A 57,037-nucleotide genomic window follows, 5' to 3' on the forward strand; every position below is an offset into this window, starting at 1 on the left:
GCTGGAAATAACTGACACCGGCATCGGCATTCCCGCCACACGGCTGTCAGCAATCTTCGAGGATTTCTCGCAGGCAAAAACTTCCACTGCGCGCCAATTCGGCGGCACGGGACTTGGCCTTGCCATCAGCAAGAAGCTGGTTGTCCTGATGGGCGGCGACATTGAGGTCACCAGCGAGGAAGGCCGGGGCAGCGTTTTTCGGGTCACGATCTCCGCACCGGCCGCGCAAAAACCCACCATCTCCAGCCAACCAGTGCAGCCAGCGTTGCAAGAGCCATCCGAAGCGGCGACTTCCCGCTACATCCTTCTGGTCGAGGACCACGACATCAACCAGGAGTTCATGATGGACCTCCTCGCGACGTTCAATGTGCGCGCCGACCTTGCCGAGAACGGGGTCGAGGCAATCGCGCGGGTACAAGCGGCGGCAGGGAATGGCACGCCTTACCAGATGGTGCTGATGGATATGCAGATGCCCGTCATGGGCGGGCTGGAGGCGACGGCGGCCATTCGAGCCGCCGGCTTCGGCGCCGCCGACCTCCCGATCGTCGCGCTGAGCGCCAACGCCTATCACGATGACGTCCGGTCCTGCATTGCCGCCGGCATGCAGGCACATCTCGCAAAGCCGGTGGGTGTCGATCAACTGAAGGCGGCCCTCGCCCGGTGGTGCCGGCCCGACACCGTTTCCCAGACGCCGCCAGCAACGCCGAAAAGCAGCGTGCCGTCCCGGCTGCACGATCGCTATGTCGAACGGCGCGATACGACCCTGGCTGCTGTCGCGGCGCTGGTGCGTCCCGGAGATGTGCCCGATGCCGAAATAGAGGATGTCATCGAACAGCTTCACAAGCTGGCCGGGACCGCCGGAATGTTTGGCGAAGGCGCGTTGGGCGAGCAGGCCTCCATCATGGAAGACAGTCTGCGCACATGGGGCCCCGACGAACGGAGCGAACGCGTGCGACTTATGCTCCTACAGCTCAAGAAGGCGGCCTAGCCAGTCCCGGTACTAGCGCCATGCCAACCGACGTAAACAAGCAGCAACGACACTCGAGCGGAGCTGCGGTTGTCGTGCTCAGCTAGCCGGCACCTATTTTCCGAGTGCGCGTTGAGGTTGCAGGAGGATCATATGAACGATCAGGTTTACGACGAGGCATCCCACGTAGATGCGCGGCAGAGCGATGTTCACGTGAATGGCCCTGACGGGATCGATGTGATTTTGACGGCAGAGGCCGCTGCTCTGACATCCGATCGCCTGCTTCATGCAGCGGTGAAAGCTCAAGGCCAGAAAATTCGAGCGCGTAGCGGTAACTAGCGGTTCTATTGCCGCCTTGGGACGGGCGATCCCAGCGGGTCAGGCGACGCTGCGCACCACGGCGGAAGTTAGCTCGCAAGCGGTTCCAAACCGGTGAGCCGTCAAAGTCGCAGCCTCAGGCCGCCCGAACAGGTAGCCCTGGGCGTGCTGGCACCCGAGTGCGCGAAGGATGTCCGCTACCTCGGGGGTTTCAACGCCTTCCGCGGTCACGGGCATGCAAAGCGCTTTACCCAAGCCCACCACCGCGCTGACAATTTTCCGGCTCTCCACCGTATCCATCGATCGGACGAACGAGCTGTCGATTTTAAGGTGATCGAAGTGCAGTTCGCGCAAGTGGGACAGGCTCGAATAGCCCTTACCGAAATCGTCGAGCGCGATCCGAATGCCAACATTCTGTAATGATGCGAATGCTATGGCGGTCTTCGCTATGTCTTCAATGATGGCGTTTTCAGTCACTTCTATGATCAACCGCCGCGGCGGAAATCGCATATCATGGAGGATTGCCAGCAATCGTGCCGAGAACCAAGCGTCCTTAAGCTGGCACGGGGAGATGTTGATAGAAAGTGAGATGTCCGAATGCCAGTCTCTGGCTGCGATGCAGCTTTGGCGCAACATGACGTGTGACAGTTCGTCGATAAGTCCCATTTCCTCCACGATCGGGATAAAATCGTCGGGAGTAACCATGCCCCGCGTGGGGTGATGCCAGCGCGCAAGGGCTTCGAACCCGACTATCCGGTTATTCGCGAGGGAGACCACGGGCTGAAAATAGGGCGTGATTTCGCCCTTGAGGACTCCCTCCCGCAAATCCGCCTCCATTGAGGCGCGCGCGCGCAAGCGATCGTCCATCTCGGCATGAAAGAAGCAATGGCTGCCTTTACCAGCTCGCTTGGCAGCGTACATTGCCATGTCGGCCACCCGCAAAAGATCGTCGCCTTGGACCGCGTCGATTGGTGCGCGCGCTATCCCAATTGACGCTCCCAATTCAAGGGTGCGACCACCGATCTCATACGGCGCGCTTAACGCTCGGATTGCCTGAGTTGCTATCCGCGCCGGTTCGGTTGTGCCGGGGTGATGTAAGACGGCCAGCACGAACTCGTCCCCGCCAACCCGTGCGGCCAATCCGCAGGCGCCTGCGGCACGCTGCAACCGAGACGCTACCTCCACAAGGACCGCATCGCCAATCTCGTGACCGTACATGTCGTTGATGGGTTTGAAATGATCGAGATCGATCATCAAAACCGAGCATTCACTCGCTGTGCCGTTCGCTTCCTTGAGCATTGCGGGCAGCTCCTCGTGCAATACCCGTCGATTGGCTAACCCTGTCAGTGGATCGTGCCGCGCCAGGGACATCGCGTGTGCCTCAGCCGTCTCCCGGCGGCCCATTTCTTCGGCTAAAGCGCGGCCGCTTCGCAGAGCGAGCATCAACGCGCCGATACCAGCAAAAAACACGACGAAGAAAATCTCGTCTAATTGCCAGTGTTCGTGTCGAGCCATGAACGCGACTAACTGTTCAAACGCGTTCATTCTGTCGAACATAAGGCCGAGGGCTACAGCCGCACCGAGGCAGGCCGCAAGTTCCCTTGGATTGATCAGATTACTTGGCCCGACATACTTCATCGTGTGGCCCTTCAGGACGCAGACGCTTACTATGCTATTTTAGTCCTAAGGTATCGTGAACGGCCAAATCCTACCCTGGCTTGCCTTGGGTTCGGCCAGCTCCGGGCGGGACCGTTCGTAGCGCTATCGGCAATCAAGCCAGTCGCGGTTGCGGTGAATAATATCCCGGCAGTCTCCTGATCTCCATAACAGCGCTCACTGCTGATCGGTCGAAGCAATCGGCGTTTTACAGGCATCCCGAGGTCCGGTCGTTTTGCCCGAAGGAGCCGATTCGGCCCGCAGGCAATCCCGATCGTGTCGGGTGGCCCGTCTCGATCTACCGCCGTCCGGAGTGCCGGTATCGGCCCCAATCCGGAGATGATTAATGTCGGGTGCCCCACACATCCCATGATGCTCCGACCTCCTGGGCGGCGGGCCTGCCGACCGGCTGCTAACGGCCAGTAGCCGCCATTGGTAAACCGCTCAAACTCCTCCAAAAGGAGCGGATGTCGCAACACTTGAGCCTGACCGCCCTGCTCGTCCACGATTATGATGAGGCGATTTCGTTCTATGTCGGCAAGCTCGGGTTCGAGCTACGCGACAATAGGCCGCTGACGGTCGAGAAGCGGTGGGTGGTCGTAGCCCCGCACGGAGCGGCGACCGGCCTACTGCTCGCCCGTGCTGCCGACGATACGCAGCGGCAAGCGGTTGGCGATCAGAGCGGCGGCCGAGTATTTCTGTTCCTGGAGACGGACGATTTCGAACGCGATCATCTCGCCTACACGAGGCTGGGCATCCACTTCATCGAGGCACCGCGACGGGAGCCTTATGGTATTGTGGCAGTGTTCGAAGATCTGTATGGCAATCGCTGGGATTTGATCCAGCTCGTACGCACCGACTGCTAGCGGCCAGAATCGGTCTTAGCAGCCCCCGAACTCAGCGGAAGCTGCTTCCCCCGGTTTCACTATTGTCGCCTCAAGACGGATCATAAAATCCCAGCAATGTGATGGTATCTTTGATGGCATCAATCGTAAAAATTGACCGTTTTATTAAATTATATCAAGTAGTTAGAAGCGGTCCACTAATCCCGTAGGGGTCACCAGGCTGCTGCCGGCAGCCATCGTCAGCAACATCCACCTGAATGACACTTGCGCCGGACTAGTTGATCTCAGGTTCCACAGTCGCTCGATCGCTTGTCCCATTTCAGGCAGCAGCCCGCCTTGCAAGCCTGTGCCGTTTGCATCCTGCAAAGGCCGCCCGCCCAGCCGATAGTAGCCGAGGGTGCGGCCAAAATGCCCCACTAGCGACCTTATCGGCGACCGCGCATATTTCGTCGCAGAAACAAGCCGTCTTATCCGACAAATAGTATTGCCGTCCCGTTACAATCGTCCTAGCAGCACGAAATGGCCAGTCGGAAAACCGACGAGCGTATATAAAGGGGACGGATACATGAAAGCCAAAGCGTTGCTTCGCACTTCGGTCGCAGTCTGTGCAATTGTCGGACTAACGCCGCTGGCCGCACAAACCGCGCCAGAAACCGATGTGCAGGAAGCGCCAAAGCCGGTCACCGCGTCGGATCAGGGCGCCAGCCCGACCGCGCCGCAGCCATCCGTGCAGGACAGTCCGGAAGAAGGCGACGACATCGTCGTCACCGGTTTCCGCCGCAGTCTGCAGTCCGCCCAAAACATTAAGCGCCTGTCCGACGGCATCGTCGATGCCATCGTCGCCGAGGATATCGGCAAGCTGCCTGACACGTTCGCTTCCTCGGCGTTGCAGCGTGTTGCCGGTGTTGCCGTCACGCGCGGCGGCGGCGAATCGGCCGGCGTCACGGTGCGCGGCCTGCCCGATCTGACCACGACCTATAACGGCCGGCAGATCTTCACGGCCGAGGGCCGTTACGTGCAGATCCAGGATTTCCCCGCCGGCACCGTCGCGGCGCTGGAAGTGTATAAATCGGGGCTCGCACCGCAGATCGAGGGCGGCATCGCCGGCGCGATCAACGTGCGCGGGCGCAAGCCGTTCGACTTTGCCGGCTTCGAGCTCTCCGGCTCGGCCAATGCCGTGCTGTCGCAGCAGTCCGAGAAAATCGTGCCCAACGGCAACCTGCTGATCAGCAACCGCTGGGATACCGGCATCGGTGAGATGGGCCTGCTGCTCAACGCCTCCTATGTCGGCATCAACTTCATGGATTCGACGCGCGAACAATCGGTGGTCATCGCCCGTACCAACCAGGTCAATGGCGACGGCACCATCGCCAACAATGCGCCGGGCCAACCGGCGGGGCTGCGCTTCCCCGACGCGCAGGGCATTTTCCTCGGTTATGGCGCGCGTTACCGCCCGTCAGCCAACGCTGCGTTTCAATGGAAGCCGACGCCCGAACTCGAAATCTATGCTGATGGCTTGTATCAAGGGTTCCGCTCGAAAGACTATAATCGGTACATGTTCATGCCGATCTTCGGTGGCATCACACTCACCAACGTGACGACGATCCCTGGCACCGATCAAATTTCGAGCGCTACCGTCAGCGGCGCGCCGCGGCCTGACGGTTATAGTAGCTCGTTCGACGGCAAGACCGACACTTATCAGGCTGGTGGCGGCGCGATCTGGAAGCATGATCGGCTCGAAATTTCGGCGGATGTGGCCTATACCGACAGCAAGTACACGGCAGATCGCGTAAACGTCGATTTCGCGATGAATAAAACACCGGTGCGCAATGTGCAGTTTGATGCATCCAAGGACGGCGGCGCGTCGCAGAGTTTTGTCGATTTCAACGTCGCTGATCCCGCCAACTATATCAGCCGCGGACTGTATCAGGAACTGCTGGTGGTGAGCGGCAAGGATTGGCAGGCGCGTACCGACCTTTCCTACGATCTCGACATGGGATTCCTGAAGCGGCTGCAGGTCGGCATTCGCTACGCCAACCGTGACGCCGCACGGGATTTCGGCAATTCCTATTTCAACAACGAAGGCGCTAACATCTTGCTGAGTTCGCTCCCCGGAGCGGACGTAAGGGCCACGCTGCCCGGCTTTACGTACAATAATGCGCTGCCCTATCAGACCTTTGCGGCGATCACCCGCGACAGCATCCGCGACAATCTGGTCGACTTGCGCGGCCGCTTCGGCGCACCCGCGGGCACCGTGGCGTTTACGCCAAGCGACAATTTCCGCGCCAACGAAAAATCTTACGCCGCCTATGCGCAGCTGAAATACGGTTTCGACATGGGCGATACCGTTATCGACGGTGTGGTCGGTCTGCGCGCCGTAAAAACCAAGACACGGATCGACGGCTTCTCGCGTATTGTCTTGGGCTTAAATCCTGACGGAAGCGAAATACTGGATTTCCCTGCCGTCTCGGCCGATAGCGAATATACCGATTATTTGCCTAACGTCAGCGCGCGGATTGCGCTGAGCGACAAGCTGCAACTGCGCCTTGCCTACACCCAAACGCGCACGAGGCCGAGCTTCTTCGACCTTCGTCCGAATACGTCGCTCGGTCAGCCGGTCAACCTTGCACCTGAGGATCCTTGCCTCCGTCCTGAAAACGCGGCCTCGGAAGCTTGTGTGGAGCGTTTGCGTCGCGGTGGTTCGGCGGGCAATCCGGACTTGAAGCCGCTGACATCCGACAATTACGATGCAAGCCTGGAATATTACTTTTCGCGGACCGGTTCGCTTACCGCGGCAATCTTCCGCCACGACGCGCAAGGGTTCGTGGCGAACAACCCGGATCGCTCCGTTGCCGGTCTCCGCATTGATCGGCCGTACAACCTAGGCAATGTCCGGTTGCAGGGCGCGGAGCTGACCTTCACTAGCTTCCTCGACATCGATGGGCTGCCGGACTGGGCTAAGGGATTCGGTCTGCAGGCAAACGGCACCTATAATAACGCCAAGGAAGACCTGAATCCGGGATCGCGCCCATTCCTCGGCGTGTCTAAATGGACCTATAACGTCGTTGCTTTGTACGAGCGGCCAAAGTTCTCGGCGCGGGTGGCGTACAATTACCGCTCCGATTTCGTCACGGCGTACACGTTCGAGACGTTCGATCCCATCAACCATCCGACCGTGGAAAAGGGCCGTGGCCAAGTCGATTTCTCTACCTCGATCACGCCAGTGCCAAACATCACCGTCGCATTCGACATTATCAATCTCCTCGGGAACCCGTTGCAGCGCTCGCGCCAGTACGACACCGGTGACAGCTTTGCGCGGCAGACGATCTATCTCGAGCGTGCCTATTCGCTCGGTGTGCGGTTCCGCTTCTGATTGGGAGGACAGGCATGAAGCTTCTCGTTGTGTTGGGTGCGGCGGCTCTGGCCGCACCCGTGATCGCGGCCGCCGGGCAAGAGGCGGCGCCATCTGCGCAATCCGCCGAGGCCCTGTTTGCCCAGCGCCTGATCAATGATCCGCGGGCGGAAGCGCTGCGCCCCTACGGCCAGCCCATTGCGCCCGTGGCCCGCTCGGACAAGACGGTCCAGTTCGGCAAGGCGCTGCGCATCCAGATCAGCAGCCCGACGCTAGAGTTCGGGCGGATCGGCGCGATCACACCGACGCTCAAGCCGGTCAAGGAAGGCGATCGCCTGGTCGTCGCTTTCTGGGCCCGCGCGCAAAAGACGCAGGACAATGCACCGGGCAAGCTTTGCCGCGTACAGCTCGAGGCAACGCCGGTGGTGCGCGCTCTGTTCGACCAGCCGTTCGACGTCACGCCCGAATGGAAAATGTACAAGCTGAGCGGCAAGGCCGATCGCGCCTATCCCGCCGGCGGGCTCAACGCTGCCTTCCATCTCGCCTGCGCCAAGCAGGTGATCGATATCGGCCCCGTCTTCATCCTGGATTATGGTCAATGAAACGCTTCCTGCTCGCTGCCGGCCTCGCTCTGGCGGCCAGCACCGCGGCCCTGGCCGACAATCCGCAATTTCAGGGCGCCGATCCGCACGCCGCCTATATCGATGGTGAATTGTGGGTCTTCCCGACCGGCGGCCCCGGCGGCAGCTGGGCGGCGGATCGCTTCGGCGCCTTCTCGTCCAAGGATCGCAAGCATTGGCGCAGCCGTGGCGAGCTGATCCGGCGCGACAGCATCAAATGGATCGCCGATGACGGCGCCAAGGAGCATTTCCTGTGGGCCCCCGGCGTCGCCACCAAAGACGGCAAATGGTATCTCTATTACTCCGTCGGCCCGCAGAATCCGACGCCAAGCCGGATCGGCGTGGCGGTGGCGTCGCGTCCCGAGGGACCGTATGTCGATAGCGGCAAGCCGCTGCTGACCGGCGAATTGGTCAAGGACGGGCGCGGCTTCGAAGCGATCGACCCGATGACCTATGTCGATGCCAAATCGGGCAAGGCGTATATGTATGCCGGCGGCAGCGCGGGCGCCAAGTTGCGCGTGTTCCAACTGACGCCGGACATGGTCACGATCGATCGCGAGATTGCCGTTGCGACGCCGCCCGAATTTACCGAAGGCGCGTTCATGCACGAGCGGGGCGGCATCTATTATCTGTCCTACAGCCACGGCCGCTTCAACGGACCGGATTATTCGGTGCGTTACGCCACTTCCACCTCGCCGGTCGGGCCGTGGCAATATCGTGGCGCGATCCTGACCAGCGACAAGAAGCATAAGGGCCCCGGGCATCACAGCTTCGTGCAGGATCCCAAGACCGGCGAGTGGCTGATCGTCTATCACCGTTGGGAAAATCCCAAGGGCGGCGCACCGTTCACCGGCGAACGGCAAGTGGCGGTCGACCGCCTGTCTTATGCCGCCGACGGGACGATCCTGCCGATCCGGATGACGGATTGAGCGCCAGGCGCTAGAGCGGCAGCAAAATTACACTGAGAGGGTATTCCATGAATCGCACGTTACTCGCCGCGACCGCTTTTGCCGCCATCGCAAGCGGCATCGCCGCCAGCCCGGCCGACGCCGCCAGCGCCCAGCGGTCGAGCTTCGGCACGATGCCCGATGGTCGCGACGTACCGGCGGTAACGCTGACCAACCGCCGCGGCGTTTCCGCCACGGTGATCGCGCTCGGCGCCTCGCTGCAGGCGCTGCTGATGCCCGACAAGCGCGGCAAGGTGGAGGATGTTCAGATCGGCTACGATACGCTCGAAGGCTATCTGGCCAAGCCGGAATTCTTCGGCGCGACGGTCGGTCGCGTCGCCAATCGCATCGCCAAGGGCCGCTTCACGCTCGACGGCAAGACCTACCGCACACCGACCAATGACGGCCCTAATTCGCTGCACGGCGGCACCAAAGGCTTCGACAAGGTGCTGTGGGAGGTCACCGACGTGAAGAGCGGGCCGGCCGCTTCCGTCACGTTGCGCTATGTCAGCCCCGATGGCGATATGGGCTATCCCGGCACGGTAACGACCTTCGCGACCTATTCGCTCGACGATAAGAACCAGCTGACGATCGAATATCGCGCGACCACCGACAAGCCGACCGTCGTCAACATCTCCAACCATGCTTATTGGAACCTGGCCGGTGTCGGCAGCCCGCGCGGCGCGATGGGGCATGTCGTAACGATCCCGGCCGCGCTGTACACGCCGACCGATGCGACCGCGATCCCCACCGGCGTGAACCTGCCGGTGGCCGGCACGGTATTCGATTTCCGCAAGCCGCGCGCGATCGGTGACCGCGTGCGCGACGCGCGCGATCCGCAAATCGCTTATGGTCGTGGCTATGATCATAATTGGGTGATCGGCAGCGCGGTGACTCCGACCACGCATCTGATGGCGCGCGTCGTCGAACCCGTGTCGGGGCGTGGCTATGAGCTGTGGTCGAACCAGCCTGGCCTGCAATTCTATTCGGGCAACTTCTTCAACGGCACGATTACCGGCAAGAAGGGCCAGATTTATCGCATGGGCGACGCCATCGTGATGGAGCCGCAGCTGTTCCCGGATGCGCCGAACCAGCCCAACTTCCCGTCGGTGCGGCTGAATCCCGGCCAGACCTACAATAATACGATCGTCTACAAGCTGACCGTGCAGCGCTGATCGACCGAACCGGGAGACCCAAGATGAAACTATTCCTCACCGCGTTGCTCGCCACCGCGGCCGTCGTCGCCAGCCCCGCCGAAGCGCGCGGCCGCTGGAGCGAAGCGCAGGCCAATGGCTGGTATGCCAAGCAGCCCTGGCTGGTCGGCGCCAATTACACGCCGGCCAATGCCATCAACCAGCTCGAAATGTGGCAGGAAGCGACCTGGGATCCCAAGCGCATCGATTACGAGCTGAACTTGGCTCAAGGCATCGGCATGAACACGATGCGCGTGTTTCTGCATGATCAATTGTGGCAGCAGGATCCGGAAGGCTTCAAGCGCCGCATCGCCGAATTCCTGACCATCGCGCAGCGTCACAACATCAAGCCGCTGTTCGTGCTGTTCGACAGTTGCTGGGATCCTGACCCCAAGCTTGGGCCGCAGCACCCCCCGATCCCGGGCGTGCACAATTCGGGCTGGGTGCAGGGCCCCGGCCTGCCCGGTTTGCGCGATCGCAGCCGTTATCCGGGCTATAAGGCCTATGTGCAGGGTGTGATCGGTGCGTTCGCCAACGACGATCGTATTCTGGGTTGGGACGTGTGGAACGAGCCGGATAACGGCGCCGACCAGTATAAGGGACAAGAGGGCAAGGAGCCGTTGGTCCGCGCGATGTTGGCGCAGGTGTTCAACTGGGCGCGCGATGCCGAACCCAGCCAACCGATCACCTCCGGCGTGTGGCTGGGCGACGATTGGACGCCCGGCGGCAAGGGCTCGGCGATGGAAAAGCTGCAGCTCGCGCAGTCGGACGTCATCACCTTCCACGATTACAACTGGCCCGAGACGTTCGAAGGCCGGATCAAGCAGTTGCTGCCATACGGCCGGCCGATCCTGTGCACCGAATATATGGCGCGCGGTAACGGCTCGACTTTCGACGGCTCGCTGCCGATCGCCAAGCGCTACAATGTCGCGATGATGAACTGGGGCTTCGTCGACGGCCGCACGCAGACGCGGCTACCCTGGGACAGCTGGCAGAAGCCGTACACGATGACCGAGCCGACGATCTGGTTCCACGAGGTATTCCGCAATGACGGGACGCCCTATCGCAAGGCGGAGACCGATCTGATCCGCCGCCTCGCCACCGCGCCCAAAGGTGTCGTGCCGCCGGCCGCGCCAATCGCACCGACGCCACGCAAGCGGCGCTGATCGGTGCGCCGGACCGTTTTGGGCCTGATACTGGCGTCGTTGGCGGGAACGTCAGCGGCGCAGGCCCCGGGCGGTCCGGTGACGCCTTATGTAGATCCGGCCAAGGCGTACCTCTTCGCACACATGACCAAGGAGCATTATGGCGAGCTCTATTATTCGGTCAGTCTCGACGGGTTGCACTGGACCCGGCTGAACCACGGCAAGCCGGTCTCCGCCGATTATCACGGCCATGCCTCGATCGCCCGTGGCGGGGACGGACGTTATTACCTGGTCGGCAACAAGGGGGACGATGACCCGCTGATCCGCTTCTGGGTGTCGGACGATCTGCTGCGCTGGACAGCATTCGGCACCTATCGGCCCGAGCTGAAGAATATCCCCGGGCACCCGCACACCTTACCGCGGATCGGCGCCCCCAAGGTTTTTTACGATGTGCCATCGCGTCAATTTCTGCTGACCTGGCACACGCCTAATCTGGACGGCGACGCGCAGGATCCCGAACGCTATTGGGGCAGCCAGCGCACGCTCTACGTCCAGTCGCATGACCTCAAGAACTTCGCCCAGCCGCCACGCCGGCTGTTCGCCTGGGACATGGCCACGATCGACACGATCGTGCAGCCCAATGAACGCGGCGGTTACTGTGTGGTGATCAAGGACGAGCGCTACCCGTCCTACGACTGGCCGACCGGCAAGACGATCCGCGTCAGCTGCGCTGGCAAGCTGCTCGGCCCCTATCCCCTGCCCGGCCCGCCGCTCAGCCCCAACTTTCGCGAAGCGCCGACGATCATTCGCGCGCCCAACGCCAAGGATTGGCTGCTTTATTACGAGCAATATGCCGGCACGAGCTATGGCCTGTCGACCGCGCGGACGTTGCAAGGCCCGTGGTATCAGGTGTCCGGCAATAGCGGCGTGCCAGAATGGAACCGCTACGAAATGCCCGCCGGTACGCGCCACGGATCGATGATCGGCATTTCGCGTCAGCAATATGATGCGATCGTTGCCGCCTTTCCGGAGCAATAGAATGATCGTCATACGCTTCGCTTGCGCCGCGCTCGGCGCGTGCGCGATCGCCGCTAGTGTCGGTGCCGCACCGGCCGAGCCGCGCACGTTCACCAACCCGTTGCTGCCGTCCGGCCCAGATCCGTGGATCGTGCGGGAGGGCGCGACCTATTATTACATGCACACACTCGGCAACCGGCTGGCGATCCGAAAGACCAGCGATCTGACGCGTCTCGCCGATGCCGCCGAGATCACCGTCTGGACTCCGCCCAGGACCGGCCCGAACGCGCAATCGATCTGGGCGCCGGAACTTCACCGGATCGAGGGCAAATGGTATATCTATTACACCGCCGCCGAGAGCGGGCATGACGATGATGCGCATCGCGGCATTTTCGTCCTGGAAAATGGCAGCGCCGATCCGACCCGCGGAACGTGGACCGATCGCGGTCGGCTGAAGACGGCGCATACCGGCATCGACGGCACGACGTTCGTCCAGGCGGGCAAGCGCTACTTCGTGTATTCGCCCTATGTCGGGCCGGACAGTGTGCTGGCGATTGCCGAAATGGCCGATCCCTGGACGCTGTCAGGAGCAGAAACGATCATCGCACGGCCCGATTTCGCCTGGGAACGCCAGGGTGGCCGGCAGATCCTGGAAGGTCCCGAATTTCTGCGCGGTCCCAAGGGTGATCTGTTCCTGACCTATTCCGCCAGCGCCTGTTGGTCCGACGACTATGCCATCGGGCAATTGCACGCGCCTGCCGGCAGCGATCCGCTCGACGCGCGCGCCTGGACCAAATCGCCCCGCCCGGTGGTCGCCAAGGCGGCCGACCAGGGCGTTTACGCCCCCGGGCACAACGGCTTTTTCACGTCTCGTAACGGCCGCGAGACCTGGATCGTCTATCATGCCAATCCCGGCCCTGGCATGAAATGTACAGCGCAGCGTTCCCCGCATATCCAACGGGTGACCTGGACCAGAGACGGCCAGCCGATATTCGCTCGCCCGATCGGCACTGCGACGCGATTGCCTGCGCCACAGCGCTGAGCTTGCCGGACTGACGGCATGCGCGTGATTTTACTGGATAGTCTACGGCGTAAGGATTATTGGACACTAGGTGCCGACAAGATAACGGTATCGGTAAACCATTAAGCGAGAGGATTTCCGACATGGAATGGCGATCGAAAACTCGGTTCGGCCAGCAGGCATTATGCGTTGCGGCTATCGCGGTGGCGCTGGCCGCTTGCTCGAAGAAGGCGCCGGAGGAGCAAACCACCAGCGAAACCACTACCGAAACCGAGGTCGCCGCCGCCACCACTCCCGCCCCTGCCCCCGCTGCTGCCGCGCCGGCTGCCGACAATACCGATACGCTGACCGGGGTGAAGCTGGCCGCCTATACGGGGGACGCCGCTAAGGGCAAGGTGGCGTTCATTACGTGCCAGACGTGCCATTCGGTTGAGGCCGGCGTGAACAAGATCGGGCCGTCGCTGCACGCCGTCGTCGGGCGCAAGGCCGGGATTATCCCCGGGTTTAGCTATTCGCCGGCCAACAAGAATAGCGGGATCACCTGGACGCCCGAAAAATTGTTCCAATATCTTGAAGGTCCGCAGCGCATCGTCCCGGGCACCAAGATGATCTTCCCCGGCTTCCCGGATCCGCAGAAACGCGCCGACGTGATCGCCTATCTGCAGGCCAATTCTTCCTGATCGAGCCGGCCCGGCGGCAGCGGTCGCCGGGTCATCGCCTGATCCTGAGATCGGCGAGATGGATAGGGAACGACAGCAATAGCGGTAGCGCGATCCAGCGCCAGTCGAGCCCGATGAGTGCCGCGCGTAGCGCGAGCAGGATCAGCGCGCCAGGGGCGAGCCGGAGCAACGCCTCACTCACCCGCCACCCCCTACTGACCAGCCAGGCAAATTCGCCGGCGATCACCAGCAGCACGATATCGACGGCATGGCCGCTGGCGAACAGCCAGTTCAGCCGAACGGCCCATTGAGTTGGACGATTGTCCAGTTGAGATAACCGGCAAACGCAACCCAGAGCAGATACGGCAACAGCAGCGCCGCCGACACGCGCGAACCGCGCCCCGCCACTGCCGCCAGCACTGCAACCGACAGCCACAGCGCGACGACCTCGATCGCCGCCCAGTCCGGACGGTGCAGACGGAAAAACAACAGGCTCCACAGGATATTGAGGAAGCCATTCAGCGCGAACAGCCCAAGCAGCCATTCGCGCGCGCGCCATGACTGCAAGCCCAGCCAGCCGGTCACGCCGGCCAGCGCGGTGAAGGCGTAGATCGCGGTCCAGGCCACGCCATAAGCGGCGTCAGGCGGCGCCCAACTTGGCTTAACCAAGGCCTGGTACCAGGCGCCGGTGTCGGTGATCGTCGCGCCGAGCAAGGCGACGCTGCCCGCCAGCATCGCGGCAATGAACACGGGGAAGATCCATACTCTGCCCATCACGCAGCGCTCTGTATCAAGTGGCGTAGGTCTTTGAAGAAGATGCGCGCATAAGCCAGCGGCCGGGCGTAGATCAGCTGCTTGTTCATATAAGCGTGCCAGGTGAGATGCTGCACATCGGGGTCCGCGCACATCGCCACGAAACGCTCGCGGCGCCGATCATTGCGATACCAAAAATATTGCATGATCCCAAGGATTTCGAACACCAGCCTATGGTTGCGCATGAAGCGTTTGCGCGCCTGAGCCAGCGCCTTGGGATTGCCCGTCGTAAGGAATACCGCCACCGCCTCGGCGGTATGGCGGGCCGAAACCATCGCATAATAGATCCCTTCACCCGAGGCCGGCGCGACCACCCCGGCGGCGTCGCCGGTGACGAGAATGTCGCGGCCATTGTCCCACCTGGCGAGCGGACGAAGCGGGATCGGCGCACCTTCGCGGCGCAGCGTCTCGCAGCGATCAAGCCCGGTACGGGCACGCAGCCGGGCAGTCGCGTGGCGCAATTGGAACCCCTTCTCGGCGCTGCCCACGCCGACGCTGGCGGTGTCGCCGTGGGGAAAAATCCAGGCGTAGAAATCGGGCGACAAAGCGGCTTGGTAGAACACGTCGCAGCGGCCGGGATCGAACCCGCTATGCGCCGCGGGCGCACGGATCACTTCGTGGTAAGCGAACACGCAAGGGGTGGGGCCGCTATCCGGCAAGGCGCTGCGCGCGATGCGCGAGCGGGCGCCGTCGGCACCGATCACGCTGCGCGCGCGGACACGGTGTTCGACGCCGCCGTCCGGATCGGTATAGCAGACTAGCGCGCAGCCATCGGCGTCGCGCTCGATCCGGTCGACGGTGCCGGTGCGGCGCTCGGCGCCGGCCGCTGCCGCACGGTCACGCAGCCATTCGTCGAACGTCTCGCGGTCGACCATGCCGACATAACCGCCCGCGCCGCTGGGATCGACCGGCATGTCCACCGCGCGATCCGATGGCGCGATCATCCGCGCCGCGATCGCCCGCCCGACGATCAGATGATCGGGAATGGCGAAATCGCGGATCAGCCGCGGTGGGATCGCGCCACCGCACGGTTTGATCCGCCCGCCGCGATCGAGCAGCAGCACCGCACGCCCGGCGCGCGCCAGCTCGGTTGCCGCCGTAGCACCGGCCGGGCCGCCGCCGACCACCACGCAGTCGAACGTCATGCCGCCGCCTCGCGAGCGGAAACCGCCTGATATCCAGGCGGTGGCGCGCGCAGCGCCAAGGCCGCGGCAAGCAGGAACAGCAGCGCCTCGATCCCGAACACGGCAGTGAAGGTCAGACTGGTCGAGCCGATCAGCGCACGTCCGACGTCGACCCCAATGGCGCCGATCAACCCGCCCAGACCGAAGGCGATCGCCTGCGCCGCGCCCCATACGCCCATGCGGATACCTTCGCGACCACCCTTGCCTGCTCCTGCCAGACCCATCATCGTGCCAATCGCTGCTACCGCGAACACGCCGTTGGCAAAGCCGAGCAACACGATATTGAAGGCCAGCGGCCAATCCGGCCCGGCGCGTGCGGCGAGCGCCAGCCCCACCAGCGCGCCGGCCGAGCCGATACAGCCGGCAACGATCCAGTGCCGTAAGCGGCCAGCCTGGCCGCCGCCGAATGCGCTACCGCCGATGCCGGCCAGGATCATGCCGGCGAGCACGCCGCCATGCTGCAGCCCGGAGAGTTGGGTCGACTGGCCAGGAGTATAGGCGAACAGCAGCCCGGCAAACGGTTCGAGGATCAGATCCTGCATCGAATAGGCCAGCATCGACAGGAACACGAACAGGGTGAAGCGGCGCGCCTCGGGATCGGCGCGCATCTCGCGCACGGCCGCACCAAACGATAGGGGATGACTATCGCGCACCGGCACCGCGACCGGCCGCCGCCCTTCGACACCCCATAGCGCCAGCATCGCAACAACGAACGCGGCGCCGGCGACACCGCCGGCAACGATTGCCAGCCGCTGCAGCGAAAAGGGCTCGATCAGCGCGCCGGCCACGCCTGCCGTGACGGCGATGCCGGCCACCATCATGATCCAGGTGATCGCCGCCGCCGCCGCACGGCGTTGCGGCGCGACGCGGGTGGCGAGCAAAGCGAGCAGCGAGGTGCCTGCTGCGCCGACGCCTGCACCGATCATCGCGAAAGCGAGGATGGCAAGCAGCACCCCGGCGACCGAGCGCGCGGCGAGAAAGGCCAGCGCATCGACCGCCAGCAACGCCCCGAGCGCCAGCGTGCCCATGCCGAGTACGATCCACGGCGTCCGCCGCCGCCCGCGATCCGAGCCGTGGCCCCAGGCCGGCCGCGTCAATTGCACGGCATAATGCCACGCCACCAGCCCCGCCGGCAGCGCCGCGGGCAGCGCATATTCCACCACCATCACGCGATTGAGCAAGGACGTCGCGAGCATCACGATTGCGCCGATCGCGCTCTGCACCAGCCCGAGCCGGACGATGCCGAGCCAGCCGAGCGGCGCGGCGCTCACAAACCGCCCACGCCGCCGAGCCCAAACGCCGAGGCCAGCATGCCGAGCACGTACAGGCTGGTGCCGGTGGCGTTGTACCACGGCGTATGGCGCAGCGGATCGCTGAGCAGCCGGCGCATCAGCACGATTTGCCCGAGCAGCAGCGCGGCGATGATGCCCGCGACGAGCAGGTGGCCCCATGACACGAGCAAAGCGATTACCGCGACTTGCGGCGCTGCCATTACCACACAGGCTACCTGCGCCGCGGGGCCCACGCCCAGCGTTACCGGCAGCGAGCGCAGCCCCATGGCGCGATCGCCCTCGACCGCCTTGAAATCGTTGAGCGTCATGATGCCGTGCGCGCCGACACTGTAGAGCGCAAGGATCAGCAGGATATCCGTGCCCGGCAGCGCGCCGGCCATCAGCGTGGCGCCCGTAAACCAGGTCAGGCCTTCATAGGTCAGTGCGACCACCGCCGGGCCCCAAATGCCGCTGACCTTGAAGCGGAACGGTGGGGCGCTGTAGCCCCAGGCACAGAGCAGGCCGAGACAGGTGGCAGCGAGCACCAGCGGCCCGGTCGCCCAGGCGACGAGCAGCGACAGCGCGGTGCCGGCGATCGCGATCCATAGGCCCCAATGGCCGGCGATCCGCCCCGAGGGGATCGGCCGGTTGGGTTCGTTGATCGCATCGACATGGCGATCGAACCAATCGTTGACCGCTTGGCTGGTGCCGCACACCAGCGGCCCGGTGAGCAGCACGCCGGCGACGAGGAACGGCCAACGCTCCGCGATCGGCACGCCCGAGGAGACGACGCCGCACATGAACGCCCAGATCGGCGGAAACCAGGTGACCGGCTTGAGCAGTTCCAGGACATCGCGCGCCGCGGGCAGCGGGGTGGCGATACCGGGGAAAGTCAACCGATCCATGAGCGGAGGCTAGGATAGGACAGTAGCAAGCGTCAAATGGAATTGACGATCGTTGACGCGTTGCTGACATGGATTGTGAAAGCGCGCGGCCACCTGTGCTAGGAACGCTGCTAGGGACGTCAATCGAAGGTCAAGCAATGCCGAGCGCGATCGTAGCCGGTGGTGGCGTCTCGGGACTGGCGGCCGCTATCGGCCTGGTGCGCGCGGGCTGGAGCGTTTCGGTCTACGAGCGGGCTGCGACCGTGGAGCCGATGGGGGCGGCTTTGAGCCTGTGGCCGAACGCGATAGCGGCGCTCGACGAACTGGGCCTTGGCCAGACGGCGGCGGCGGTCGGCATGCCGATCAGCGCCATGTTGCTGGCCGACCAGCGCGGCAACGCCATCATCGGACCGCGCCCGGTTCCTCTTGGCGCCGTGATGATCACTCGAACGGCATTGCAGCACCTGCTCGTGGAGGCGCTGGACAGCGAACGCTTGCAGCTCGGCCGATCCATTCTCGCCGTCGAGCAGTCACGCGCCGGCGTGACCGTCGAATTGGCAGACGGCGCGTGTGCATCCGCCGACCTGTTGGTGGACGCAGGCGGCATCCGCTCGGTCGTCGATGTGGCCCTTGCGGCGCGTCAGGCCACGTTCTCAGGCTATGGTGGCGTGCTCGCACTGTCGGAGAGTGTCGGTGGCAGCCTGAAGGGTCTTGCTGCCGAATATTGGGGATGGGGCGAGCGGTTCGGCGTGTTCGAACTACCGCAACAGCGGCGATACTGGTTCTACATGCGCGACCAATCGGCGACGTGCGCGACGCCGACGCATGAGCAGGTGACGGCCCGGGCCGCCGGTTGGCCGTCCTCGATCACCGAAGCGATCGCGGCCACGTCGCCCGAACGGCTGGTCCCCTTCGTGATCCATGCAAAGCGGGCACCGGATCGGATGGGAAATGGTCGTGTCATCTCGATCGGCGATGCCGCGCATGCGATGGAACCGAATCTCGGCCAAGGCGCATGCCAAGGCCTCGAGGATGCCGTGGCGCTGATGACAGTCGCATCGCTCGAGCCCGCGGCGATGCTCGCCGCCTTCGAGGCGCTGAGACTGAAGCGGGTCAGGATGGTGGTGCGTCGATCAGCGGAAGGACGCCACGGCGCGCATGGCCCGCGGCTGATGCAGATGCTCGCGCGAACGGTACTGCGAGCCATGCCCGCAAGCATTAACGAGCGCGTGATACGCGCAGCGCAGACCATGCCGGACTATGCCGATGCTGCGCGCCATGCGCTGCAATCGCCCCGCTCACCGCCGGCAGCGTTCAAACTCCCCGAAGAGCAATTGGAATGATGTCGCGCGTGGGGATGCAAGCCGGAGCGGGTGCGATCAATTGTCGCCGGACACCAGATTGCCCAGCCCGTGGCGGTGCAGCTTCGAATACAGGCTCTGCCGGCTCACGCCGAGCACTTCCGCCGCCGAGGCGCGGTTGTCCGACGTGTAGGTCAGCGCCGCTTCGATGCACAGCCGCTCGATCAAATCGGTGCTCTCGCGCACGATCTCTTTCAGCGACATGCGCCCGACCAATTCGGTCAATTGCTCGACCGAGCGCGGCGCATCGTTCAGCGCAAGCGGGGGCTGGCGCAGGCGACGGCCGACATGGCGAATGGTGAAGCCATAGCAATCGCTGCCGTCCATCGGCGCGACCACGCCCGACACCTCGATCTCCGCCTGCGCGCCGGCAGCGCCGCGCAGGATAGTGGCGACGTTGCGCACCGCGCCATGCTCGCGCAATTGCGCGACGATCAGTTCGAGGTCGATCCCCGGACGGCCGAGCCAAGCGCCGAGCCGCACGCCCGTGACGCGCTCGATCGAGGGCATTTCGGCAAGCTCGACAAAGGCGGCATTGGCGGTGAGCACGACCAGGTCGCGATCCACCAACACGAAGGCGTCGGGCATCCGTTCGACGACGTCGGTCAACATCGCATCGTAGCGATGACCGGCGGTGACGATCTGGTCGGGATCGATCCGCACGATGAGCATCGGCTGGCGCGCCTGGCGAAACAGGCGGGCCGACACGCGCATCTCGGCGCGCCGTGCGCCGACCCGCAGCGTGATCGGCGCTAGATCGTCGGCGACTTCAGCGGCGCCCAGATACGCGACGAGATCGTCGCGATCGGCAGTATCGACGATGCCGTTGACCGGTGTGCCCAGCAGCGCGCCATCGGCGGCATCGAGCAGGCGGTGCGCCGCCGGGTTGGCTTCGCGGATACGGCGCGTGTCGGCGTCGACGATCAGCACCGCATCGGAGGCCATGTCGAACAGTAGCCGGTAACGCGTCTCGGCCTGGCGCAGGCGGATGTAATCACGCTCGAGCGATTGCTGCGTCTGCAGCAAGCGCTGCTGCACCGCCGCCGCGCCGCGCATGTCGCGCCCGATCGCGATCAGCCGATCGCCTTCGCCCAGCGTCATCACGAGATACCGTACGGGCACGTCGCCGCCCGCCGCCGCATGATTGACCTGGCGCCAGCGCGGTGCACCCGTGACGCACGCCGCGGCGAGCATCTCGGCGACCTTGGGCCGGCTTTCTACGGTCATCGTGCTGGCCCAGGGCTCGCCGAGCCAGCCGGCAAAACCATGATTGGCAAGGTCGCCCTGCGATACAGCGATGTCCAAAACCGTGCCGTCGGCAGCAAGGATGAATGCGACATCGCCCACTGCGGCAAGCAATGACGCGGCGACACTAGCGGACAGCGGCCCCGGCAATGTGTCGGGCTTGGTGAAGGCCGTTGGGGCGGACGAGGCGAAAGGCTTGTTCATCGACGAGCGTCGCGCTCCAATATGCGAGATCAACTATATGCCGCGGCCCCCCATGCGCGTTCGCGAACGAGCTCCCCGGCAATCTTCAACGCAAGCTTCGCATCGCGGGCGGTGCCATCGGCCCCGACCTGATCGGCAAGATCAGGATCCGCACTGAAAATCCTGCCACCGACCATCACGCAGAGCTGTGGATTGCGCGAAACGTTCCGCAGCGCAGCAATAGTCGATGTCAAATCCGCGATATGGCAGTCACAACTGATCGTCAATCCGACCAGATCGTAATGATCTTTTGCAACGCAGCGTACCAGATCCGCAGTTTCCGCGTCGGCCATCCGGTGGGTCGACCAGCCGCCGCGGCGGAACACCTCGTCGATCACCACCATGCCGAAACTATGCTGGTCGCCCGGCATCGACGCGAACAGCGCGTGGCGTGGGGCAGTGTCAGGTGCGCGATCGCTCGGCCCACGCGCGGCGATCTCGTGCACCACTTCCTGCAACCGCCATAAGCCCATCGTCACATCGACGAAATCGCAGCGATCGGCCTCCCAATATTCCCCGAGCAGCCGCGCTGCGGGGGCTAGCAGATCGACCATCACGGTCTCCACCGCGACGCCACGATCGAGGATCGCCTCGATATGGGCAAGCAGCGCATCGGCATCGATCTGCATTACCAGCGGCGCGAACGCGGCGATTTCGGCAACGTCGACCGGCTGTTCACTGGCGGGCGACCGTGCCGCGGCGACGCCAGCATGCGCAGCGATCAGACGTGGGATAATCTCGCGCTCAATCAGAGAAGACAACGACTGCGCATGGTCTCGATCGAATTGCATCCTGAAGGCAGCAAGTCGTTCGTCACCCCCGGCATAGTCGCGCGCCGATGGCAGTCCAGAACCGCCCTGGCCGGCACGCGCATAGTGGGTCATCGATGCCATACCGGCTCTCCCCAGCCTGGTCGCCACGTCGCAAATACTGGCCGGAACACGATTAATCCGAGTCTCCGGCGACTCGTAACCTATGCCTGCATCACCGCTCTGACAACCGACAACCGTTGCTGCAGGGCAGCATGTGTCATTGATGTTGGACGTCAATTAATATTGACACTTCAATCGTCCAGCGCTTAATCTTGGCTCAAATAGAACGGGTAGGCGCAACGCGATGCGGGCGGATATTTCTTCCTTCGCCGAGAGAGACAGAGGCGCCGGCGCGCCGCTCTACACGCCCGACCAACGCCGCCGCCGCGACTCGTCACGCTGGACTTTGGTGCAGGGCGTATTGGCGCCGGTGCAGTTCCTGATCTTCCTCGTCAGCCTCGTTCTGGTGCTGCGCTACCTTACCCTCGGCGAGGGCGCTGCGGCGGCGACCGTGTCGATCGTGATCAAGACCTGCGCGCTGTACGCGATCATGATCACCGGCTCGATCTGGGAAAAGGTCGTGTTCGGCCGCTGGCTGTTCGCCCCGGCCTTCTACTGGGAGGATGTGTTCAGCATGCTCGTGCTGGCGCTGCACACCGCCTATCTCGTCATGTTGGTCGGTGATTTAGGCAGCGAGCGCGAGCGCATGCTGCTCGCGCTCGCTGCCTATGCCAGCTACGCGATCAACGCCACGCAGTTCGTGATCAAGTTGCGCGCCGCGCGGCTGCAGGCGGCGACACCAACGCTGGCGGTGGCAGGGTGACCCCGGCGTTGCCCGCCGCGCTGGGGTGCGACGCCCCGGTCTTGCGCGAGCGCGGGCAGCGCGAAGTATTTTGCGGCCTGACCGGCATCATCTGGCTGCATCGGAAAGTGCAGGACGCGTTCTTCCTTGTCGTCGGCTCGCGCACCTGCGCGCATCTGCTGCAATCGGCGGCCGGCGTGATGGTGTTCGCCGAGCCGCGCTTTGCCACCGCGATTATCGAGGAGCGCGATCTCGCCGGCATGGCCGATTGCAACGAGGAGCTCGATCGCGTGGTCGATCGCCTGCTTGCGCGGCGGCCGGAGATCAAATTGCTGTTCCTGGTCGGTTCCTGCCCTTCGGAAGTGATCAAGCTCGATCTCTCCCGCGCCGCCGCGCGACTGTCGGTCAAGCATACCGGCACGACCAAGATCCTCAATTATTCCGGCAGCGGCATCGAAACGACGTTCACCGAAGGAGAAGATGCCTGTCTCGCGGCGCTCGTGGCGGATGCCGCTGAGGACACGTCCGGCGTACCCAGCCTGATGATCGTCGGCGCACTGCCCGATGTCGTCGAAGACCAGTTCCTGCGACTGTTCGCCGAGCTTGGCATCGGCCCAGTTCATTCGCTGCCGGCGCGCCGGGCTGGCGCCATGCCGCCGGTCGGGCCGCACACCCGCTTCCTGCTCGCCCAGCCGTTCCTCGGCGAGACCGCGCGCGCGCTGGAAGATCGCGGCGCGGCGCGGCTCGATGCGCTGTTTCCGTTCGGCGCGGAGGGCACGACGCACTGGCTGCACGCCGCCGCGCAGGCGTTCGGCGTGGACGAGATGCATTTCCGCCGTACCATCGCGCCGGGCCGCGAGCGCGCCAAGCGCGCGATCGAGCACAGCCGCCCCCGTTTGGAGGGTAAGCGGATCACCTTTCTGCCCGATTCGCAGCTCGAAATTCCGCTCGCCCGCTTCCTCGCCACCGAACTCGGCATGCTGCCGGTCGAGGTCGGCACGCCTTATCTCCACCGCCGCCATCTTGCTCACGAACTGGCCTTGCTCCCGGCGGAGACCGTGCTCAGCGAAGGCCAAGACGTCGATAAGCAACTCGACCGGGTCCGCGTCGCACGGCCCGATCTCACGGTCTGCGGGCTCGGCCTTGCCAACCCGCTTGAGGCCGAAGGCCTGACCACCAAATGGGCGATCGAACTGGTCTTTTCGCCGATCCACGGCTTCGACCAAGCCGGCGACTTGGCCGAACTTTTCGCGCGACCGCTGCGGCGGCGCGATGTGTTGCGGGTATGAGCGGGCGTGCCCATCCTGCCGTTATCCCAGCCGAAGCCGGGATCTCGGGCGATGGCGCGGGGCGTGCGCCGCTTGAGACCCCAGCTTTCGCTGGGGTGACGATGGTTGGCAGATGCCGGGGTAGAACCCCATGCAGCTGACCGTGTGGACCTATGAAGGCCCGCCGCATGTCGGCGCGATGCGCATCGCGACAGCGATGGAAGGCGTGCATTACGTGCTCCACGCGCCCCAAGGCGACACCTATGCCGATCTGTTGTTCACCATGATCGAGCGCCGCGGCAAACGGCCGCCGGTCACCTACACCACCTTCCAGGCGCGCGATCTTGGCAAGGATACGGCCGAATTGTTCCAGCAGGCGGCGCGCGATGCGTTTGCGCGGTTCCAGCCGCAGGCGATGCTGGTCGGCGCTTCGTGCACCGCCGAACTGATCCAGGACGACCCTGCCGGGCTCGCCGAAGCGATGCGCCTCCCCTGCCCGGTCATCGCGCTCGAATTGCCGAGCTACCAGCGCAAGGAAAATTGGGGCGCAGCGGAGACCTTTTACCAGCTGGTGCGCAAGATGTGTGCTGTTTCAAATTCCTCTCCCGACGGGGGAGGAATTAAAAAGGCCAACATCCTCGGCCCCACCGCGCTCGGCTTCCGCCACCGCGACGACGTGATCGAGATCCGCCGCCTGCTCGACACGCTCGGCATCGCGGTCAACGTCGTCGCCCCGCTTGGCGCCACGCCCGCCGATCTCGCCCGCCTGCCCGCGGCCGATTTCAACATTTGTCTCTATCCCGAAATCGCCGATACGGCGTGCCGCTGGCTCGAACGGCAATATGGCCAGAAAACCGTCCGCACCGTGCCCATCGGACACGCCGCAACGCGCGACTTCATCGCAGAGATCGCTGCGCTGGCCGGCGTAGATCCTGCACCGGCGCTCGACACCTCCAACCTCCCCTGGTGGAGCCGATCAGTCGACTCGACCTATCTCACCGGCAAACGCGTGTTCATCTTCGGCGATGCGACCCACGCCATCGCCGCCGCCCGTGTCGCGCAGGATGAGCTCGGCTTCGAGGTCGTCGGCCTCGGCTGCTACAACCGCGAATTTGCGCGCGATTTGCGCGACGCCGCCAAGCTGTACGGCGTGGAACCGCTGATCACCGACGATTATCTCGCGGTCGAGGAAGCGATCCAGGCGCTGCAGCCCGAACTTGTGCTCGGCACGCAGATGGAGCGTCACATTGCCAAGCGCCTGCGCATCCCCTGCGCGGTGATTTCCGCCCCCGTCCACGTGCAAGACTTCCCCGCGCGCTACAGCCCGCAAATGGGCTTCGAGGGCGCGAACGTGCTGTTCGACACCTGGGTCCACCCGCTGGTCATGGGGCTGGAGGAACATCTGCTGACGATGTTTCGCGACGATTTCGAGTTTAGCGATGGCGCGGGGGCGAGTCATTTGGGTGGTTCTACTCCTCTCCCACTGGCGGAAGGGGCTGGGGGTGGGACTGCCGCCGCAGTGAGCGTTGCCGCGGAAACAGGCCCTCCCCTATCCCCTCCCGCCAGCGGGAGGGGGACTTGGTCGGCCGAAGCCGAGCGTGAACTCCTCAAAATCCCGTTCTTCGTCCGCGGCAAAGCACGCCGCAACACCGAGAAGTTCGCCGCCGACCGCAACCTTGCCACGATCACGCTGGACACGCTCTACGACGCAAAGGCGCATCATGCCCGCTAGCGCTCCTCGCTCCGACCGGGCTTCCGCCCCCCTCCACGTGGTCATTGTCACGCTCGACAATCATCTGTCGGGCGCTGCCGAACGCGCCGCCGCCCGCTTCGCGCAGGATGGTTCCGGTATAACCATCGGCTTCCACGCCGCGGCGGATTGGGACCGCGACGCCGGATCGCTCGATCGCTGCCTCGCTGATATCGCCCGCGGCGACATCGTCATCGCCACCATGCTGTTTCTCGACGATCACATCCGCGCCGTCCTCCCCGCGCTCACTGCGCGCCGCGAGGCATGCGCCGCGATGGTCGGGCTGATGTCGGGCAGCGAAGTGGTCAAGCTCACCCGGCTCGGTGACTATCGCATGGACAAGCCGGCGCGGGGCCCGCTGGCGCTGCTCAAGCGCCTCCGTGGTTCGGCCAAGCCCGGTGCCTCGTCCGGCGCCGGCCAGATGAAGATGCTGCGTCGGCTTCCCAAAATGCTGCGCTTCATCCCCGGCACCGCGCAGGACGTGCGGGCCTATTTCCTCACGCTGCAATATTGGCTGGCGGGCAGCGACGACAATGTCGTCGGCATGATCCAGGCCCTCGCCGGCCGCTATGCCGGCCACGCCACGCGCGCCGAGGCACCGCACGACTACCCGGATGTCGGCGTCTATCACCCCGCCCTTGCCGGCCGCATGGCCGAGCGTGCCGAGACCCTGCCCGGAACCAAGGCCACGCGCGGCACGGTCGGTGTCCTCATGCTGCGTTCCTATTTGCTCGGCCGCGATACCGGCCATTATGACGGGGTGATCGCCGCGCTGGAGGCGAAGGGGCTGCGCGTCATCCCCGCCTTTGCCAGCGGGCTCGATTCCCGCCCAGCGATCGAGCGCTTCTTCATCGCCGACGGCGCGCCGATCGTCGACGCGGTCGTCTCGCTCACCGGTTTCAGCCTGGTCGGTGGCCCCGCCTATAACGACGCTGAAGCGGCCGAGACGATGCTGGCCGCGCTCGACGTGCCGTATATCGCCGCGCACCCGCTCGAATTCCAATCGCTGCAGCAATGGGGCGCAAGCCGCCAGGGCCTGTTGCCGATCGAAGCGACGATGATGGTGGCGATCCCTGAGCTCGACGGCGCGGTGCTGCCCAGCGTGTTCGGTGGTCGTGCCGACGGGTCGGGCGCGTGCACCGGCTGCGCTCGGCACTGCACGTTCCCCGCTTCCAGCCTGACGCGCGAAATGCGCTCCTGCCCGGAACGCGCCGAAGCATTGGCCGGCAAGCTCGCCAAGCTCGTCGATCTGCGCCGCTCCGCACGCGCTGCGCGCAAGCTCGCCATCATCTTGTTCAACTTCCCGCCCAATGCCGGCGCCACCGGCACGGCGGCGCATCTCGCGGTATGGGAATCGCTCCATGCGACGCTCACCACACTGGCGGCGGAAGGCTATGCCGTCGATCTCCCCGCCGACGTCGATGCGTTGCGCGAGGCGGTGCTGCACGGCAATGCCGCGCGGTATGGCGCGGACGCCAACGTCCATGCCCGCATTCCCGCCGACGATCACGTCCGCCGTGAGCCCCATCTGGCGGCGATCGAAGCGCAATGGGGTCCAGCGCCGGGCAAGCAGCAAAGCGACGGCGGGGCGATCCAAGTGTTGGGCGCGCAATTCGGCCGGGTGTTCGTCGGCATCCAGCCCGCCTTCGGTTATGAAGGCGATCCGATGCGGCTGCTGTTCGAAGGCCGCTTCACGCCGACGCATGCGTTCAGCGCTTTTTATCGCTGGCTGCGCGAGGATTTCGCGGCCGATGCGGTGCTGCATTTCGGCACGCACGGCGCGCTGGAATTCATGCCCGGCAAGCAGGCCGGGCTGAGCGGGGATTGCTGGCCGGAACGCCTGATCGGTGACTTGCCGAATTTCTATCTCTACGCAGCGAACAACCCCTCAGAAGGTCTGATCGCCAAGCGCCGCTCGGGCGCGACGTTGATCAGTTATCTCACCCCACCGCTCGCCCAAGCCGGGCTGTACAAGGGGCTGAACGAGCTCAAAGCGTTGCTGGAACGGTGGCGCTCGTCGCCATCGGACGACGAGCGCGCGGCGCTGGAGCCGATGATCCGCACCCAGGCCGATGCGCTCGATCTTGCCCCCGCCCCTGTTCGTCTGGTCGGGGCGGTTCCGGCATTGGTCGTGCCGCCAGTGCCCCCCGCACCGGTCCAGGGCGACGAAGTCTGGGATTTGACCACGCTGTCCGCCCGCCTCTACGAAGTCGAGCGCGAACTCATCCCGCACGGGCTCCACGTCCTTGGCACGCCACTCTCCGATCAGACCCGCGCACAGATGATCGCGGCCGGCGCCGACGCCGATCTTTCGTCCACCAATGCCGAACTCTCCGCGCTTATCCACGCGCTCGACGCGCGCTATGTCCGCCCCGCCCCCGGCGGCGATGTCTCGCGCAATCCGAAAGTGCTGCCCACCGGGCGCAACATTCACGGCTTCGATCCCTTCCGCATTCCGGGCAGCTTTGCGCTGGCGCAAGGCAATGCGCAGGCCGATCAGGTCATTGCACGCCACATCGCGAGCGGCGCGGCCTTCCCGGAAACGCTGGCGATGGTGCTGTGGGGCACCGACAATCTCAAATCCGAAGGCACGCAGATAGCGCAGGCGCTGGCGCTGATCGGCGCGCGCCCGCGCTTCGATGGCTATGGCCGGCTGTCGGGTGCCGAATTGATACCGCTTGACGAACTGGGGCGGCCGCGGATCGACGTGGTCGTGACGCTATCGGGGATCTTCCGCGATCTGCTGCCGCTCCAGACCAGGATGATCGCCGAGGCCGCCTGGCTCGCCGCCACTGCCGACGAGCCGCTCGAGCAGAATTTCGTCCGCAAGCACAGCCTGATGCACGCCGCCCGCCACAATTGCGATCTGGAAACCGCGGCGCTGCGCGTCTTTTCCAATGCCGAGGGCGCATATGGCGCCAACGTCAACATGCTGATCGATGACGGCGCATGGAGCGATCCGGACGAAATCGCCGAAGTGTTCGAGCGGCAGAAAGGCTATGCTTATGGCCGCAGCGGCAACCCCGCGCGCCAGGCCGATCTGTTCAAGAGCGCGCTCGAAGGCGTCGATCTTGCCTATCAGAACCTCGACTCGGTCGAACTGGGCGTCACCGATATCGATCATTATGTCGACGCGCTGGGCGGCATCAGCCGCTCGATCACCCGCGCCAAGGGCAAGCCCGCGCCGATCTATATCGTCGATGCCACGCAAGGCGCCTCTAAGGTGCGCACGCTGACCGAACAGGTCGATCTCGAAACGCGCACGCGGATGCTCAATCCGCTGTGGTACGAAGGCATGCTCAAGCACGGCTTCGAAGGCGTGCGCAATATCGAGGCGCACGTCACCAACACGGTCGGCTGGTCGGCGACGACCGGCGAGGTCAGCCCGTGGATCTATCAGCGCATCAGCGAAACCTATGTGCTCGATGCCGCCATGCGCGAGCGGCTGGCCACGCTCAACCCCAAGGCCTCCGCACGCGTCGCCAACCGCCTGATCGAGGCCAGCGACCGCCAGTTCTGGGCCCCCGACGCCGCAACCCTGGCGGCACTGCACGCCGCCAGTGACGAACTCGAAGACCGCCTCGAAGGCGTCACCGCGGTGGCGGCATAAGGAAAAAACTGATGGCCCTGCTTGATCCTCCAACCCGTATTCGCGACACGATTGGCCTTGATGGCGACGGCAGCGTGCAGGTGCAGCTCGATCCTGCCGATCGCATCGGCACCGCCAAGGTGTTCGCGGTCTATGGCAAGGGCGGGATCGGCAAGTCGACTACCTCGTCCAATCTTTCCGCCGCCTTCTCGCTGCTGGGCAAGCGCGTGCTGCAGATCGGCTGCGACCCCAAGCATGACAGCACCTTCACGCTGACCAAGAAGCTCATGCCGACGGTCATCGACGTGCTCGAAACCGTCGAGTTCCATGCCGAGGAACTGCGCCCCGAGGATTATATGTTCGAGGGCTATAACGGCGTGATGTGCGTCGAGGCGGGGGGCCCCCCGGCAGGGACCGGGTGCGGCGGCTATGTCGTTGGGCAGACAGTGAAGTTGCTCAAGCAGCATCATCTGCTCGAAGAGACCGACGTCGTCCTGTTCGATGTGCTAGGGGATGTGGTGTGCGGCGGCTTTGCCGCGCCGTTGCAACACGCCGAGCGTGCGGTCGTCGTCGCGTCGAACGATTTCGACAGCATCTTCGCGATGAATCGCATCGTCGCGGCGATCAAAGCCAAATCGAAGAATTACGACGTGCGCATGGCTGGCGTGATCGCCAATCGCTCCGCCGCGACCGACGAGATCGATCGCTTCAACGCCGCAACGGGGCTCAAGACGCTGGCGCATTTCCCCGATCTCGATGCCATCCGCCGTTCGCGGCTCAAGAAATGCACCTTGTTCGAGATGGAGCAGACGCCTGAGGTCGCCGCGGCGTGCGACGAATATAAACGGCTCGCCGCGACGATGTGGGCCGGCTGCCCCGCGCTCGACGCCGAACCGATGAAGGATCGCGACATCTTCGAATTCCTGGGGTTCGAATGATGGCCAGCGCTTTCCCCTCCAGTTACGATGATCGCCGTGGCCGGCTAGAAGACTATTTCGATCGCACCGCATCGAAGACTTGGCAGCGGCTGACCTCCGAGGCGCCGGTCAGCGGCATCCGCGCCACCGTCCGCGCCGGACGCAACCGCATGCGCGACACGTTGCTGTCCTGGCTGCCCGCTGACATGACCGGCTTACGGTTGCTCGACGCCGGCTGCGGCACCGGCGCGCTGGCGGTGGAAGCGGCGCGCCGCGGCGCATCGGTCGTAGCGATCGACGTCGCCGGCAGCCTCGTCACCGTGGCGCGCGATCGCGCGCCTGATGGCCTGGCGATCGACTGGCGCGTCGGCGACATGCTCGATCCGGCGCTCGGCCAGTTCGATCACGTCGTCGCGATGGACTCGCTGATCCATTACACGAGCTCCGACATCGTCAGCGTGGTGCACGGGCTGATCGAGCGTACCAGCGGTTCGCTGCTCTTCACCTTTGCCCCGGCCACGCGCCCGCTAGTGGCGATGCACACGGTGGGCAAACTGTTCCCGCGCGCCGACCGCGCGCCGGCGATCGAGCCAGTGCGCGAACGGCTGCTGCGCACGTTGCTGACGCACGCCATCCCGCACGCGCGGATCGCGCGCGACATGCGCATCGCTAGCGGCTTTTACACCAGCCATGCGCTGGAGCTGCGCACCGCATGAGCCGCTTCGCCGCCTTGACCAACGGCACGTTCTGGAACCGGCTGGGCAGCCGTTTCCTGCCGTTCGCCGATGCGGCAACCGAAGATCTGCCGCTGGGCCGGATCCTGCGGCTGTCCCTGTTCCAGGTCTCGGTCGGCATGGCGGCGGTGTTGCTCACCGGGACGCTTAACCGCGTGATGATCGTCGAACTCGGCATGTCCGCCAGCCTGGTCGCGGCGATGGTTTCGCTGCCCTTGCTGTTCGCGCCGCTGCGCGCGCTGATCGGCTTCAAGTCCGATCATCACGGCTCGGTGTTGGGGTGGAAACGCGTGCCCTATATCTGGTTCGGCACGTTGCTGCAGTTCGGCGGGCTGGCCATCCTGCCCTTCGCGCTGCTGGTGATGACGGGCACCGGCACCGGCCCCGCCCTGATCGGGCAGATCTGCGCCGCCATCGGCTTCCTGCTGGTCGGCGCGGGGATGCACACCACGCAAACCGCGGGCCTCGCGCTCGCCACCGATCTCGCGCCCGAACACGCCCGCCCACGCGTCGTCGCCTTGCTATACGTGATGTTGCTGGCGGGCATGATGGTCAGCGCGATCGTCATCGGCCAATTGCTGGCCGATTTCACCCCCACCAAGCTGGTGCAGATCGTGCAGGGCGCCGCCGCGCTGACCATGATGCTCAACCTGATCGCCTTGTGGAAGCAGGAAGCGCGCAACCGGACCGCGACCACCGGTCGCGCCACCACGCCGGCGTTTGGCGACGCCTGGAGGCACTTCATCGCCCGCCCGCGCACCTTGCGATTGCTCGTCACCGTGGGTCTGGGCGCGGCGGCGTTCAGCATGCAGGACGTGTTGCTCGAGCCATATGGCGGCCAAATCCTCGGCCTGTCGGTCGGCGCGACCACCGCGCTGACGGCGTTATGGGCGCTCGGCATGCTCGGCGGCTTCGCGCTGGCCGCCCGGCAACTCGGTGAAGGCGACGACCCGCACCGGCTGGCCGGGTTTGGCGGCGTGCTTGGCATTGCCGCCTTCCTGTGCGTGATCTTCGCCGGGGCGTTGCAGGGGGTTGCCCTGCTCGGCATCGGCGCCGCGCTGATCGGGCTTGGCGGCGGGCTGTTCTCGGTCGGTACGCTGACCGCGGCGATGGCGATTACCGACGAGGACGCGCTCGGCGGCCGCACCGGGCTAGCTTTGGGCGCCTGGGGCGCGGTGCAGGCGACCTCCGCCGGGCTCGCCATCGCGCTTGGCGCGGTGCTGCGCGACGTGGTTTCGGCAGCGGCGGTCGCCGGCCAACTCGGCGTCACGCTGGCAAGCCCAGTCACCGGCTATGCCGCGGTCTACGGTATCGAGATCGTACTGCTGCTCGGCATGCTCGTCGCGCTCGGGCCGCTGGTGCGGGGCAGTTCGGCCGCCATACCCCGTTTCGGCCTCAGCGAATTTCCGATTTGAAAGGGCACGCTCCATGAACCCGCATCTCACATCCGGCATCGACGTCGCCCTTCTGGTCTTCTGGGCGTTCGTCTTGTTTTTTATCTGCTTGGTCTTTTATCTTCGCCGTGAAGATCGCCGTGAAGGTTATCCGCTGGAAGACGAAATGAGCGGGCGGCTCGATACCGCCGGCGGGCCGATGCACACCGCCTCGACCAAGTCGTTTCTGCTGCCGTTCGGCCATGGCCGCGTGACCGCGCCGACCAAGGGGCGCGAGCCGGTCGACATCGCGGCGCTCCGGATCGATCGCTTCGCCGGTGCGCCTTATGCGCCGACCGGCAACCCACTGGTCGACGGGATCGGCCCGGCAGCCTGGGCCAACCGCGCCAAACGCCCCGATGTTGATATGGACGGGCATCCGCGCATCGTGCCGCTCAGCGCCGCGGCGGGCTTCGCCATCGCCTATAAGGACCCCGATCTGCGCGGCTGGCTGGTGGTCGGCGCGGATAACGCGGTAGCGGGCAAGGTGACCGAATTGTGGATCGACCGATCGGATCGGTTGATCCGCTATCTGCAGGTAGCGCTCGACGGGGCATCGCTCGAGGGGGGATCGCTCGACGGGGGATCGCTCGACGGGGGATCGGTGCTCGCGCCGATGATGATGGCCAAGGTCGATCGCCGCCGCCGTCGCGTGGTGATCGATGCCGTGCTTGCCAGTCAATTCGCCGCAGCGCCGCGGATCGAGGCGAGCGACCACATCACGCTGTACGAGGAGGAGCGCGTGCAGGCCTATTTCGGCGGCGGCTATCTCTACGCCACCCCGGATCGGCAGGAGCCGCTGATATGATCGAACATGACGACGAGCCGATCCCCGGCCTGCCGGGGCTGCTGCCGCCGGGCGAGCGCATCCTGTGGCAGGGCGCACCCGATTGGCGCGTGCTGGCGCGCACCGCTTTCCACACGCGGCTGATCGCCGGTTACTTCGCGCTTTTGGTCGCCTGGGCGCTGATCAGCGCCATGCTGCAGGGCATCCGGTCACCCGGCGATCTGGTCGGCGTGGCGATGACGATCATCGCCGGGATTATCGGCGTTGCGCTGTTGCATGTGCTGGCCTGGGGCGCCGCCCGCACCACCATCTATACGTTGACCAACCGCCGCATCGTGCTGCGCATCGGCATGGCGCTGCCCAAATGCATCAACCTGCCTCTGGCGCTGGTCGGCGCGGTCGATCTGGCACGGCGCGGCGACGGATCGGGCGATGTTCCGCTGGCCGTTACCGGGCGGGCGAAGCTCGGCTATCTCGCCTTATGGCCCCATGCCCGGCCGTGGAAAATCGGCACGCCGCAGCCGATGTTGCGCGCGTTGCCCGATGCGGCAACGGTTGCCGCGCTGATTGCCCGCACGTGCCTTGCCGCCAATCCCGCCGGCCGGCTCGCTCCTGTGGACAGCGACGCGCAACCGGCGGCCGGCTTCGCCGAGGCGCAGGCGGCGTGAGCAAGGCCCCCGCCTCTCCCGACATGGTGCCGCGCAACACCTTGATTGCCGCCGGCGGCCTGGTGCTGTTTGCACTGGCGGCGACGAGCATCGTGCGGATCGCCGGCATCGCGCCCGCTGCCTCGCCCGTGCTGCTGCGCGAGCAGGCGCGCATTGCACCGGTCAAGACACGCGCGCTGCGCTTCATCGATCGTGCCGACGGCGCGGTGGTGATCGTCGATGTACGCGGCGGCACGGCGGCGGTGATCGCGCCGGGCGAAAAGACCGGCTTCGTCCGCGGCGTGATGCGCGGGCTGGCGCGCGAGCGGCGCGCGCATGGCATCGGCGACGGCCCGCCCTTCACGCTGACGTTGTGGCGCGACGGTGAACTCTCCCTAACCGACACCGCCACGGGTCGCGCGATCGAGCTGACCGCGTTCGGATCGACCAACCGCGCGACCTTTGCCGCCTTGCTCGATGCCAAGGGCCCCACGGCATGAGCGCGCTCACCCGCACCCGCTTCGACACGCCATGTCGGATCGAGATCGAGCATAGCGACGAGTTCCTGTGCGCGCATGTCGAGCTTGCCGGCGACGTGGCGATCGGTCCGGGCGACCGCGTGCGCGTGCACGGCGCGCCGATCAGCGTCGGCTTCGGCGAACGCCGCGTGGTCGAACGGCTCGCCACGGTCGAACGCGCCGGCTGGCCCGAGCGACTGTGGACCAAGTTTGCCGGCCATTTCGCCATGGCCGAACTCTACGAAGTGAGCTTTTCCGATCGGACGATAGCATGAACGCGATCACGCCCATCACCCCTGCCCCCGCGACGCCAGCCAACACGCCAGCCGCCACGCCGGCCGACACGCTAGCCATCGCGCGCGAGGACACCGTCCTGTCGCCGCGCTTCTACACTACCGATTTCGCCGCCATGGACAGGATAGACGTGACGCCGGTGCGCGCCGAATGGGATGCGCTGATCGCCGAAATGGCCGCCGACCCGAACAAATTGCATTTCAAGCGCACCGCAGCGTTCGACGGCGTGATCGAAAGCCTGCCGGACGAACTGCGCGCCGAATTCACCGACTTCCTAGTCAGTTCGCTGACCGCCGAATTCTCCGGCTGCATCCTCTATGCCGAGATCGCCAAGCGGGTGACCAATCCCGACATCAAGCAGTTGTTCAGGCTGATGAGCCGCGACGAAAGCCGCCATGCCGGCTTCATCAACGATACGCTGAAGGATGCCGGCATCGGCGTCGATCTCGGCTTTCTCACGCGGACCAAGAAATACACCTATTTCCGCCCGAAATTCATCTTCTACGCGACCTATCTCAGCGAGAAGATCGGCTATGCGCGCTACATCACGATCTACCGCCATCTGGCCGCGCACCCGGAACTGCGCTTCCACCCGATCTTCGACTGGTTCGAACTGTGGTGCAACGACGAGTTCCGCCATGGCGATGCCTTCGCCATCCTGATGCGCACCGATCCCAAATTAGTCAGCGGCATCAACACCTGGTGGATCCGCTTCTTCCTGGTCGCGGTGTACGCCACGATGTATGTGCGCGATCACAATCGCCCGGCATTCCACAAGGCGCTGGGGATCGATCCGAGCGACTATGACGCGCGCGTTTTCACCGTCTGCTCGGCGATCACCCGGCAAGTGTTTCCCGTGGTGCTCGATACCGATGCGCCGCGCTTCCGCGCCGGGCTCGAACGGATGCGCCGCATTGCCGGCGCGATCGATGCGGCCAAGGCGCAGGGCGGCGTGATCGGCAGCGTAAAGCGCGTCGGCCTGATCGGCGCTGCCGCCGCCAGCTTCGCCTGGCTTTATCTCACCCCGGTCAAGCGCAACACCGCGCCCGCCGCCGTGCGGCTGGTGCCGGCCTGGTGACCATTCCCCCGCTCCTGTTCGCGCTGCTCATGTGGTTCATCGGCACTGGCGCGGTGGTGTGGCTCGACAGCCGCCCGGCGCATACCTTTCGTACCAGCCTGACACTTGCCGGGCTGGTGGCGATCGCCGCGCTGGGCCTGGTCTGGGCCCAGGCCGACGATGCCAGCGCCGGCGGCGCCTATGTCGGCTTCGGCGCGGCGATCGTGATCTGGGGCTGGCACGAGATGAGCTTCCTGATGGGGCATGTCGCCGGGCCGAACCGTGCCGAATGCCCGCCGGGCGCGACCGGCTGGGCGCGGTTCAGCGCCGCGACCGCCACCGTGATCCACCACGAACTGGCCATCGCCGCCACCGCGATATTGCTCTTCGCGCTGACCTGGGACGCGCCCAACCAGGCGGCGCCGCTGACTTTCCTGTTGCTGTTCGCGCTGCGGCTATCGGCCAAGTTCAACCTGTATCTCGGCGTGCCCAATCTCAGCGACGAAGTGTTTCCGGCACATCTCGCCTATCTCAAAAGCTATTTCCGCAAGCGCCGCTTGAACGCGCTGTTTCCCTTCTCGATCCTGTTCGGCAGCGGCATTGCCGTGTGGGCGTGGATCAGCGCGGAAACGGCGCCGGCGGGCAGCGGCGCCTCGGCCAGCGCGACCTTGCTCGCCGGGCTGGCCGTGCTCGGCGTGGTCGAGCATCTGTTTCTGGTCCTGCCGTTGCGCGATGCGAAAATGTGGCGCTGGGCTTCGAATGCACGAGCGGCGGAAGCCGCCATTACCGACCGAGGGGGGATCGCATGAATTACGAAGCATTTTTCGAGACCGAACTGGCCACGCTCAAGGAGGATGGCAATTATCGCATCTTCGCCGAGCTCGAGCGCAAGGCCGGCGCCTTCCCCGCCGCCGAGCAGTTCGTCGACGCGGTGCGCCGCCCGGTGACGGTGTGGTGCTCGAACGATTATCTCGGCATGGGGCAGCACCCGACGGTGCTCGACGCGATGCATGAAACGCTCGATCGCTGCGGCGCCGGCGCCGGCGGCACGCGCAACATTTCCGGCACGACGCACAGCCATGTGCTGCTCGAGGCGGAACTCGCCGACCTGCACGGCAAGGAAGCGGCGTTGCTGTTCACCAGCGGCTATGTCTCGAACTGGGCGGCGCTGGGCACGCTCGGCGCACGGCTGCCGGGCTGCGTGATCCTGTCCGACGCGCTCAACCACGCTTCGATGATCGAAGGCATCCGCCACAGCCGCGCGGAAGTGCAGAAATTCATCCACAATTCGCCCGAGGATCTCGATCGGCGCCTCGCCGCGCTCGATCCGTCGCGGCCCAAGCTCGTCGCCTTCGAAAGCGTCTATTCGATGGACGGCGATATCGCGCCGATCGCCGAGATTCTCGACGTGTGCGAGGCGCATGGCGCGATGTCCTATCTCGATGAAGTGCACGGCGTCGGGCTGTACGGCCCGCGCGGCGGCGGGATTGCCGAGCGCGACGGTCTGATGGACCGGGTCACGGTGATCGAGGGGACGCTGGGCAAGGCGTTCGGCGTGATGGGCGGTTATATCGCAGCCTCGGCGGCGTTGTGCGATTTCGTGCGCAGTTTCGCCAGCGGCTTCATCTTCACCACCGCGCTGCCGCCCGCGCTTGCCGCCGGCGCTGCCGCCAGCATCCGCCATCTCAAGACCAGCGAGATCGAGCGCATCAAGCATCGCGACCGCGTCGCCAAGGTGCGCCGCCGGCTCGACGCGATCGGCATTCCGACGCTCGACAATCCCAGCCACATCATCCCGGTGATGGTCGGCGATGCGCACAAGTGCAAACGGATCAGCGATTGGCTGCTGGAACATCACGGTATCTACGTGCAGCCGATCAACTACCCGACCGTGCCGGTGGGCACCGAACGCCTGCGGCTGACGCCGTCGCCGGTGCATAGCGACGACGATATCGACAAATTGGTAAGCGCGCTCAGCGAGATCTGGTCCCAATGCGAACTCGCACGGCGCGCGCTGGCGGCGTGAGGCCGGCCACTGGCAATCGCTCGCCTCCAGGTCGTTAGTTCACCGCTTTCGTCCAGCCCCTTCGTCACCCCTGCGTAGGCAGGGGCCTATCGCTCTCTCCTCCAGTCCACCGCTTGGGGAAACAGAGATGGGCCCCTGCCTGCGCAGGGGTGACGGATCGTAGGTTTCGCAAGCACCCAAGTTCACGTGAACCGAGATCAGTCTTGCAATTGCCGGTGCAGCCGCCAGCGGCCCAGCGCCACGGCGGCGATCACCAGCGGTACGGTGATCGCGAGCGCGACATCGTGCCGCACGCCCGGTAGCGCGGACAGCAGGTAGCCGACCAGAGCGACGAGATAATAGCTGATCGCCACCACCGAGAGCCCCTCGACCGTCTGTTGCAGCCGCAATTGCAATTTGGCGCGGCGGTCCATCGACAGGAGCAGGTCGCGATTTTGCTTGCTCAGCGCGATATCGATCCGCGTGCGCAGCAATTCGCTGGTCCAGGCGGCGCGCTGCGAGAGATCTTCGAGCCGCGCCGAAAAAGAGGCGCAGGTGCGCACTGCGGGCACCAGCCGCCGCTCTGTGAAATCGGCCAATGTCTGATAACCGCGCACCGCGCCGATGCACAGGCTGGCGAGGCGATCGGTGCTGAGCTGCGAATAAGCGCGCGTCGCGCTCATCCGATAGCGCGTTTCCGCTACCAGGCGGGCGAGCTCGGCCGAGAGATAGGTCAGTTCGTCGAGCAGCTGATCGTCCTGCGAGGTACGCTCGGACACCGCCTGGGTGAGTTCGGCGAGCCGCGCTTCGAGCTTGCTCACGCTCGGCGTCAGCCGCTGCGCGAGCGGCAGGCCGAGCAGCGCCATGTTGCGATAATTGCCCAGTTCCTGCAGCCGCATGACGAGCTGGGCCGGCTCGTCGCGCTCCAAGCCGCGATCCAGCACCAGCAGCCGGCCATAGCCATCGTCATTGAGCCGAAAATCGGACACGATGCGCGCCGTGCCATCGGCCACATCGCACACGATGGTCGCTTCCGCGGCAAACCAACGGTCGAGGTCTGCGGGACGCGGATCGGTCGGGGCGCCGGCGGTCAGCGCGATCTGCGTGGCGCGGATGATCGCGCCCGGCATGTCCGTCAGCACGGTCGCCAGCGCGGGCTCGAACAAGGCGGGGTCGAACGGCGCGTCGAACGCCCCGGGGCGCAACAAGGTGTAAGTGGCGAATTCGGTGTGGCGCTCCCACACCAAGACGATCTCGCCCAAGGCGAGCACGCCATATTTGCCCGCCAGCGGCACGATCGCGCGCGCGCTGTTGCTCAGAGCCTCGATATGATGGCGGGCGGCGTCGGCCGTGGCTTCCTCGAGCACCGTGACGATCTGCATCAGCCGGCACGGCGCGGCGAAGCGCGGCAGCCGCCGCAGATGCATTTCCTCCGACAAAGCGGCGCGCAATTGGTGGTCGCGCATCATCGTCCGTCGACCGGCGCCGCACGGTGCCGCGCCGGCAGCGGCGCGGCCCGGGTCATTTCTTGCCGGTCATGGCCGCCGGCTGGGCGAACGCCGCGGGCACCGCGGTGCCGGCCCCCGGCCCGCCCTCCGGCGTCGCGCTGGGCTTTGCCGCCCCCCACAGGATCGGCGCCTGCGCGATCATGCTGACTCCACCCAGCGGCTTGGACAGGCGCTGATGGCAGGTGGTGCAATTGACCTTATAGGGATCGCCATGCGGCCCCTTGCGATTGGCCGGGAACACCGACTGCAACGAGGTGATGTAATTCTCGTTGACGTCGCGGACCATGCGGATGCCGTAATAGGCCGTGCCACGCTGGGCACTGCTGAGGTTCCAGGCACGGAACGACTGGCTGTTGTGGCAATAGGTGCAATTGACGCCGAGCGCCGAGCTGATGTGCATCATCAGCCCGTAGGATTGCTCGGCATCCTTGATCGACACGATATGCTTCGAACTGGGAAACGCGCTGCTGCTTGCCACGCGGATTTGGCCCTTGCCGGCGAGATATTGCGCGAATGGATCGTAAGGCAGCGACGCATAGCCGACATTCTGGTTGGGCGTATTCTGGCCATGCTTGTTGCGCAGCACCTTGCCCGGCTCCGGCGTTCCTTCGGCCAGCGCCCATTTATACTCCGGCACGGCGTTGCCGCGATGGCAGGTATAGCAGGTCACGCCGGTCTGCTTGACGTGGCTGGCCCAACGCGAATTGATGTTCTGCGTCATCTGCACCATGCGGCGCGCGACGATCTTGGTATATTTCTCGTCCGAGGCCATGTTCTCGGGATTGTGGCAATAACTGCAGCCTTCCGCGGGCGGGGCCACCCATTGGTTCATTTCGGCCATCAGATGGTCGAACCGTTCCTTGCTCAGCCCGCTCAGGACCTTGACGTTCTGATAGCTCTGCCCGGCGGTCGGGCCGCCATCGGGCGGCAGCGGATAGGGCGCCGGCGGGATTGCGGCGGCCTCCTGGATCGCGCTGACATCGACGATCTGTTCGAGCCCGGTGCCGCGAAAACCGGTCTGGGTCGATTGCTTGGGGCCGAGTTCGCAGCCGCCGAGCAGCAAGGCGGTGCCGGCGGCGGCGATGGTGACGATGCTTCTCATTGCGGCGCTCCCGGCAGCGATGCTGGATCGACGATGCCGGTGCCGGGATAGCTTGGCGCATAGCCGTGCAGCACCGCCCACAAATACCAATTATCGACCACCGTGCCGGTCAGCAGGATGCCAATCGCGCCGGTCAGCGGCGTCAGCACGGCAAACCACCAGGCCCAGCGATGGATCGATTCCGCGGTCGCGTTGAACCCCATCGTCCAGCGCCAGAACAACGCGCCGCGCTCGAACGCCGTGCCGCGATCGGTGATCTGTTCGATCTCGCGCTCGCTGCCATAGCGGCCGGTTGCCAGCACGGTGGCGCCGTGCATCGCGAACAGCATGGTCGAGCCGTAGAGGAAGGCGATCGAGAGGCAGTGGAACGGATTGTAGAACAGATTGCCGTAGCGGATCGAGAAAGCCGCGGTCCAATCGAGGTGCGGGAAGATGCCGAACGGCACCGCCTCGGCCCAGCTCTGCATCAGCAGCGGGCGAATGAAGCCCAATGTCAGGATCAGCAGGATGCCCGCGCCGAACGCCCAGGCGACGTGCGTGCCCATGCCGAGCGCGCGGGCGCGGGCGAAGGTGCGGGCCCACCACAGGATCAGCGCGCTGCTCATGAAGAAACCGGCCATCTGCCACCAGCCGCCCTCCGCCAGCGGCACGAGCAATTGGAAGCCCCATTGCGGGCCCGGCGGCTCGAGCGCGAGCCAGGGGAGTTGGCGGACGAACTGGATCGGATCCCAGCCGACGCTGGCGAACATGTTCAGCCCGATGATCTCGAATGCCGTGAAAGCGCAGATCAACGAGGCGATGCCGAGCTTGCCGAGATAGATCGGCCCGAGCTGCGCCGCGCCCAATTTGCCGGCCCAATAATTGTAGCTGCCCTGGCCCAGTCGCCGGAAACTACCCGGCGGCAGCAGCGGCCCCGCCTCGAGCGGGCCGCGGAGCTGCACTTGCGTGAACATGTTCTGATAGCGCGCCATCATACCCCCCTCAGGACCAGATCGGCAGGTTGAGCCACCACGTCCACCATTCGGGCCAGCCGCGTGTCCATAATGGCCCCGAGATGATGATGCAGATCGCGCTCCAGAAACCCGCGCTCAGGGCCAGGAACAGGCCCAGCCGGTGGATGCCGAGCGTGCCGATCGAATAGCCGATCGTGTCGCGGAAGAAGGCGTCTTCATATTCGGGCGACTTGACCGGCTCGCCCGGTGCCGGATTGACCGCGGACAGGACCAGAGCGCCGTGAAAGGCGAGCGCCCCGCCGGTGGTGAAGAAGAAGCTCACCGCCAGCATGTGCGCGGGATTGTAGTGGAAATGGAGGTATTGGTAGCCGGTGTTGGACACCCAATCGAGATGGCTGAAGATGCCGTAGGGGAAGCCGAAGCCCCACGCGCCGAGCAACCAGGGCCGGATCACCACCAGCGAGACATAGGCGAAAATCGCGAAGCCGTAGGCGAATGGCACATGATAGCCCATGCCGAGCTTACGACAGATCTCCACTTGCCGCAGCGCCCAAGAGACGAACGCGCCGATCGCGCAGAGCGTGATGATCTGGTAGAATCCGCCCTCGCGCAGCGGCGCCAGGCCGAGCCCGTAGGAAATGTCCGGCGGCGCGATACTGATCAGCCACGGATTCCAGGTCGGGCCAAGCGAGGCGGCGTAGAAGATCAAGGCGGTGCCAAGCGAGGCGCAGATCGCCGTCGTGACGCCGAAAAAACCGACATAAAAGGGGCCGACCCAGAAATCGAACAGGTCGCCGCCGATCAGCGTGCCCCCCCGCACCCGGTATTTCCGCTCGAAGCTTAGCAGCGCCATGGCATCTCTCCGTCCCCCGGCAGCGGCCGGGGAATCGCTATTAAGTCGTCATCAGGGGGCGAGGCCGCCGGCCCCGCCCGCCCGGATCCGCTAAGCGGCGAGTCAGGTGCCGACGGGCGCAGCGGTCGCGGTCGACGTCGCTGCTCCATTCGCGCCCGCCCGATGCGGACCATCCAGCCAGTTGAAGCGATCCGTGCTGAGCAGGATGAAGTGGATCAGCAAGGCAAGCACTAGCAGGAAGGTGAACAACGCGACGAGCGAGCGCCGCGGATCGAAAATCAGCCAGATTCTCCACATGATGTGGTTCCTCTCGTTAAAGTGAAGGAGTCAAAGCGCGTGGATCACAGCCAGGGCCGCCAGTTCCACACCAGCACGTGCGCGACGATCGCGACGACCGTGAAGATCAGGAAGCTCATCACGAAGAGCTTGTGAAATTCCTTGGCCTCTTCCGGAGTCAGGTAGGTTCCCGGCCCCATCCTTTCGTCTCTTTCTCTCAGGTCGCTCATTTTACGTCTCCGTTCTTCCCGACGAGGATAGGAGCGTGAAACTGCGCTCCCGGCATCCGCCCGGGCCGGATGCCCGATTGGATCTGGTGGTCGCGGCCGCCGCTTGGGGGACGCGATAAAGACGGGCCGCGCTCATGCCGCGCGGCTTTCGAGAATGGCGCGCGCGAGGCGCTCGGGGGTGACCGACGGTTCGCCGGCGCGGCGCGCGGCGCGCTCGGCGGCGTCGCGGATACGCTTGGCCATCGAGATGCGCACCAGCACCGGCGCGCGCTCGACCTCGGCGTCGAACGCGCTCTTGGCGGCATCGTCCCACGCCACTTCGCGCTCGATCCGCGCCGGCGTCCCCTCGGCCTGGTCGAGTTGGCTGGCGAGGGGCAGGATGGCGAACAGCGCGTCGAACAGCGCGTTGCACACTTCCTGGACGAGATAGGTAGCCCCGGCATAGCCCATGAACGGCGTGCCGGTATGGCGGCGGATCACCGCCCCGGGAAAGCTGGCGGGGATATACACGCCGCGCCCGCCGGCTTCGGCGAGGTACATGCGCTCGTTAAAGCTGCCGAACAGGATCAGCGGCGGATTGGTCCGGATCGCCTCGATCACCGCCTGATTGTCGGGCTTGATCCCGGCCGACCGGCTAAACGCGAAGGTGCAAGGCAGCCCCATGTCGGTCTCGAGAAAGTTGCGGATGCCGCGGGCGTAGGTTTCGGTGGCGACGATGCCGAAGCTCGCCGTGCCGAAGAAATCCTGCGTCACCGAGCGCCACAGATCCCATAACGGCTTGATCGTGGTGTGCTTCTCGCGCTCGATGAACGGTTCCGGATCGAGCCCCAGCAATTCGCCGAGCTTGCGCAGGAACAAGGTGGTGCTGTCGAGCCCGATCGGCGCCTGCAGATACGGCCGCTCGAGCGCCTCGCACAGGCCGCGGCCGAACTCGCGATACAGGCACACGTTGACGCGCGCGTCGGCGAGTTTGCGGACATCGGCGAGATGGCTGCCGAGCGGGAAGACCATGCCGACGTCGGCGCCGATGCCCTCAATCAGGCGCCGGATCTCGGCGAGGTCGGAGGGCATGTTGAAGGTGCCGTACATCGGGCCGATGATATTGACCTTGGGCCGCTCGCCTTCCTTCAGCGGGCGCAACGCAGGGACTTTCTTCGGGCCGAACTGGGTCCATAGCCAGGTCAGCGCGCGATCGCCCGATTGCCACTGATCCTCGTCGATGGTGCGCGGCAGGAAGCGCTGGATATTGGTGCCCTCCGGCGTGACGCCGCCGCCGATCATCTCGGCGATCGACCCGGTGACGACCACTGCCGGCAGATCCGGATCGAGCGTCGCCCAAGCGCGCTTCATCGCGCCTTCGGTGCCGTCGCGGCCGAGCTCCTGTTCGCCGAGACCGGTGACGACGATCGGCAGTTCGTGTGGCGGCAGCGCATCGGTGTAATGCAGCACCGAAGTGACAGGCAGGTTCTCGCAGCCGACGGGACCGTCGATGATCACCTGCAGGCCCTTGATCGCGGTAAAGGCGTAAACCGCGCCCCAATAACCGCCGGCGCGATCATGATCGAGGATGAGGGTCATGCCCCGCCCCCCGACCAGATCGTCACCCCAGCGAAAGCTGGGGTCTCGGGACGGAGGTCGCGCGCTTGCCGCTTGAGATCCCAGCTTCCGCTGGGGTGACGGTCGGGCGAAAGAGCACTCCCCCTCACGACCCCACGCTCTCTTCCGCCTTGGCGGCAGCGATGCGTTTGGCGGCGTATTTGGCCTTGAATTCGGGCCGTTCGACCGGGGTGCGTTCCCACACCCCCGCCGTTGCGCCCACGCCGACTCCGTCGAAGAACGCGCTCATCCGATCGAACCGCGCCTGATTGGCAAGGGCTGCATTGACCACCAGCGCCAGGCTGCCCGCCCCCGCCGGCCCCATCAGCGGCCGTGCCGAGATCAAGTTGGTGAAATACAGCGCCGGGATCGCGCGCTGCTTGGCATGCTGCACCACCGGCGTGGTGCCGATCGCCAGATCGGGACCGAATTCCTCGACCGCCGCCAGATCCTGTTCCAGGCTGGCGCGATATTGGACGCGCACGCCATGTGCCTCGAGCCAGTCGCGATCGGGATCGGACCATACTGTCCGCGGGCACGCCGTACCGACATAGGGCACGTCCGCGCCGCTTTCGATCAGCAGCCGCGCGACGAGCAGTTCGGAACCTTCGTAACCCGACACCGTGATCCGCCCGCTAATCGGCTTGGCGGCGAGCGCGCCGCGGATCGCGGGCAGGAAGCGGTTCTTGGCCGCATCGACCTTGGCTTGGGGGATAGCGCAGGCCGCGCCGATCGCGTCGAGCCATGCCGCCGTGCCATCCGCGCCGACCGGCGCAGAGCCGACCACCGTCCGCCCCGCAGCTTCGAACTCGCGGATGCTGGCGGTGTAGAAGGGATGGATCGCCGCCACCGCGGCGCAATCGAGTGCGCTATACAGCTCCCGCCATTCGCGCGTCGGCACGACCGGGCCGGCGGCGAGGCCCAACGGTTCGAGCAGCAGCCCGATGCCCGGTGGGTCGGCGGGGAACATCTCGCCCAGCAGCGTGATAGTCGGCCGATCCGGGCGTTGTTTCGGCGCCGCGACGGGGCCGGTTTCGGCCTCCTTGCGCGCATAGCTGAGCATCGCCCCGGCGAGCACGTCCTTGGCCTCGGCATGCGTGGGCACACCGAAGCCGGGCACGTCGATGCCGATCACGCGCACGCCGTTGATCTGATCGGGCAGCAATTGCAGCGGTACGCCCGAGGCGGTCGGCACGCACAGATTGGTGACGATGATCGTGTCGTACAGCTCGGGATCGGCGAGCTGGTGCACCGCGTCGCGAATGTCCTCGAACAATTTGCCGGTGACCAGCGTCTCGGACGAGAAGGGCACATAGCCGACGCTGCGCTTGGCGCCGTAGAAATGCGAGGTGAAGGTCAGGCCGTAAACGCAGCAGGCCGAGCCCGATAGGATCGTCGCGGTGCGGCGCATGCGCAGCCCCACGCGCAACGACCCGAAGGCGGGGCACATCGATTGCGGCTGATCGTGCGGGCCCTTGGGATAATCGGCGTCGTAGCGGGCAAGGACGTCGGACTTGCCGGCGAGTTCTGCGGCGTCGCGGAGGGTAGCGCCGTTCGAGCAGGGGCCGTCCCCGGTTGCGAGATCGATGCGATCCGCCACACGCGTTCCCCCGCGCAGGCGGGGGTCCAGGGTCACGGGCGCTGCGCCCTGCAATCCTGGACTCCCGCCTTCGCGGGAGAACGAGGGAGAGGCGGGAGCCGTGTCCATCAGACCGCGTCGTACACGACTTCGAGGGTGGGTTTCGTCACATAGGCGCCGCCGCGCATGTCGGCCTGGCTCGCCGGCCGCAGCGTATAGTCCGCCCCCGTCACATCGGCCGAGAACAACCCCAGCAGACCATCCTGATCGAGCGGCGTGGGCCGTAGCGGCGGCGCACTCGCGACATTCTCGGCCAGTTCCTCGAACAGCGACGCCCATTGCCCGCCGGGCTTGCCGATGATCTGGTAGTTGGCGCTTTTCTTGCGGATATCCTCATTGGCCGGGATCGCGGTCAGCACCGGAATGCCCACCGCGGCGGCGAAGGCGTTGGCCTCGCCCGTCCCGTCATCCTTGTTGAGGATCATCCCCGCGACGCCGACATTGCCGCCCATCTTGCGGAAATATTCGACCGCCTTGCACACGTTGTTGGCGACATAGAGCGACTGCAGATCGTTCGAGGCGACGACGATCACTTTCTGGCACATGTCGCGCGCGATCGGCAGGCCGAAGCCGCCGCAGACGACGTCACCGAGGAAATCGAGCAGGACGTAATCGAAGCCCCATTCGTGAAAACCCAGCTTCTCGAGCGTCTCGAAGCCGTGGATGATGCCGCGCCCGCCACAGCCGCGCCCGACCTCGGGCCCGCCCAATTCCATCGCGAACACGCCGTCGCGCTGGAAGCAGACGTCACCGATGCCGATCTCCTCGCCGGCCAGCTTCTTCTTCGAACTGGTCTCGATGATCGTCGGCGTCGATTTACCGCCGAATAACAGGCTGGTCGTATCGCTCTTCGGATCACAGCCGATCAGCAACACGCGCTTGCCCTGCTGCGCCATCATGTAGCTGAGATTGGCCAAGGCGAACGACTTGCCACTGCCGCCCTTGCCATAGATCGCGATGATCTGCGTTTCCTTGGTCACCGGGCCGGTATGGACGGGATCAGGCTCTTGCGCGGCTTCATCGCGCAACGGCGTGGGATCGAACATGCTCATATCGCTCTCCAATCGAGCACCATCTTGCGGCATGCCGGATCGGTGAAGGCCTGCGGATAGGCCTCCGCCGCCTCGGCCGCGGGGCGCGCATGGCTGATCAGCCCGTCCAGCTCGAGCAGCCCGGCATCGATCAGGGCGAGCGTCGCGGCAATATCGGCGGGCGTGAATTCGGCGGCAATGCGCAATCGCGCCTCGCGCATGAAGGCGGGCGGAAAGGCGAAGGACAAGCGATCGTAGAAACCGGCGAGCACCACGTCGCCACCCTTGGCGAGCCGCGCAAAGGCCAGGTCGAGCGCGTCGGCCGCGCCGCTCGCGTCACAGATCACGGCATAATCGCGACGCATGTCATCGGCTGGATCGATCACCGTGTAGCCGAGCCCGTCGCGGCGGTCGGGATTGGTTTCCCACACGGTCGGCGCATCGCCGCCGCTGGCCACCGCAATGCGTGCGATCAGGCTGCCGAGAATGCCGTGGCCGATGATCAGATCGGGTACGCCGCCAAGCGCGATAGCGTGATGCGCGGTCGCTGCCAGCGCCAGCAGGATCCCGTTGCGGCCAAGCGACTCGCCGATCGGGATCGCGCGCGCCGCCGGCAGCACGACACGCCGCGCGGTGCCGCCGAACAGGCCGCGCGCCTGTTCGTAGCAATTGGCCCCCGGCACGAAGACCCACTCGCCGATCCGCCCGCCCGCATCGGCCCCGGCATCGACGATCCGCCCGACCGATTCATATCCGGGCACGAGCGGATAGCCCATGCCGGGAAAGTCCGGCATGCGCCCGGTCCACAGCAATTTCTCGGTGCCCGAGCTGATTCCGCTCCAGTCGATCTCGACGCAGACGTCACCGGCGGTCATCGGGTTCAACGCCAGCGATCGCAGCGCAAGTCGTTCCGGCGCTTCCAGTATGACCGCCAGTGCGTCCATCCGCCCGTCCCCTCAGGGTCCTAAATGAACCTCATAGTGTGTAGATTGAGCTAGACATTTAGGGTTGTCAACTAGATTGGACAGCAATCAGCGGATCGCCACGATGACATTAGCGGTCAGCGGCATCGCCGTTGGCAAGACGCGCGATGTGCTGAACCCGGCCGTGCTCAGCATGCCCCGGATCTCGCCCGTGCTGCGCGGTCGGCCCGATCCCATCGCCAGCAGATAGAAGCCGAAATAGGCGTCGCCGGCGGGTTCGGCGCCGGGCGTTTGCGCCATCGGCTCGGCGATGAACAGCGTCCCGCCAGGGGGCAAAGCGGCATGGATGCGGCGCAGCAGCGCCAGCGCCGGCGCGTCGTCGTGATCGTGCAGCACCCGGATCAGCGAGACGATGTCGTACCCCGTGGGCAACGGATCGGCGAGGAAATCGCCGCCGAACACGGTGGTCCGGCCGCCAAGCCCCGCCGACTCGAAGGCCCGCCGCGCCCGTTCGGCAACGGCCGGCAAATCGAACAACGCCAGTTCCAGACGCGCAACCCGCGCCGCCACCGCGCGCACAAACGCCCCCTCGCCCCCCCCGACATCGAGCAGGCGCTGGTGCCGGCCGAAGGCATAAGCATCGAGCGCCTGCGCTGCGACCAACGGCTGCGACGCCGCCATCAGCGCGGAGTAGGCGGCAACGTCGGCGCTATCGCCCTGCCCCGCCGCCTCGGCATAATGCCAATGCTGCGATAGCGCGCCCCCGCCACCGCCGCGCCGGAGCAGCGCCACCGGATCGGCGAGATCGGCATACAGCAGATGATGATGCGCGATCATCTCGCCAATGCCGGGATTGCCCCGCAATGCGGCGCCGTCGCTGCCCAGCGCCCAGCCCGACCCAAGTGGTTCGACCAGCCCAAGCGCCGTCGCCGCGCGCAGTAACCGTTCTGCACCAGCTGTGGGCAGATCGAGACGCGCCGCGACGGTGGCGGTATCGCACGGCCCCGCCGCCAGCAGCTCGAGCAGGCCGGTTTGGATGCAGGCGGCGAGGATTTGCGAATAGGTGAAGCCGGCGACCAGATCGAACAATGCCCGCGCCCGGCGCCGGGCAATCGGGCGGGTGAGCGGAAAGCGCTGCGCGAAACGCTGGAAGCGTAGCGAGGCCAGCACGCGGTTGCGCCAGGCCAGCCACCGCCCCCTCAATCCATAGTCGCGATAATTATTCGAATTCATGTGTCCAGTTTTGTGGACACATGATAGCATCGCGTCAATCGGAGGATGCCGATGGCGGATACGGGCATTGTGGTGATCGGGGCGGGGATCGGCGGGCTGGTCAGCGCCGCTATGCTCGCCGCACAGGGTCACGACGTGACCCTGGTGGAAGCTCAAGCGGGGCCGGGTGGCAAATTGCGCACGATTGCGGTCGATGGCGCGGCGATCGATGCCGGGCCGACCGTGTTCACGCTGCGCCAGCTATTCGACGACATCTTCGCCGCTTGCGGCGATTCGCTTGACCGGCACCTGACGATGCGCCCCGCCGCGACGCTCGCGCGCCACGCCTGGGGCGCGGCGCGGCTCGATCTGTTCGCCGATCCCGCGGCGAGCGAAGCGGCGATCGGCGAGTTTGCCGGAGCGGCCGACGCGCGCGGCTATCGCGCCTTTCGCGCCGAAGCGAGGCGGCTGTACGACGCGCTCGACCGACCCTTCCTGCAGGATACCAAACCCGACCCGCTGACGCTCGGCTGGCGCATGGGCGCGCGCGGCTTCGCCGATTATTGCACGCTCCGGCCCTACACAGCGTTGTGGCGGGCGCTCGGCGGCTATTTCCGCGATCCGCGCTTGCAACAATTGTTCGGGCGCTATGCGACCTATTGCGGCTCCTCGCCCTTCCGCTGCCCCGCCACGCTGATGCTGATCGCGCATGTCGAGGCGAGCGGCGTGTGGCTGATCGACGGCGGCATGCACCGCCTGGCGATCGCGCTGGAGACGCTCGGGCGGCAGAATGGCGTGCGCTTTCGCTACGACGCGCCGGTGCGCGAGATCCTGGTCGAGCGCGGCCGCGCCGCCGGCGTCGTGCTGGCGAGCGGTGAGCGCATCGCCGCGTCGGCGGTGGTCTGCAATGCCGATCCAGCGGCGCTTGCTGCGGGGCGGTTCGGCGAGGCCGCGCGGGTCGCGGTATCCCCCCTTCCCCCTGCCCGCCGTTCGCTGAGCGCGATGGTGTGGACCGGGCACGCCACGGCGACTGGCTTCCCGCTGGCCCGACACAATGTGTTCTTCTCGGACGATTATCCTGCGGAATTCGCCGCGCTCGCCACCGGCCGACTCGCCGAACGCCCCAGCGTCTACGTCTGCGCGCAGGACCGCGACGAACACCGGTCCGGCCCAGAGGGTAACGAGCGCGTCCAGATCATCGTCAATGCGCCGCCGACCGGCAACGGCACCCGCCTCACCCAACAGGAGATCGAGACATGCACACGGCGAATGCTGGACGGCGTTTCGCGGGCGGGGCTTTCGCTCCGGCTGGGCTCGACGGTGCTGACGACGCCGAGCGATTTCGAGACGCTGTGTCCGTCGACGGGTGGGGCCCTTTATGGACCGGCCTCGCACGGGTGGGCGGCCTCCTTCCGCCGGCAGGGCAGCCGGACGCGGATCGCTGGGCTCTATTGCGCGGGCGGGAGCACGCACCCCGGCGCGGGCGTCCCGATGGCGGCGCTTTCCGGCCGACGAGCCGTCGATTGCCTGCGCAAGGACCGCGTTTCGACGTTCGTGTCGATGCCGGTGGCTATGCCTGGTGGTATATCGACGCGACCAGCGACGACGGCGCCCACGGCCTGACCATCATCGCCTTTATCGGCAGCGTCTTTTCGCCTTATTACAAGCTCAGCGGCAGGGGGAAGCCCGAGAACCATTGCGCGATCAATATCGCGCTGACCGGCCCCCGTGGCAGCGCCTGGGCCATGACCGAACGCCCCGCGCATCGCGTGCAGCGCGACGCCGATCATTTCGCCGTCGGGCCGAGCAGCGTGCGGTGGGACGGCGACACGTTGGTGATCGACATTGCCGAGATTTCCGCCCCCCTGCCGTACAAGGTGCGCGGCACGGTGCGCGTCCGGCCGGAGATGATCGGCACCACCGCCTTTGCGCTCGATCCCGCCGGGCGACACCGCTGGCACCCGGTCGCGCCGCGCGCACAGGTCGAGGTCGAGATGACGCGTCCGGGGGTGCGCTGGTCGGGGCCGGGCTATTTCGATTCGAACTTTGGCGACGAGCCGCTGGAGGACGGGTTCGACGACTGGCACTGGTCGCGCGCGCATCTCAAGAATGACGTGGCGGTGCTGTACGAAGGGCGGCGGCGCGACGGCGCGCCGTTCGATCTGGCGCTCAAATTCGATGCCCAGGGGCGCTGGCACGATGTCGTCCAGCCCGCCCCCGCCGCGCTGCCGCGCACCGGCTGGCTGATCAAGCGCGCCACGCGGGCCGATGCGGGATACGATCCCCGCGTGATCAAGACATGGATCGATGCGCCTTTCTACGCCCGCTCGGCATTATCGACGCGGCTGTTCGGCGAGGATGTCCGCGCGGTACATGAGAGCCTGGCGCTCGGCCGCTTTCGCTCACCGATCGTCCAGTCGATGCTCCCCTATCGCATGCCCCGGGCCTTTTGGTGACGGGCCTTTTGGTGACGGGCTTTCCGGTGAGTCGCGCAGCTTGTCCTTGGCGATCTCGCGATTGACCGAGACGAGCTGCCAGATGCAGAAGATCACCACTGGCACGCCGGCAATCGCCAGATCGAACAGGCTGAGATAGTCGCGCATCATCGCTCTCCCATGAAGGCCTGGATGCGCGCGGCAATCTCTGCCGGTCGTTCCTCATGCGCAAGATGCCCCAGCCCGGCGAACGTCTCCAGCCGCCCATTGCCGACCAATGCTGCCGCCTCGCGCGCATTGGCCAGCGGAATCGCGGCATCCGCCGTGCCGTGCATGAGCAACAACGGCGTCGGCAGCCGCGGCAGATCGCGCTTCAGCGCCGCGAGATCCCAAGCAGCCATCATGCCGATCGCGCCGGCACACTGCGCCGACGTGGCAAACAGCTTTTCGTAGCAGCGCACACCCTCGGCATCGATCCGCGAGCCCGTGCTGCGCTGCAGGAAGCGCGCCGTCTCGCCCGGCGTGCGCGCTAGCCGCGCGAACAGATGCGGCGCGAGCGGATTGACGAACAATGCGCGGGCCAGCGTCGGGAATAGCTGCGCGGCGAGGCCGGGAAATGGCAGCAAGGCGGCGCTGAGCCCGACGATCGCGGTGGGCGCCGCCAGACCGTCGAGCGTCAGGCGAAGCGCGATCGCCGCCCCGGCGGAATGGCCCACGATCACGGTCGGCGCGCGTTCCAGCGTGCTCAGCAGCTCGGCGATCGCCATGGCCATGGCCGGCATCGACAGGCCACCGATCGGTCGCCCCGCAGTAAAGCCATGGCCCGGCAGATCGATCGCCAAGACGTGGTAGTGCGCGGCCAATAATGGCGCCAGCGCGCGCCAGCTATGTGTCGCCGCGCCGGTGCCGTGGAGCAGCAGCACGACCGGGGCGTCCTCCGCTCCGAACGTCTGGACATGCCAGCGCAGCCGCCCCGCCGCAACGAAGCGGCTGCGCGCGCGATTGGGCCAGTCGCGGCCCTCGACCGCCCATAAGGGCGCGCTCATCCCGGCTGCACCGCGCGCACGGCGGCGTGCATCGTCGCCGCATCGGCGCGTGGCAGCGGCAGATAGCGGGCGCGCATCGCCGCCGCAAGCGCCGCGCCCTCTGGCCCTGGCCGGGCGGAAATATCGAGAAAGGCGGCGGCGATCCCCGCGCCGCCGATCGCCTTGGCCGCCGCGGTCGCGTCCGCGGCGGCGAGCGCGCGCACCGCGCTGCCATCGGCAGCGATATTGGCGCGGCCATCGGTCAGCACGACGACGAACGGGGTGCGCCCGCGCGCGCGCGCTGCTTCGGCCAGGTCATGGGCGGCACGCAGCCCGGCGGCCAGCGGCGTGCCGCCGCCGCCCGGCAATTCGGCCAGCGATCGTCGGGCGCGCACCAGCGATCGTGTCGGTGGCAGCAGCACCTCCGCGATCGTTCCGCGAAATGCGATCAAGGCAACCTGCGCGCGCTTCACATAGGCCTCGGCCAGCAGTAGTTCGACCGCGCCCTTGGCCTCGGCTAGCCGCGCCAGAGCCGACGAGCCGGAGGCGTCGACCGCGAAGATCGTCACCGCTTCGGCGCGCGTCTCGAACCGGCGGACACGCAGATCGTCGCGCCGGATCGCCACGCGGCCCTCCGCGCCGCGCACTTTCTGCCACGGCGCCGCAGCGCGCAACGTGTCGATCAGGCTCAGCCGCCGGCCGCCCCCCGGCAACCCCGCCCGCGCGCCCATCGGCCGGCCCCGCGCGCCCGATGTGCGCCGCTCGCCCGCGCCGTGCGCGTTGCTGGGACGGCGACGTCGACCGCTGCCCGCAGCGATCGCCGCAAGCACGTCGCGCGGCAGGGCGGCAAGAGCAGCGGCAAGCACGATGTCGTCGATCGGACCGGGATCGCCCTGCTCTTCCTCGCCAGTCTCGTCCGGCGACGGCGGCGGCGGCGGGGGGTCGCCTCGCGCCTCTTCCGCTGCAGGGAGGCGCGTGGCACGCGGCGCAAGGACGAGGCGGGCGGCAAGGATGACATCGTCCGCGGCGATCGTATCGCGTCCCGCCAACCGCGCCGCCGCCCGCGCGGTGCGCAACGCGAAAAGTGGCGCGCGCGCCGAGTCAATGCCCAGTGCAGCGGCGGTGGCAACCAGGGTTATGACAATTTCCCCGTCATCCCGGACTTGGTCCGGGATCCAACCCTCCCCGCGCGGTGGCGCCTGGGGCACCTTGGATCCCGAACCAAGTCCGGGATGACGGTGGTGGGTGAGGTCGAGCCAGAACGCCACCCGCTCGGCCAGCGCCCCGGGCGGCCGTTCGTCCGGCTCGATCCCGTCGTCCAGCGCCACCGTCACGAAGCGCGCGTCGCCACCATCGATCACCGCCGCCAGCCGCCCCGCAACCGCATCCGACAGCCGCTCGGCCATCGGCACGATCACCGCCCCGCCATCCGCCTCCGCCAGCAGGCCGCTGCGGGACACCGCCGTACCCCGCGCCAATGTCGCCGCGAGGTCGATGCCGCCAAGCAAGCGATCGTCATCGATATGCGCCGGCATCCGCCGCACCGGGGCATCCGCCGGCAACCCCGCGCGCAGTTCGGCGATCACGAGGTCGCGCGTCTCCCCGCCGCCGCGCAGGATCAGGCCGCCGAGCCCAGGATCGATCGCGCACAGTCGTGCCGCCAGCAGCGCATCGGCCAAGGCATCGGGCGTATCGTCGCCCGCCGTGCTCACGCTGCCAGTTCCTCCAGCGCGCGCTCGATGCGGACGGTGGAGCCCGTCTCATCGAGCACGTTGCGACGCAAGCGATGCCTGAGCGCCATCGGCGCCACCGTCGCGATATGCGTCTCGGTCACCACCGGCGCGCCATCGAGCGCGGCGAGCGCCCGCGCGGAACGCATCAGCGTGAGCTCGCCGCGCAAGCCGTCCGCCCCCACGGCGATGCAAAGCCGCGAGGCCAAGGTGAGCACCGCCTCGGGCAGCACCACCGCCGCCAGCGCGGCGCGCCCGCGCGCGATCTGCTTGACGGCGCGGCGTTCGGCTTTGGCCCAGGCTTCGGCAAAGGCCATGGGTTCGCGCTCAAAGGCGTCGCAGCGCTTCAATATCTCGACGCGCTGCGCCAGCACTTGCGGCGTGCGCACCTCGACCGATAGGCCGAACCGGTCGAGCAATTGCGGCCGCAATTCGCCTTCTTCCGGATTGCCGCTGCCGACCAATACGAAGCGCGCCGGATGGCGTACGCTGAGCCCCTCGCGCTCGACCACATTCTCGCCCGACGCGGCCACGTCGAGCAGCAGATCGACGATATGATCCTCGAGCAGATTGACCTCGTCGATATACAGGAACCCGCCATTGGCCCGCGCCAGCAGCCCGGGCTCGAACGCCTTGACGCCGGCGCCCAGCGCACGTTCGAGATCAAGCGCACCGACCACCCGGTCCTCGGTCGCGCCGAGCGGCAGATCGACGAACGGCACCGGCACCCTGGCATTTTTCGGGCCCTTGCGTAGCGTGCCGTCCTGATAGCCCGCCTCGCTTGCCGCGATCGGCGGCAGCAAGGCGGCTAGCGCGCGCACCGCGGTCGATTTGCCCGTGCCGCGATCGCCAAACACCATCACTCCGCCGATCCGCGCGTCCACCGCAGCGATGAGCAACGCGCGCTTCATCTCGTCCTGACCGACGATCGCGGAAAAGGGGAAGGACACACGCACGCCCGAAGTGTAACACGCGCTGGACACACGACAAGATGGACAATGAGCATGTGGATACCGATCGCCGTCGCCGTGGGCGTCGCGCTGTTCCTAGGGGTGTTCGGCGGGCTGATGACGCCGATCGGGCCGTGGTATCGCGACTTGCGCAAACCCGGCCTGCAGCCGCCCAACTGGCTGTTCGGCCCGGCCTGGACGATCATCCTTGGGCTCGCCGCCTGGTCGGCGGTGCTGGCCTGGAACGCCGCGCCGGACGTGGCGACGCAGACCCGCGTGATCATCCTGTTCGCCGTCAATGCGCTGTTTCATGCGCTGTGGAGCCCCTTATTCTTCCGCGCCCGGCGGCCGGATTGGGCGTTGGTCGAAGTGGTGTTTCTGTGGGCCTCGCTGGTCGCCTTGGTTGTCGGGCTATGGCCGATCTCGCACCAGGCGAGCCTGCTGATCGTCCCCTATCTGGCGTGGGTGAGTTTCGCCGCCTGGCTCAACAGCGCGATCGTGCGGCTCAACCGGCCGTTCGGCTAAAGCGATTTGGTCCCGCCGCAACAGCGGCGTATAGTGTGCAGAGATAACAAGGAAACGACACCCACCGGAGAGCAATCATGGCCACGCTTCAGGATACCGCCTTTACCGCCGACACCGCGATCCCCGAGATACGGAGGATCAGCGTCAGCGACCTGAACTGGGCCTTGGCTGAAGGGTGGAAGGATTTCCTCGCCAAGCGCGGCGACTTGATCGTTATCGGGCTGCTCTATCCGATCATCTGCCTGGCGGCGGCGGTGGTGACGCTCAACGATCCCCTGCTACCGCTATTCTTTCCGCTGGTCGCCGGGCTGTCGATCCTCGGCCCGGCCGCCGCCTCCGGCTTCTACGAACTGGCGCGGCGCCGCGAGGAGGGGCGCGATGCGAGCTGGTGGCATTTCCTCGATCCGCTCAACGGCCGTAGCCGCCTGCCGCTGGCGCTGCTCACTGGCGGGCTGGCCGCACTGATGATCGGCTGGCTGGTCGTGGCCTATTTGATCTACGACCTGACTTTCGGCGCCACCGCCCCGCTGCGCATCGGCGATGTGATCGGTCGCCTGTTTACCACCGAGGCGGGGTGGACGCTGGTCGTGCTCGGCAATCTTGCCGGCGCGCCGTTCGCCATCGCCACTCTGGTGTTCGCATTGGTATCCTTCCCGATGGTGGTCGACCGGCCGGTCGATGCCGGTTTGGCCGTGCGCACGTCGCTGGCGGCGGCGCGCAAAAATCCGCGCGAAGTGTTCGGCTGGGGCTGGCGCGTCGCCGGATTGCTGCTGCTCGGCCTGCTGCCCGCGGCGATCGGTCTCGCGGTGGTGCTGCCCTGGCTCGGCTACGCCACCTGGCACCTCTATACGCGGCTCGTCGTGCGGCAGGCGTAGGGTAAAAAGCCTCGTCACGACGGCATTTGCCGATCGGCGCTACGTCGCCTATGCAGCGCGTTTGATGGCGGGGACCGGTTCGAACATGCAATTGCCGACACCGTATGCGTGGCAGCCGGAACATTTGCAGCTGGCCGTGACTGCCGCCGGCGTCGCATTATGGGCATGGGAGGTCGACACCGACGTCTTCACGATGGACGAACGCGGCTTCGAACTCTGGGGCCTGCCGTGGCGCCCCTCGGTGACGTTCGGCGAGCTGTCGAAGAACATCCATCCGGCCGACCGCGACCGGGTGCAGGCCGCTTTCGCCGCGACGCGCGCCGTGCTGGGGCCGTACGAAACCGACTTCCGCATTCTCGTCGGCGAGGAAATTCGCTGGATCGCCGCGCGCGGCCAAGGCGAGGATGTCGGCATCGTCGGCCGCACCATGTTCGGCATTTTCCTCGACGTAACCGGCCGCAAGCAAGCCGAGGAGGGTCACGAACTGCTCGCCGGCGAGATGAGCCACCGGGTCAAGAACCTGCTCGCGATCGCGTCCGGCCTGACCATGATCACGTCTCGCTCGGCGGAGACGATCGACGGCATGGCGGAGGAATTGACCTCTCGGCTGTCCGCACTGGGGCGCGCGCACGATCTGGTCCGGCCGCTGCCCGACGGCCAGGGCGGCGCCGCCTTGCTCGGCGACCTGTTCTCGGTGTTGCTCGCGCCCTATGACGATCTTGGCGCGTTTCGCGGGCGCGTCCGGGTCGCGGTCGAGCGGATGGGCGTCGGCGAAAAGGCCGCCACCGGGCTCGCGCTGGTGATCCACGAACTGGCGACC

54 protein-coding genes (2 of these 54 running past the window's edge) are annotated in these 57,037 nt (G+C 65.8%); 31 read left to right on the plus strand and 23 right to left on the minus strand.

The window, feature by feature from the left end; all coding sequences use genetic code 11:
- Both U1739_RS05305 and U1739_RS05310 read left to right on the plus strand, forming a co-directional pair.
- Positions 1-988, plus strand: the 3' end of a protein-coding gene (locus U1739_RS05305; protein ID WP_332704674.1) for an ATP-binding protein. 1,367 nt of this gene lie to the left of the window's left edge; only the last 988 of its 2,355 coding nucleotides appear in the window; the start codon falls outside the window, past its left edge; it ends in the stop codon at positions 986-988.
- A gap of 132 nt (positions 989-1,120) precedes the next feature.
- On the plus strand, positions 1,121-1,306 hold the full coding sequence (locus U1739_RS05310) for a hypothetical protein (RefSeq protein ID WP_332704676.1): 186 nt from the start codon (positions 1,121-1,123) through the stop codon (positions 1,304-1,306).
- A 39-nt stretch (positions 1,307-1,345) separates the two neighbouring features.
- Here the strand turns inward: U1739_RS05310 and U1739_RS05315 are convergent, their stop codons facing one another.
- Complete coding sequence (locus tag U1739_RS05315) at positions 1,346-2,923, minus strand: putative bifunctional diguanylate cyclase/phosphodiesterase (protein ID WP_332704678.1); 1,578 nt, start codon at positions 2,921-2,923, stop codon at positions 1,346-1,348.
- Between the two features lie 497 nt (positions 2,924-3,420).
- On the opposite strand from U1739_RS05315, the gene U1739_RS05320 reads away from it, so the two are divergent.
- The 9 genes from U1739_RS05320 (at position 3,421) to U1739_RS05360 (ending at position 13,761) form a co-directional block, all read left to right on the plus strand.
- Positions 3,421-3,807, plus strand: a complete 387-nt coding sequence (locus U1739_RS05320; protein WP_332704680.1) for a VOC family protein — start codon at positions 3,421-3,423, stop codon at positions 3,805-3,807.
- 544 nt (positions 3,808-4,351) lie between these two features.
- Positions 4,352-7,159, plus strand: coding sequence for a TonB-dependent receptor (locus U1739_RS05325; protein WP_332704682.1), 2,808 nt, complete (start codon positions 4,352-4,354; stop codon positions 7,157-7,159).
- Positions 7,160-7,173: 14 nt separating this feature from the next.
- Positions 7,174-7,740, plus strand: a complete 567-nt coding sequence (locus U1739_RS05330; protein WP_332704684.1) for a hypothetical protein — start codon at positions 7,174-7,176, stop codon at positions 7,738-7,740.
- Positions 7,737-8,687: a family 43 glycosylhydrolase gene (locus tag U1739_RS05335; protein ID WP_332704686.1), complete on the plus strand. Its 951-nt coding sequence runs from the start codon at positions 7,737-7,739 to the stop codon at positions 8,685-8,687. The genes U1739_RS05330 and U1739_RS05335 overlap by 4 nt, the downstream gene beginning before the upstream one ends.
- Positions 8,688-8,734: 47 nt before the next feature.
- Positions 8,735-9,880, plus strand: coding sequence for an aldose epimerase family protein (locus U1739_RS05340; RefSeq protein WP_332704688.1), 1,146 nt, complete (start codon positions 8,735-8,737; stop codon positions 9,878-9,880).
- 23 nt (positions 9,881-9,903) lie between these two features.
- Positions 9,904-11,064: a glycoside hydrolase 5 family protein gene (locus U1739_RS05345; RefSeq protein ID WP_332704690.1), complete on the plus strand. Its 1,161-nt coding sequence runs from the start codon at positions 9,904-9,906 to the stop codon at positions 11,062-11,064.
- A 78-nt stretch (positions 11,065-11,142) separates the two neighbouring features.
- On the plus strand, positions 11,143-12,081 hold the full coding sequence (locus U1739_RS05350; RefSeq protein WP_332704693.1) for a glycoside hydrolase family protein: 939 nt from the start codon (positions 11,143-11,145) through the stop codon (positions 12,079-12,081).
- 1 nt (position 12,082) lies between these two features.
- Complete coding sequence (locus U1739_RS05355) at positions 12,083-13,102, plus strand: glycoside hydrolase family 43 protein (RefSeq protein WP_332704695.1); 1,020 nt, start codon at positions 12,083-12,085, stop codon at positions 13,100-13,102.
- 122 nt (positions 13,103-13,224) lie between these two features.
- Entirely contained in the window at positions 13,225-13,761 is a 537-nt protein-coding gene (locus U1739_RS05360) for a c-type cytochrome (protein WP_332704697.1), read from the plus strand.
- A gap of 31 nt (positions 13,762-13,792) precedes the next feature.
- On the opposite strand, the gene U1739_RS05365 is transcribed toward U1739_RS05360, so the two are convergent.
- The 5 genes from U1739_RS05365 to chlG are packed head-to-tail and all read right to left on the minus strand — an operon-like array spanning position 13,793 to position 17,913.
- Complete coding sequence (locus tag U1739_RS05365; RefSeq protein ID WP_332704699.1) at positions 13,793-13,996, minus strand: hypothetical protein; 204 nt, start codon at positions 13,994-13,996, stop codon at positions 13,793-13,795.
- 35 nt (positions 13,997-14,031) lie between these two features.
- Complete coding sequence (locus tag U1739_RS05370) at positions 14,032-14,514, minus strand: TspO/MBR family protein (RefSeq protein WP_332704701.1); 483 nt, start codon at positions 14,512-14,514, stop codon at positions 14,032-14,034.
- Positions 14,514-15,698 carry a geranylgeranyl diphosphate reductase gene (locus U1739_RS05375; protein ID WP_332704703.1) on the minus strand — a complete coding sequence of 395 codons (1,185 nt, stop codon included), beginning with the start codon at positions 15,696-15,698 and terminating at the stop codon, positions 14,514-14,516. Before U1739_RS05375 ends, U1739_RS05370 begins: the two co-directional genes overlap by 1 nt.
- Entirely contained in the window at positions 15,695-17,008 is a 1,314-nt protein-coding gene (locus U1739_RS05380; RefSeq protein ID WP_332704705.1) for a BCD family MFS transporter, read from the minus strand. The genes U1739_RS05375 and U1739_RS05380 overlap by 4 nt, the downstream gene beginning before the upstream one ends.
- On the minus strand, positions 17,005-17,913 hold the full coding sequence (chlG, locus tag U1739_RS05385) for a chlorophyll synthase ChlG (RefSeq protein ID WP_332704707.1): 909 nt from the start codon (positions 17,911-17,913) through the stop codon (positions 17,005-17,007). The genes U1739_RS05380 and chlG overlap by 4 nt, the downstream gene beginning before the upstream one ends.
- 137 nt (positions 17,914-18,050) lie before the next feature.
- Between chlG and U1739_RS05390 the strand changes: the two genes are divergently transcribed.
- Positions 18,051-19,235, plus strand: coding sequence for an FAD-dependent monooxygenase (locus U1739_RS05390; protein WP_332704709.1), 1,185 nt, complete (start codon positions 18,051-18,053; stop codon positions 19,233-19,235).
- 36 nt (positions 19,236-19,271) lie between these two features.
- Here U1739_RS05390 and ppsR read toward each other — a convergent pair whose 3' ends face one another.
- On the minus strand, positions 19,272-20,702 hold the full coding sequence (ppsR, locus tag U1739_RS05395) for a transcriptional regulator PpsR (RefSeq protein WP_332704711.1): 1,431 nt from the start codon (positions 20,700-20,702) through the stop codon (positions 19,272-19,274).
- Between the two features lie 29 nt (positions 20,703-20,731).
- A complete protein-coding gene (locus U1739_RS05400; RefSeq protein WP_332704713.1) occupies positions 20,732-21,790 on the minus strand; it encodes a cobalamin B12-binding domain-containing protein in 1,059 nt (352 codons plus the stop codon).
- Between the two features lie 67 nt (positions 21,791-21,857).
- Here U1739_RS05400 and bchF point away from each other — a divergent pair, with 67 nt between their 5' ends.
- The 14 genes from bchF to hemA all read left to right on the plus strand — a co-directional run bounded on the left by bchF (position 21,858) and on the right by hemA (position 37,375).
- Positions 21,858-22,376 carry a 2-vinyl bacteriochlorophyllide hydratase gene (gene bchF, locus U1739_RS05405; RefSeq protein WP_332704715.1) on the plus strand — a complete coding sequence of 173 codons (519 nt, stop codon included), beginning with the start codon at positions 21,858-21,860 and terminating at the stop codon, positions 22,374-22,376.
- A complete protein-coding gene (locus tag U1739_RS05410) occupies positions 22,373-23,644 on the plus strand; it encodes a ferredoxin:protochlorophyllide reductase (ATP-dependent) subunit N (protein WP_332704717.1) in 1,272 nt (423 codons plus the stop codon). The genes bchF and U1739_RS05410 overlap by 4 nt, the downstream gene beginning before the upstream one ends.
- A 130-nt stretch (positions 23,645-23,774) precedes the next feature.
- The gene (bchB, locus tag U1739_RS05415; protein WP_332704719.1) at positions 23,775-25,355 is read left to right on the plus strand and encodes a ferredoxin:protochlorophyllide reductase (ATP-dependent) subunit B; all 1,581 of its coding nucleotides are present in this window, start codon (positions 23,775-23,777) and stop codon (positions 25,353-25,355) included.
- Positions 25,345-28,983: a magnesium chelatase subunit H gene (locus U1739_RS05420; protein WP_332704721.1), complete on the plus strand. Its 3,639-nt coding sequence runs from the start codon at positions 25,345-25,347 to the stop codon at positions 28,981-28,983. Before bchB ends, U1739_RS05420 begins: the two co-directional genes overlap by 11 nt.
- A gap of 11 nt (positions 28,984-28,994) precedes the next feature.
- The gene (gene bchL / locus U1739_RS05425; RefSeq protein ID WP_332704723.1) at positions 28,995-29,900 is read left to right on the plus strand and encodes a ferredoxin:protochlorophyllide reductase (ATP-dependent) iron-sulfur ATP-binding protein; all 906 of its coding nucleotides are present in this window, start codon (positions 28,995-28,997) and stop codon (positions 29,898-29,900) included.
- On the plus strand, positions 29,900-30,595 hold the full coding sequence (gene bchM / locus U1739_RS05430; RefSeq protein WP_332704725.1) for a magnesium protoporphyrin IX methyltransferase: 696 nt from the start codon (positions 29,900-29,902) through the stop codon (positions 30,593-30,595). Before bchL ends, bchM begins: the two co-directional genes overlap by 1 nt.
- Complete coding sequence (locus U1739_RS05435) at positions 30,592-32,028, plus strand: BCD family MFS transporter (protein ID WP_332704726.1); 1,437 nt, start codon at positions 30,592-30,594, stop codon at positions 32,026-32,028. Before bchM ends, U1739_RS05435 begins: the two co-directional genes overlap by 4 nt.
- A gap of 13 nt (positions 32,029-32,041) precedes the next feature.
- Complete coding sequence (gene puhA / locus U1739_RS05440; RefSeq protein ID WP_332704728.1) at positions 32,042-32,854, plus strand: photosynthetic reaction center subunit H; 813 nt, start codon at positions 32,042-32,044, stop codon at positions 32,852-32,854.
- Positions 32,851-33,501 carry a photosynthetic complex putative assembly protein PuhB gene (gene puhB / locus U1739_RS05445; RefSeq protein WP_332704730.1) on the plus strand — a complete coding sequence of 217 codons (651 nt, stop codon included), beginning with the start codon at positions 32,851-32,853 and terminating at the stop codon, positions 33,499-33,501. The genes puhA and puhB overlap by 4 nt, the downstream gene beginning before the upstream one ends.
- Positions 33,498-33,980, plus strand: coding sequence for a photosynthetic complex assembly protein PuhC (gene puhC, locus U1739_RS05450; protein ID WP_332704732.1), 483 nt, complete (start codon positions 33,498-33,500; stop codon positions 33,978-33,980). The genes puhB and puhC overlap by 4 nt, the downstream gene beginning before the upstream one ends.
- The gene (locus U1739_RS05455; RefSeq protein ID WP_332704734.1) at positions 33,977-34,273 is read left to right on the plus strand and encodes an O2-dependent cyclase accessory protein; all 297 of its coding nucleotides are present in this window, start codon (positions 33,977-33,979) and stop codon (positions 34,271-34,273) included. Before puhC ends, U1739_RS05455 begins: the two co-directional genes overlap by 4 nt.
- The gene (gene acsF, locus U1739_RS05460) at positions 34,270-35,370 is read left to right on the plus strand and encodes a magnesium-protoporphyrin IX monomethyl ester (oxidative) cyclase (protein ID WP_332704736.1); all 1,101 of its coding nucleotides are present in this window, start codon (positions 34,270-34,272) and stop codon (positions 35,368-35,370) included. Before U1739_RS05455 ends, acsF begins: the two co-directional genes overlap by 4 nt.
- Positions 35,367-36,158, plus strand: a complete 792-nt coding sequence (gene puhE, locus U1739_RS05465; protein ID WP_332704738.1) for a putative photosynthetic complex assembly protein PuhE — start codon at positions 35,367-35,369, stop codon at positions 36,156-36,158. Before acsF ends, puhE begins: the two co-directional genes overlap by 4 nt.
- Entirely contained in the window at positions 36,155-37,375 is a 1,221-nt protein-coding gene (gene hemA / locus U1739_RS05470; protein WP_332704740.1) for a 5-aminolevulinate synthase, read from the plus strand. Before puhE ends, hemA begins: the two co-directional genes overlap by 4 nt.
- A gap of 197 nt (positions 37,376-37,572) precedes the next feature.
- Here the strand turns inward: hemA and U1739_RS05475 are convergent, their stop codons facing one another.
- From U1739_RS05475 to U1739_RS05525, 11 genes are all read right to left on the minus strand, one after another.
- A complete protein-coding gene (locus U1739_RS05475) occupies positions 37,573-38,823 on the minus strand; it encodes a DUF3422 domain-containing protein (RefSeq protein ID WP_332704742.1) in 1,251 nt (416 codons plus the stop codon).
- 52 nt (positions 38,824-38,875) lie between these two features.
- Positions 38,876-39,964, minus strand: coding sequence for a photosynthetic reaction center cytochrome PufC (pufC, locus tag U1739_RS05480; protein ID WP_332704744.1), 1,089 nt, complete (start codon positions 39,962-39,964; stop codon positions 38,876-38,878).
- Entirely contained in the window at positions 39,961-40,935 is a 975-nt protein-coding gene (gene pufM, locus U1739_RS05485) for a photosynthetic reaction center subunit M (RefSeq protein ID WP_332704746.1), read from the minus strand. The genes pufC and pufM overlap by 4 nt, the downstream gene beginning before the upstream one ends.
- Positions 40,936-40,945: 10 nt before the next feature.
- Positions 40,946-41,770 (minus strand): photosynthetic reaction center subunit L, encoded by an 825-nt coding sequence (gene pufL / locus U1739_RS05490; RefSeq protein WP_332704748.1) that lies wholly within the window; start codon positions 41,768-41,770, stop codon positions 40,946-40,948.
- Between the two features lie 102 nt (positions 41,771-41,872).
- A complete protein-coding gene (gene pufA / locus U1739_RS05495; protein ID WP_332704750.1) occupies positions 41,873-42,067 on the minus strand; it encodes a light-harvesting antenna LH1, alpha subunit in 195 nt (64 codons plus the stop codon).
- 44 nt (positions 42,068-42,111) lie between these two features.
- Positions 42,112-42,246, minus strand: coding sequence for a light-harvesting antenna LH1, beta subunit (pufB, locus tag U1739_RS05500; RefSeq protein ID WP_332704752.1), 135 nt, complete (start codon positions 42,244-42,246; stop codon positions 42,112-42,114).
- 162 nt (positions 42,247-42,408) lie between these two features.
- Positions 42,409-43,854, minus strand: coding sequence for a chlorophyllide a reductase subunit Z (gene bchZ / locus U1739_RS05505; RefSeq protein ID WP_332704754.1), 1,446 nt, complete (start codon positions 43,852-43,854; stop codon positions 42,409-42,411).
- 124 nt (positions 43,855-43,978) lie between these two features.
- The gene (bchY, locus tag U1739_RS05510) at positions 43,979-45,472 is read right to left on the minus strand and encodes a chlorophyllide a reductase subunit Y (RefSeq protein ID WP_332704897.1); all 1,494 of its coding nucleotides are present in this window, start codon (positions 45,470-45,472) and stop codon (positions 43,979-43,981) included.
- 107 nt (positions 45,473-45,579) lie between these two features.
- Positions 45,580-46,563, minus strand: a complete 984-nt coding sequence (locus U1739_RS05515) for a chlorophyllide a reductase iron protein subunit X (RefSeq protein ID WP_332704756.1) — start codon at positions 46,561-46,563, stop codon at positions 45,580-45,582.
- Positions 46,560-47,486 (minus strand): chlorophyll synthesis pathway protein BchC, encoded by a 927-nt coding sequence (bchC, locus tag U1739_RS05520; RefSeq protein ID WP_332704758.1) that lies wholly within the window; start codon positions 47,484-47,486, stop codon positions 46,560-46,562. Before bchC ends, U1739_RS05515 begins: the two co-directional genes overlap by 4 nt.
- A gap of 87 nt (positions 47,487-47,573) precedes the next feature.
- Positions 47,574-48,698, minus strand: coding sequence for a methyltransferase (locus U1739_RS05525; RefSeq protein WP_332704760.1), 1,125 nt, complete (start codon positions 48,696-48,698; stop codon positions 47,574-47,576).
- Between the two features lie 51 nt (positions 48,699-48,749).
- Between U1739_RS05525 and crtD the strand changes: the two genes are divergently transcribed.
- Positions 48,750-50,300: a 1-hydroxycarotenoid 3,4-desaturase CrtD gene (crtD, locus tag U1739_RS05530; RefSeq protein WP_332704762.1), complete on the plus strand. Its 1,551-nt coding sequence runs from the start codon at positions 48,750-48,752 to the stop codon at positions 50,298-50,300.
- Entirely contained in the window at positions 50,201-51,133 is a 933-nt protein-coding gene (locus tag U1739_RS05535) for a carotenoid 1,2-hydratase family protein (RefSeq protein ID WP_332704764.1), read from the plus strand. Before crtD ends, U1739_RS05535 begins: the two co-directional genes overlap by 100 nt.
- Here the strand turns inward: U1739_RS05535 and U1739_RS05540 are convergent.
- The 4 genes from U1739_RS05540 to U1739_RS05555 are packed head-to-tail and all read right to left on the minus strand — an operon-like array spanning position 51,080 to position 54,823.
- Complete coding sequence (locus tag U1739_RS05540) at positions 51,080-51,280, minus strand: hypothetical protein (protein WP_332704766.1); 201 nt, start codon at positions 51,278-51,280, stop codon at positions 51,080-51,082. The two genes, U1739_RS05535 and U1739_RS05540, sit on opposite strands and share 54 nt — an antisense overlap.
- Positions 51,280-52,158, minus strand: coding sequence for an alpha/beta fold hydrolase BchO (gene bchO, locus U1739_RS05545; protein WP_332704768.1), 879 nt, complete (start codon positions 52,156-52,158; stop codon positions 51,280-51,282). The genes U1739_RS05540 and bchO overlap by 1 nt, the downstream gene beginning before the upstream one ends.
- Entirely contained in the window at positions 52,155-53,849 is a 1,695-nt protein-coding gene (locus U1739_RS05550; RefSeq protein WP_332704770.1) for a magnesium chelatase subunit D, read from the minus strand. The genes bchO and U1739_RS05550 overlap by 4 nt, the downstream gene beginning before the upstream one ends.
- Complete coding sequence (locus U1739_RS05555; protein WP_332704773.1) at positions 53,846-54,823, minus strand: magnesium chelatase ATPase subunit I; 978 nt, start codon at positions 54,821-54,823, stop codon at positions 53,846-53,848. Before U1739_RS05555 ends, U1739_RS05550 begins: the two co-directional genes overlap by 4 nt.
- Positions 54,824-54,871: 48 nt before the next feature.
- Between U1739_RS05555 and U1739_RS05560 the strand changes: the two genes are divergently transcribed.
- From U1739_RS05560 to U1739_RS05570, 3 genes are all read left to right on the plus strand, one after another.
- Positions 54,872-55,342: a TspO/MBR family protein gene (locus tag U1739_RS05560; RefSeq protein ID WP_443025507.1), complete on the plus strand. Its 471-nt coding sequence runs from the start codon at positions 54,872-54,874 to the stop codon at positions 55,340-55,342.
- A 77-nt stretch (positions 55,343-55,419) separates the two neighbouring features.
- Complete coding sequence (locus U1739_RS05565) at positions 55,420-56,217, plus strand: DUF2189 domain-containing protein (protein WP_332704777.1); 798 nt, start codon at positions 55,420-55,422, stop codon at positions 56,215-56,217.
- An 85-nt stretch (positions 56,218-56,302) separates the two neighbouring features.
- Positions 56,303-57,037 carry the 5' portion of a sensor histidine kinase gene (locus tag U1739_RS05570; protein WP_332704779.1) on the plus strand. 261 nt of this gene lie beyond the right edge of the window, so 735 of the gene's 996 nt are visible here — the first part of the coding sequence; the start codon lies at positions 56,303-56,305; its stop codon lies beyond the right edge, outside the window.

Origin of the sequence: Parasphingomonas puruogangriensis (assembly GCF_036663635.1) — a bacterium.
Classification (GTDB): Bacteria; Pseudomonadota; Alphaproteobacteria; order Sphingomonadales; family Sphingomonadaceae; genus Sphingomonas.

What these genes read in the sequence shown, in the direction of transcription:
- U1739_RS05310 (WP_332704676.1), top strand. Translation starts at nt 1,121, where the DNA reads ATGAACGATCAGGTTTACGACGAGGCATCCCACGTAGATGCGCGGCAG.
- U1739_RS05315 (WP_332704678.1), bottom strand. Translation starts at nt 2,923, where the DNA reads ATGAAGTATGTCGGGCCAAGTAATCTGATCAATCCAAGGGAACTTGCG.
- U1739_RS05325 (WP_332704682.1), top strand. Translation starts at nt 4,352, where the DNA reads ATGAAAGCCAAAGCGTTGCTTCGCACTTCGGTCGCAGTCTGTGCAATT.
- U1739_RS05330 (WP_332704684.1), top strand. Translation starts at nt 7,174, where the DNA reads ATGAAGCTTCTCGTTGTGTTGGGTGCGGCGGCTCTGGCCGCACCCGTG.
- U1739_RS05335 (WP_332704686.1), top strand. Translation starts at nt 7,737, where the DNA reads ATGAAACGCTTCCTGCTCGCTGCCGGCCTCGCTCTGGCGGCCAGCACC.
- U1739_RS05340 (WP_332704688.1), top strand. Translation starts at nt 8,735, where the DNA reads ATGAATCGCACGTTACTCGCCGCGACCGCTTTTGCCGCCATCGCAAGC.
- U1739_RS05345 (WP_332704690.1), top strand. Translation starts at nt 9,904, where the DNA reads ATGAAACTATTCCTCACCGCGTTGCTCGCCACCGCGGCCGTCGTCGCC.
- U1739_RS05355 (WP_332704695.1), top strand. Translation starts at nt 12,083, where the DNA reads ATGATCGTCATACGCTTCGCTTGCGCCGCGCTCGGCGCGTGCGCGATC.
- U1739_RS05360 (WP_332704697.1), top strand. Translation starts at nt 13,225, where the DNA reads ATGGAATGGCGATCGAAAACTCGGTTCGGCCAGCAGGCATTATGCGTT.
- U1739_RS05370 (WP_332704701.1), bottom strand. Translation starts at nt 14,514, where the DNA reads ATGGGCAGAGTATGGATCTTCCCCGTGTTCATTGCCGCGATGCTGGCG.
- U1739_RS05375 (WP_332704703.1), bottom strand. Translation starts at nt 15,698, where the DNA reads ATGACGTTCGACTGCGTGGTGGTCGGCGGCGGCCCGGCCGGTGCTACG.
- chlG (WP_332704707.1), bottom strand. Translation starts at nt 17,913, where the DNA reads ATGGATCGGTTGACTTTCCCCGGTATCGCCACCCCGCTGCCCGCGGCG.
- U1739_RS05390 (WP_332704709.1), top strand. Translation starts at nt 18,051, where the DNA reads ATGCCGAGCGCGATCGTAGCCGGTGGTGGCGTCTCGGGACTGGCGGCC.
- ppsR (WP_332704711.1), bottom strand. Translation starts at nt 20,702, where the DNA reads ATGAACAAGCCTTTCGCCTCGTCCGCCCCAACGGCCTTCACCAAGCCC.
- bchF (WP_332704715.1), top strand. Translation starts at nt 21,858, where the DNA reads ATGCGGGCGGATATTTCTTCCTTCGCCGAGAGAGACAGAGGCGCCGGC.
- bchB (WP_332704719.1), top strand. Translation starts at nt 23,775, where the DNA reads ATGCAGCTGACCGTGTGGACCTATGAAGGCCCGCCGCATGTCGGCGCG.
- U1739_RS05420 (WP_332704721.1), top strand. Translation starts at nt 25,345, where the DNA reads ATGCCCGCTAGCGCTCCTCGCTCCGACCGGGCTTCCGCCCCCCTCCAC.
- bchL (WP_332704723.1), top strand. Translation starts at nt 28,995, where the DNA reads ATGGCCCTGCTTGATCCTCCAACCCGTATTCGCGACACGATTGGCCTT.
- bchM (WP_332704725.1), top strand. Translation starts at nt 29,900, where the DNA reads ATGGCCAGCGCTTTCCCCTCCAGTTACGATGATCGCCGTGGCCGGCTA.
- U1739_RS05435 (WP_332704726.1), top strand. Translation starts at nt 30,592, where the DNA reads ATGAGCCGCTTCGCCGCCTTGACCAACGGCACGTTCTGGAACCGGCTG.
- puhA (WP_332704728.1), top strand. Translation starts at nt 32,042, where the DNA reads ATGAACCCGCATCTCACATCCGGCATCGACGTCGCCCTTCTGGTCTTC.
- puhB (WP_332704730.1), top strand. Translation starts at nt 32,851, where the DNA reads ATGATCGAACATGACGACGAGCCGATCCCCGGCCTGCCGGGGCTGCTG.
- U1739_RS05455 (WP_332704734.1), top strand. Translation starts at nt 33,977, where the DNA reads ATGAGCGCGCTCACCCGCACCCGCTTCGACACGCCATGTCGGATCGAG.
- acsF (WP_332704736.1), top strand. Translation starts at nt 34,270, where the DNA reads ATGAACGCGATCACGCCCATCACCCCTGCCCCCGCGACGCCAGCCAAC.
- hemA (WP_332704740.1), top strand. Translation starts at nt 36,155, where the DNA reads ATGAATTACGAAGCATTTTTCGAGACCGAACTGGCCACGCTCAAGGAG.
- U1739_RS05475 (WP_332704742.1), bottom strand. Translation starts at nt 38,823, where the DNA reads ATGATGCGCGACCACCAATTGCGCGCCGCTTTGTCGGAGGAAATGCAT.
- pufC (WP_332704744.1), bottom strand. Translation starts at nt 39,964, where the DNA reads ATGAGAAGCATCGTCACCATCGCCGCCGCCGGCACCGCCTTGCTGCTC.
- pufM (WP_332704746.1), bottom strand. Translation starts at nt 40,935, where the DNA reads ATGGCGCGCTATCAGAACATGTTCACGCAAGTGCAGCTCCGCGGCCCG.
- pufL (WP_332704748.1), bottom strand. Translation starts at nt 41,770, where the DNA reads ATGGCGCTGCTAAGCTTCGAGCGGAAATACCGGGTGCGGGGGGGCACG.
- pufA (WP_332704750.1), bottom strand. Translation starts at nt 42,067, where the DNA reads ATGTGGAGAATCTGGCTGATTTTCGATCCGCGGCGCTCGCTCGTCGCG.
- pufB (WP_332704752.1), bottom strand. Translation starts at nt 42,246, where the DNA reads ATGGGGCCGGGAACCTACCTGACTCCGGAAGAGGCCAAGGAATTTCAC.
- bchZ (WP_332704754.1), bottom strand. Translation starts at nt 43,854, where the DNA reads ATGACCCTCATCCTCGATCATGATCGCGCCGGCGGTTATTGGGGCGCG.
- U1739_RS05515 (WP_332704756.1), bottom strand. Translation starts at nt 46,563, where the DNA reads ATGAGCATGTTCGATCCCACGCCGTTGCGCGATGAAGCCGCGCAAGAG.
- bchC (WP_332704758.1), bottom strand. Translation starts at nt 47,486, where the DNA reads ATGGACGCACTGGCGGTCATACTGGAAGCGCCGGAACGACTTGCGCTG.
- U1739_RS05525 (WP_332704760.1), bottom strand. Translation starts at nt 48,698, where the DNA reads ATGAATTCGAATAATTATCGCGACTATGGATTGAGGGGGCGGTGGCTG.
- crtD (WP_332704762.1), top strand. Translation starts at nt 48,750, where the DNA reads ATGGCGGATACGGGCATTGTGGTGATCGGGGCGGGGATCGGCGGGCTG.
- U1739_RS05540 (WP_332704766.1), bottom strand. Translation starts at nt 51,280, where the DNA reads ATGCGCGACTATCTCAGCCTGTTCGATCTGGCGATTGCCGGCGTGCCA.
- bchO (WP_332704768.1), bottom strand. Translation starts at nt 52,158, where the DNA reads ATGAGCGCGCCCTTATGGGCGGTCGAGGGCCGCGACTGGCCCAATCGC.
- U1739_RS05560 (WP_443025507.1), top strand. Translation starts at nt 54,872, where the DNA reads ATGTGGATACCGATCGCCGTCGCCGTGGGCGTCGCGCTGTTCCTAGGG.
- U1739_RS05565 (WP_332704777.1), top strand. Translation starts at nt 55,420, where the DNA reads ATGGCCACGCTTCAGGATACCGCCTTTACCGCCGACACCGCGATCCCC.